The organism is Streptomyces sp. NPDC051133, from assembly GCF_040682635.1.
Lineage (GTDB): Bacteria > Actinomycetota > Actinomycetes > Streptomycetales > Streptomycetaceae > Streptomyces.
In genome coordinates, this window is the sequence record NZ_JBFBBK010000032.1 from 54100 (window position 1) to 106021 (window position 51922).

Genomic DNA, 51922 nt, shown 5'->3' on the forward strand with positions numbered 1-51922 from the left:
CGCCGGACCGGCCGCGCCGCCCCAGCCCACCACGGCGGGCCTCGCACCGCGCATCGCGGCGGCCTTCGCCGCGCCCCATGTGGAGATCGACGCGCTCTGTCTGACCGCGGTCTCGCTGACACTGGCCATCGGCGAGCCGCTGCGGGATATCCATGCGAGCCGGCTGAAACCGGCCAAGATCGACGTCCGGGTGCTGCTGCCCAGCCGGGACATCGAGCTGGCCTTCCCCACGCCGGTGGACGCCGACGACGGCGGCCTGCTGCACCGGCGCTGGCTGGCCCAGCGCAACGCGCAGGGCCAGGTGCTGCGGCAGAACCTGCTGGCCCTGCGCACCACGCACGGCATCGACGTGCGGGTCTCCTTCCGTGCCCTGCCCTTCACCCCTCCGGTGAAGCTGTACCTGCTCAACGGGGCGGAGGCGCTGTTCGCGTACTACACGCTGCGGCGCCGGGAGCGGGAGATCGAGCACGAGCATCTGAAGCTGTACGACGCCGACGGCACGCGCTCGATGCTGTTCGCCTTCGAAGAGCGGGCCGGGCAGCGTGACGCGGCGTTCGTGGAGCAGTCGCGTCTGTGGTTCGACGCGCTGTGGGGGACGATCAGTTCGGACTTGCTGCTCAGTTCCTAGTGCCGGACCGGTTCCCGGTGCCGGACCGGTTCACAGGGCCGGGGCCGCGACGAGCACGGCGAGCAGGACGGCCCCGGCCGAGAGGGCCCGGTGGCTCTTGGTCTCGAAGCCGACCGAGATCAGGAGCAGGCCGACGGCGCCGGTGACACCGTATCTCCACTGGACGAGCTGTTCCACGAAGAGGGCAAGGACGGGCACGGTGGTTCTCCCTTCAGAAGATCGACCAACTGGTAAAAGTTGGTAACCAACTTCATCTAAGTTGTCCCCACTTGGTCGGAGTCAATAAACAACTTCTCGGCAACTCCCCAAAGGTGGATGAGAGTTGTAGCGTTTGGTCGTGACTCAGGAGCATGTGGCAGTGAACGGCAGCAGCAGGCTCACGCCCCGGCAGATCGCCGACATCCTGCGCGAACGCATCCGCACCGGCGTGCTGCGGCGCGGCGAGCGGCTGCCCACCCAGGCCGTGCTGGCCGAGGAGTTCGGGGTCGAGCGGGGTGCCGTACGCCAGGCCCTGCGGGCACTGCAGGAGGACGGGCTGCTCAGCAACGTCAGCAAGGGCAGCCCGCCGCGCGTCGCCGAGCCGCAGCCCGCCCGCGAGGAGCCCCAGCCGACCATGGTGGCCCTGGCCCCCCGGCTGACCGAGGCCTTCTCGGCACCGCACGTGCGCATCGACGCCGTCTGCCTGACCGCGCAGAGCCTGATGCCCGCCCTCGGCGAGCCGCTGCGGCTGATCCACGAGGGCCGGCTGCGCCCCGACCGGATCGACGCCCGCATCCTGCTGCCCTCCCGGGACATCAACCTCGCCTTCCCGGTCTCCGTGGACGCCGGCAGCGAGGACGACGACGCCGTCCACCAGCGCTGGCTGGCGATGCGCAACGCCCAGGGGCAGGTGCTCCAGTACAACCTCCAGGCCCTGCGCGGCACCCACGACATCGACGTGCACGTCACCTTCCGGGCGCTGCCGTTCACCCCTCCGGCGAAGCTGTACCTGCTCAACGGGGCGGAGGCGCTGTACGCGTACTACATGATCACCCGTCGCGAGGAGCCCACCGACACCGGGACGCTGGAGATGTACGACACCCTCGGCTCCGAGTCCCTGCTCTTCTCCTTCGAGAAGCGGGCCGGACAGCGGGATGCGGCATTCGTGGAGCAATCGCAGAAGTGGTTCGACGCCCTCTGGGAAACCATCACCAAGGACCTGACACTCTCCTAGTGACTTCTGATGCGACTTCTGCTGCGGCATCTGATGCGACATCCGATGCGAAAGAGATCGAGAAGCTTCGAGAACTGATCACACCGGCCCGGGTCGTGCTGTGGGACCTCGACGGACCGATCTGCCGGCTGTTCGCCGGGCACAAGGCGGAGCGGGTCGCCGAGGACCTGGTGGAGTGGCTGGAAGGGCAGGGCCTGCGCGGACTGCTCACCCCGTCCGAACGGGACTCGCTGGACCCGCAGGTCGTCCTGCGCGCCGTCGGCCGCAGCCGCCCGGGCAGCGACCTCGTCGCCGGACTGGAGGAGCGGCTCACCCAGGAGGAGCTGCGGGCCGCCGCCTCCGCGCTGCCGACCGCCTACGCCGACCCGCTGATCCGCACCTGGTCGGCCGTCGGCGTCCGGCTGGCCGTCACCACCAACAACTCGCCCCTGGCGGCCCGCACCTACCTCGACACCCGCGGCCTCACCGGCTGCTTCGCCCCGCACCTGTACGGCCGTACCGAGGAACTGCACCACCTCAAGCCGCACCCGCACTGCCTGCGCCGCGCCCTGAACGCGATGGGCGCCGCGCCCTCGGCCGCCCTGATGATCGGCGACGCCCCGACGGACCTGGACGCGGCGCGGGAGGCCGGGGTTCCGTTCCTGGGCTACGCGCGTAACGAGGCGAAGGCGAAGGTGCTGCGTGCGGCGGGCGCCGAGCGGGTCGCCCGGTCGTTGGAGCCCTTGCTGAGGTTGCTCCGGAGCGGGCGCGTGGTCGGCTAGCATGCCGACACATCCGAGTCATCGCTCGGATTCCTGCGTACTCGTGCGCAGAGACGCGTACACGCGCGCGGGGAACGGCGACGAGCCGCACCACGGCCGCGGGCCTGGCACAGACGAGTGGCGGACCACCCGCCCGGCCGCTCGGCCGTGCCGTGCGGTCGTACCGGCCACGAGCCGGGAATAGCGTGTCTCCCGCCCTTCCTTTTCGCGCGATCGACCCCGGAGCGGCCAGTGGGCGCACCGCCTGTTCCCCGTGCTGCGGCCGGGGGACACGCAGGCAGAGTTCGGACGGACGCCGCCTTGACGGCGTTCCTGGCCCGCGCGGTCGCGGCGGGGGAGTCGAGTGCCGGCTTCCACCACGCCGACCATGTGCTGCCGCTGACCGAGCCGCTGGCCCGGATGCTCGGCCGGGAGCCCGGCACCCTGGTGACCGTGCGGGTGCGGCGGGCGGACGAGGTGCCGGTCGTCATCCGGACCTGGCCGGGCGAGCCGGAGATCCTGCGGGCGGTGCGGGCGGTGCTGCCCCGGGTGCCCGAGTGCCTGGCCGAGGGCGAGGGCTTCGCCGTGCACAGCTATGTGGAGGGCACCCCGCTGGCGGAGCTGTGCGGACCCGGCAAACCGGTCTCCGGGCCCCTGCTGAAGGAGCTGGCCGAGCTGCTCGCCGCCGTCGTCCAGGTGCGCGGGACGGCGCTGCCGCCGCTGCCGCCCGGCTGGCCGAGCAACCACACCGACTCCCAGGGGTTCCTGCGGACCCTGGCCCACCTCGCCGACCGGCAGATCCGGCGGCCCAACTGGAGCCGCTACGGCGGGCTGTTCGTCGCGCTCGGCGTGCCCGAGGACGCGCTGCTGCGGTTCGCCGACCGGGTACCGTCGATGACCCGCCGGCCGTACGGCCTGCTCCACGGCGACCTGCACCGCGGGAACGTGGTCGTCCCGGCCGCGGGGGAGCGGCTGCACTGCGTCGGCTGGGAGCTGGCCTGCTACGGCGACCCGTTGCACGACCTCGCCGTCCACCTGGTGCGGATGCGCTACCCGGGCCACCAGTGGGACGAGGCCGTCGAGGCGTGGGCCGGCGCGGTGCGCCCCGCCGCCGTGGCCGGCCTGGCCAGGGACCTGCGGCACTACGTCGCCTTCGAGCACGCGCAGTCCCTCTACGCGGAGCTGATCCGTGCGGCCCGCACGCTGGAGGACACCTTCGACCGCCCGGCCCTGGACAGAGCGACGACAGCCGTCCACACGGCCTTCCGGCACGCGGCCAAGCCCCTGTGCCTGGGCCGGGTCCCGGAGAGACCGGAGATCGAGCGGGTGCTGTTCCGCCGGGGCGTGGCCGCGAGGTCACTCGGCGAAGCCCCGCACGGGCGAGCGCCGGCCGGGACGGAACCGCCCCCGCGTCCCACCGCGCGCTCGGCATCCGGGACATCCACCGGGCCCGCTGCCCCGCCGGTCGCCGGGGCGCTCATGAGGACCCCGGCGGGGCCGCCGGTCCGACCCGCCGCGTCACCGGTCGTGAGGGTTGCCGCGGGGCCTGCCGCTCCGGTGGTCGCGGGGGTGCCCGCTGGGACCGCCGTCCTGGGGACGTCCGCTGGGCCCGTTGTCCCGGGAGCGTCCGATGAGTCCGCCGTCGCGGGCGGCCCCGGCGCGCTCGCCGTTCCGGGGGGCGCCGGATCGCCTGTGGAGGTGTCCGCCCGTGTGGGTGCGGCGCCGGTCGTGGGGGTGGCTGCGGGGCCCGCCGTCCTCTCGGCCGCCGGGGTGTTCGAGCGGGGTGGGGTCGGGTGGGTCGTGGACCGGCGGGTGGGTGAGCACGCGGAGTTCCCGTACGACGCCGTCGTCGACGCGCTGCTGCTGGAAGGCGCCGCGCCCGCCGAGCGGGTGTTCAAGGGGGCCGCGCACCTCACCACCGTGCTGCACGTGCCCGGCACCCGCTTCCCCGTGGTCGTCCGCCGTGAGGCGACCGTCGTGCTGCGGCGGGAGCCGAGCTTCCTCAGCGAGCACGCCGTGCTGCAGGCGATCGAGCGGTCCGGGGTGCCGGTGGCCGCACCCCGGGTGCTGGCGCTGGGCACGAGCCATGCCACCGACCCCGTGTACCGCTACCGGGGGGACCGCTTCACCGTCCACACCTACGAGGGCGCCCGCGACCTCGGCGGCAGGCCCCGGCACCCGGTGCACGGGCTGCTGCCGCACGAGGCGGACTGCCTGGTCGACCAGCTGGCCGCGCTGACCGGCGTCGACTACGCGCCGATCGACCCGGTGGCCGACCGCCCCCGCTTCCACGACTGGCTCTGCGAGCAGCTCGTGGCACTGGTCGCCGGCCTGCCCAAGGAGTCCCAGCGGCTGGCCCGCTTCCTCGGCCTGCCCGACGCCCCCCGGCTGCGTGAGATCCTCGCCCGGCACCGCGTCACCGACCGCGCGCCGGCCCTGCTGCACGGCGACCTCAACCCCTGGAACCTGGTCCGCCGGGACGACGGGCCGCCCCTCACCCTCATCGACTGGGAGCTGGCCCTCGTCGGCGACCCGCTGTACGACCTGGTCCGGCACATGCACCTGACCCCGACCCGGCCGGAGATCCGGGACCGCATGTTCCGCCGCTGGCAGACCCGGCTGCCCGAGCGGTTCACCCGGAACTGGCAGCAGGACTGGCCGGTGTACCGGTGGATCGAGACGGTCCGCTCGGCCTACGTCGACCTCGACCGCTCGGTCACCGGAGCGAGCCTGGACGCCCCCAACGTCCGCCGCGCGGTGGAGTCGTACGCCATGACCCTGGCCGCGGCCACCGCCTCCCTGGGCCTGTCCTCGCGCCACCGCGCCCCCCGGCTGACCCGCGCCCTGGCCTGGCCGCCCGGTCCCGGTAGCGTGCCGTCATGACGGACACCGACGCCTTCGCCGCCTTCCGGGACCTCCCCACCACCACCCTCGCCGACCTCCTCGGCCGCGCCCAGGTCATGGACATCGGGATACGGCCGTTGTGGGGGCCGGTACCGCGGGTCGCCGGACCGGCGTTCACCGTGAGCTGCCCGCCCGGCGACAACCTCATGCTGCACGCGGCCGTCCACCGCGCCGCCCCCGGCTCGGTGATCGTGGTCGAGTCCGGTGACCTCGACCACGCGCTGGCCGGTGGCAACGTGTGCGCGGTCGCCCGGCGGCGCGGAGTGGCGGCGTTCGTCGCCGACGGCCTGATCCGCGACCTCGCCGAGGTCCGCGAGCTGGGCTTCCCCGTCTTCGCCCGCGGGATCATCCCGATCCCCGGCGCCAAGAAGGCGGTCCGCCCCCTCGGCCGGCCCGTGCGCTGCGGGGGCGTACGCATCGAGGCCGCGGACCTGGTGGTGGCCGACGAGGAGGGGGTGGTCGTGGTTCCGTCCGCCCGCGCCGGGGAAGTGCTCCGGGGGGCGCGCGCCAAGCTCGCCGAGGAGGCGTCCCAGACGCTGGACGACTGGGAGAAGGCGCACCGGGCACGGATCGACGAGATCCTCGCCGCGCAGGGGTTCCAGGGCTGATCCTGGACGGTGATGCTGCTCTTCCTCGACGTCGACGGTCCGCTCGTGCCGTTCGGGGCGGCGGACCTCGACTATCCGCGCTACCGGGGGCCGTTGGGGGTCGCCGCCGGCCACCCGTTGCTGGCCCGGGTCGACCCCGCGCTGGGCGCCCGGCTCGTCGCGCTGGGCTGCGAGCTGGTGTGGGCCACGACCTGGACGGACGACGCCAACGCCGTGCTCGCGCCCTGGCTGGGCCTGCCCGCACTGCCCGTCGTGGAGTGGCCCGACGAGGACGAGCCACCCGGCCTGCTGCACTGGAAGACCCGGCCCCTGGTGGCCTGGGCGGCCGGACGCCCCTTCATCTGGGTGGACGACGAGATCACCGAGGCCGACCGCGCCTGGACCGCCGTCCACCGCGCCGGTCCGGCCCTCCTGCACCGCGTCGACCACCGGTACGGGCTGACGGCGGCCGACTTCGCGGTGCTGGAGGGGTGGGTGGGGGCGGCCGGGCGTACTCCGCCGGGTGGGAGCCGGTGAGTGGCCTGGCGGCGGGGCGTCACGTCCCAGAGCACTCCGCCGGGTGTCGGCCGGTGAGTGTTTCCGTCGTGGCGAGGAGGTGGGTGGGCGCTGCACCGGGCCGGCCGGTCCTGGTCGCCGCCGCGTCCGGACCACCGTCCGCCATGCCGGTCCGGGCCCGATCCGTCGCGTGGGCCGCCGGCAGGGTCGGACGGCGGCCGGCCTCGCGGCGGAGTGTGTCCGCCGTCCTGGTCCGGGCCTGCTCAGTCGCGGGGGGCCGGCGGCACGGGCTGACAGCAGCCGGCCCCGCGGTGCAGCGTCACGCTCCGACGTATTCCGCCAGGTGCTGACCGGTGAGCGTCGAGCGGGCGGAGATGAGGTCGGCGGGGGTGCCCTCGAAGACGATCCGGCCGCCGTCGTGGCCGGCGCCCGGGCCGAGGTCGATGATCCAGTCGGCGTGGGCCATCACCGCCTGGTGGTGCTCGATGACGATGACCGACTTGCCCGCGTCGACCAACCGGTCCAGCAGGCCCAGCAGTTGCTCCACGTCGGCGAGGTGGAGGCCGGTGGTCGGCTCGTCCAGGACGTAGACACCGCCCTTGTCCGCCATGTGCGTGGCCAGCTTCAGCCGCTGCCGTTCACCGCCCGACAGCGTCGTCAGCGGCTGGCCCAGCGTGAGGTAGCCGAGACCCACGTCGGCCATCCGCTCCAGGATCTTGTGGGCGGCCGGGGTGCGCGCCTCACCGGTGGAGAAGAACTCCTCGGCCTCCGTCACCGGCATGGCGAGGACCTCGCTGATGTCCCGGCCGCCGAGGTGGTACTCCAGGACCGACGCGTCGAACCGCTTCCCGTCGCACTCCTCGCAGGTAGTGGCGACCCCGGCCATGATCGCCAGGTCGGTGTAGATCACGCCGGCGCCGTTGCAGGTGGGGCAGGCACCCTCGGAATTGGCGCTGAACAGGGCCGGCTTGACGCCGTTGGCCTTGGCGAAGGCCTTGCGGATCGGGTCGAGCAGCCCGGTGTACGTCGCCGGGTTGCTGCGCCGGGAGCCGCGGATCGGGCTCTGGTCGATCGACACCACGTCGGCGCCCGCCGGCACCGACCCGTGGATCAGGGAACTCTTGCCCGAGCCCGCGACGCCCGTGACGACGCACAGCACACCGAGCGGCACGTCCACGTCGACGTTGCGCAGGTTGTGCGCCGTTGCCCCGCGGATCTCCAGCGTGCCGCTCGCCTTGCGCACCGTCTCCTTGAGCTTGGCCCGGTCGTCCAGATGACGGCCGGTGAGGGTGTCGCCCCGCCGCAGCCCCTCGACGGTGCCCTCGAAGCAGACGGTGCCGCCCGCCGTACCGGCGCCGGGACCGAGGTCCACGACGTGGTCGGCGATCGCGATCACCTCCGGCTTGTGCTCCACGACCAGCACCGTGTTGCCCTTGTCCCGCAGCCGCAGCAGCAGGCCGTTCATCCGCTGGATGTCGTGCGGGTGCAGACCGGTGGTGGGCTCGTCGAAGACGTAGGTGACGTCGGTGAGCGAGGAGCCGAGGTGCCGGATCATCTTCACCCGCTGCGCCTCACCGCCCGACAGCGTGCCGGCCGGCCGGTCCAGCGAGAGATAGCCGAGGCCGATCTCCACGAACGAGTCCAGCGTGTGCCGCAGCGAGCCGAGCAGCGGCGCCACCGACGGCTCGTCCAGGCCGCCCACCCACTCGGCCAGGTCGCTGATCTGCATCGCGCACGCGTCGGCGATGCTGACCTCCCCGATCTTCGAGGACCGCGCCGCCTCGCTCAGCCGGGTGCCCTCGCACTCGGGACAGGTGGCGAAGGTGACCGCCCGGTCCACGAACTCGCGGATGTGCGGCTGCATCCCCTCCCGGTCCTTGGAGAGCATCGACTTCTGGATCCGCGGGACCAGACCCTCGTAGGTCATGTTGATGCCCGCGATCTTCATCCGGGTCGCCTCGCGGTACAGGAAGTCGTGCAGCTGCTTCTTGGTGAAGGAGCGGATCGGCTTGTCGGCGGGGTAGAGGCCCGACTCGGTGTAGAGCCGGTAGTTCCAGCCGCCCGTCTTGTAGCCGGGTACGGAGAGCGCGCCCTCGTCGAGGGACTTGTTCTCGTCGTAGAGCTGGGTGAGGTCCATGTCGGTGACCGAGCCCCGGCCCTCGCAGCGCGGGCACATGCCGCCGGTGATGCTGAAGCTGCGCCGCTCCTTCACCGTCTGCCCGCCCCGCTCCACGGTGATCGCGCCCGCACCGCTGACCGAGGCGACGTTGAAGGAGTACGCCTTGGGCGGGCCGATGTGCGGCCGGCCGAGCCTGCTGAAGAGGATGCGCAGCATGGCGTTGGCGTCGGTGGCGGTACCGACCGTGGAGCGCGGGTCGGCGCCCATCCGCTGCTGGTCGACGATGATCGCGGTGGTGATCCCGTCGAGGACGTCCACCTCGGGCCGCGCCAGCGTCTGCATGAAGCCCTGCACGAACGCGCTGTAGGTCTCGTTGATCAGCCGCTGCGACTCGGCGGCGATCGTGTCGAAGACCAGTGAGCTCTTGCCCGAGCCGGAGACACCGGTGAACACCGTCAGCCGCCGCTTGGGGATCTCGACGCTGACGTCCTTGAGGTTGTTCTCCCGGGCGCCGTGCACCCGGATCAGGTCGTGGCTGTCGGCTGCGTGCGGTGCGGTGAGGTCCATGCCGGCCACGCTAGCGGGGGCGCGGGAGCAATGCTTCTCTAATCCTGACTCACGGCTAGTCCTGACCCACGGCTAGTCCTGACCCACGGCTAGTCCTGACTCACGGCTAGTCCTGACCCACGGCCAGGGAGACCGCGAGGGCGCCGAGCACCGTGCCCATCAGATACCGCTGCACCTTGAGCCAGGAGGGGCGGCGGGCGAGGAAGACGGCGATGGTGCCGGCGGCCAGGACGATGCCCAGGTTGACCGCGACGCTGACGACGATCTGCACCGAGCCGAGGACGAGACCCTGGAGCAGCACGTGCCCCCGGTCCAGGTCGACGAACTGGGGGATGAGCGACACGTACATGATGGCGATCTTCGGGTTGAGCAGGTTCGTCATCAGGCCCATCGAGAACAGCCTGCGGGGCGAGTCGTGCGGCACGTCCTGCGGGGCGAAGACGGAGACGCCGCCCGGCTTCAGGGCGTTCCAGGCGAGCAGGGCGAGGTAGGCGGCGCCGGCCAGCTTCACCGTGAGGTACAGCTCGGGTACGGCGGTGAAGACCACCGACAGACCCAGGTTCGCGGCGAGCAGGTACACCATGAAGCCCAGTGCCACACCGCCGAGGGAGATCAGCCCGGCCCGCCTGCCCTGGGTGATGCTGCGGGAGACGAGGTAGATCATGTTGGGGCCGGGGGTGAGCACCATGCCGAGTGCCACCGCCGCCACGCCCAGGACGCCGCTCACTTCGACCATCAGGACCCCTTGTTCGCTCGGTGGACGTTCGCTTGGTGGACGTTCGCTTGGTGGACGTTCGCTCGGTGGGCGTTCGTTCGGTGGGCCGAGCGCGCGGCCTCCGCGAGGTCGTGCGCGATGTCATGGACCAGGTGGCGGGCGAGGACCTCGACGGTGAGCCGCGGGTCGGCGAGGCGCGGATCGTGGCGGTCCCAGTCGCCGGCGGGCGAGTGCGGCGAGGCGGTCGGCCAGCGCCGTGGCGGCCCGCCCCAGCTCCCATGCCACCCGCAGCGGCTCCTCGTCCCGGTAGCGCACCTCCGGACCGGCCGCCGACGCCATCGGTGCAATCCGTGGAAGCCCCAGGATCGCATCGAGGCGGAGCGGGAACAGCAGGCACATGTCCCGGACGTGACAGCCCCGCTCCAGGGGCGACCATGCGGGCACACCCGTACGGCGGCTGCTCAGCCCCGGATCCCTCAGTAGCCGCTGCCAGCCCGCCGCGTGCTCGCGCAGCGAGTCGACGAGGGAGTCCCTCGTGTGCGTGGTCGTGTTCACCGGACCTGGGCCCCCTTCCCGACCTCGGGCGGTGACCGGAGCCTATTGCCTGCCTTCGATCGATGCAATCCACATCCATTCCCGCTCATTGCACTCGGTGCAATGCTGTGGTTGGGTGGGCGCGTGAAGGACTACCACAGCGTCGCCGACACGGTGGCCGGGGAGATCGCGGCCGGTGCCCTCCGGCCCGGCGACCGGCTCCCCCCGCAGCGTGAGTTCGCGCGGCAGCGCGGCATCGCCAACTCCACGGCCACGCGCGTGTACCGGGAACTGGCCCGCCGCGGCCTGACCGTGGGCGAGGTCGGGCGCGGCACCTTCGTCCGCACGGCCTCCGCGGGGCCCGCGCCCGGCGCCTTCGCGCTCACCGGAACCGCCGACGGCCGGATCGACCTGGAGCTCAACTATCCGGTCGTGCCCGAACAGAACGCCCTCCTCGCCGACGGGCTCGGCGGGCTGCTGCGGCCCGACGCCCTGGGCGAGGTCCTGCGGCCGGTCGGCGCCTCGGGCCCGGCGGCCGTCCAGGAGTCCTCCGCCGACCTCCTGGCCGCGGGCCGCTGGCGCCCCGACCCGGCACGGATCCTGTTCGCGAGCGGCGGCCGGCAGGCGCTCAACGCCGTCGTCTCCGCCCTCGTGCCGCCGGGCGCGCGGCTCGGCGTCGAGGAGCTGACGTACCCGGTCGTCAAGGCCGTCGCCGCCCGGCTCGGCATCACGCTGGTCCCGCTGGCCATGGACGGTGCCGGGCTGATCCCGGAGGCCGTCGAGGAGGCCCACGCCGCAGCGCCGCTGCACGCCGTCTACGTCCAGCCGAGGCTGCACAACCCGCTCTCGCTCTCGATGCCCGCGCAGCGCGTCGAGCGGCTGGCCGACGTGCTGCTGCGGCTCCGGATCCCCGCGATCGAGGACGCCGTGTGGTCGTTCCTGCGCGACGAACTGCCCCCGCTCGCCGCGTACGCCCCCGAGCTGACCGTCCTGATCGACAGCCTGAGCAAGCGCGTCGCCCCCGGTCTGAACCTCGGCTTCGTGGTGGCGCCCGCAGGCCTGACGGGCGAGATCGTCGCCGCCCTGCGCTCGGGCGGCTGGGCCCCCGCCCGGTTCGCCCTGGAGGCCGCCCACCGCTGGCAGCGGGCCGGCACCGTGCGCAGGCTCGTCGAGGCCAAGCAGCGGGACGCGGCCGTACGGCAGGAGACGGCGGCGGCACACCTCGCCGGGTTCGCCGTGCAGAGCGACCCGCGCTCGTACCACTGCTGGTGGCGGCTGCCCCGCCCGTGGCGCGCGGACACGTTCGTCGCCGCCGCCGCGCGGCACGGCATCGGCGTGGCGCCCGCCGCCGGATTCACGGTCGGCGCCCACCACGCCCCGAACGCCGTCCGCCTCGGCCTCGGCTCACCCCGCCCGGAGGTCCTCTCCCGGGCCCTCGCCACCCTCGCCCAACTCGCCCGCTCCGCACCGGAGGACCTCGTCACCGACTGACCCCGCCCGTCCGGATAACGTCCCCGAGGACAGGAAAGTCCACCGACCGGCTCGGAGGTGCCATGTCCCCGCGGATGGAACTGGCCGCGATCACGCTCGACTGCCCCGACCCACAGGCCCTGGCGGCGTTCTACCAGCAGGCCACCGGCTTCGAACCGCACCCGAAGTCGGACGCCGACTTCGCCGGTCTCACCCGCGCGGACGGGCTCTTCATCGGCTTCCAGCGGGTCGCGGACTACCGGCCGCCGAGCTGGCCCGACCAGGTCGTCCCCCAGCAGCTCCACCTCTGCTTCAAGGTCACGGAGGGCCTGGACGAGGCCGAGGCCCGGCTGCTGGCGCTGGGTGCGGGCAAGCCGGATCACCAGGCGCCCGGGGAGACGTGGCGGGTCCTCACCGATCCCGCCGGGCATCCGTTCTGCATCGTCACGCGCTGACGGGCGTCCGGTCCCGGGCCGGTTGTCCGTGCCGGCCGCGGATCTGCGCGACGGGGGCCGTCGGGAATAGCCTGGAAACGGGCGGCAGCGGGGCGCAACGGCCCCCCGGTTGCCGTCCCTTCACCGAGGGGGACGTGAACGAGGGAGGCCGAGAGCCATGCCCTGGAATCTGAACGGCACGTACCTGGAGAGCTGCAACTGCGACGTGGTGTGCCCGTGCACCACCTCGGGCCTCACCGCCCCGGCCGACCAGGAGCGCTGCCAGGTGACCTTCGCGTTCCACGTGGCCGACGGCGAGGTGGACGGCGTGGACGTCTCCGGCCGCAACGCCGCCGTCTTCATCGACGCGCCCCGGGTGATGGCCGAGGGCGGCTGGCAGGTGGCGCTGTACCTCGACGCCTCGGCCGACGACGACCAGGCGGAGGCGCTGGGCAAGGTCTTCTCCGGCCGGGCCGGCGGCCCGATGGCGGCGCTCGTCCCGCTCATCGGCGAGGTCCTCGGCGTGCAGCGGGTGCCCATCGACTACCACGACGACGGCCGCCGTCACGCCGCGCGGGTGGGCGACGCCATCGACATCCAGATCGAGGACCAGGTCGCCCCGCAGTTCGGCGAGGACGGTCCGGTGATGGGCCTGACCGGCATGTTCCACCCGGTGAACAGCACGCTGACCATCGCCCGGTCCACCCGTGCGACGGGCCAGGGGGTGTACGGCCGGTCCTGGGACTTCTCCGGCGGCAACGGGCATTCGGCGCCCTTCACGTGGTCCGAGTGACCGGTCGGCCGGTCACCGTCCGCGCCGGGGCGGGTCCCGCCGGAGTGCTGCTGGCCGTGGCGGCCGCCGCCTGGGTCTGGGTGGTGACGCGCTGGGGCGGCATGGCGGCGATGCCGGGCACCATGGGCCTGGGCCTGCCCGCCTTCCTGGCCGTGTGGACGCTGATGACGGCCGCGATGATGCTGCCCGCCACCGCACCCGTCGCCGCGCTGTACGCGCGGACCCTCACCGTGTACCGGGCCTCGCGCATGACCGTGTTCACGGTCGCCTACCTGCTCGTCTGGGCCGCGGCCGGGCTGCCGGCGTACGCGCTGGCCGCCGGCCTGGACCGGGTGGCACGTCTCCCCGCCGTGGCGGGGGCCGCGGTGGCCGCGGCCGTCTTCGCGGTCAACGGCGTCTACCAGCTGACGCCCCTCAAGGACCGCTGTCTGGCGAAATGCCGCTCGCCGATCGGGATGATGCTGCGCTACACCTCGTACCCGAAGCCCTCGCGTGATCTGCGCGCCGGAGTCCATCACGGGGCCTTCTGCCTGGGCTGCTGCTGGTCGTTGATGCTGCTGCTGGCGGCGTTCGGCGTGATGAACCTGTGGGCCATGGTGGCCCTGACCCTCGTGATCACCGTGGAGAGGCTGGCTCCGGCCGGCCGCCTGGTGGCCCGTGCCGTGGGGGTCGTCTCGATCGCCCTGGCGGTCGCCGTCTTCTGGGTCCCGGCGCTGGCTCCGGGCCTCATCGGCGGCAGCATGGCCGGCATGTAGCGCCATGGCCGGCGTTCCACCCGGCGCGACACACTCTTGCAAGCGGATGCTTGCAATTGTTAGCGGCGGTGGGGCAAGGTGGAGGCATGGCATCGCTGAACGTCGGCAACCTCGGTGAGTACCTGCGCGAGCAGCGGCGGAACGCCCAGCTCTCGCTGCGGCAGCTCGCCGACGCCGCCGGCGTGTCCAATCCGTACCTGAGCCAGATCGAGCGCGGGCTGCGCAAGCCCAGCGCGGAGGTGCTCCAGCAGGTCGCCAAGGCCCTGCGCATCTCCGCCGAGACGCTGTACGTCCGCGCCGGGATCCTCGACGCCGAACGGGACCGGGACGAGGTGGAGACCCGAGCGGTCATCCTCGCCGATCCTTCGCTGAACGAGCGGCAGAAGCAGGTGCTGCTGCAGATCTACGAGTCCTTCCGGAAAGAGAACGGATTCGGGGGCGGCGAACCGGCGGCGGACGAGGGCGGCGCACCGGTGACGGAGGACGCGGCCGGCGACACCGCCGTGCGCGGCACCCGCACGGCCGGTGCCGACGATGCCGACGCAGGCCCGCGGCGGACGGCCGGATGAGCCGGACCAGGGCTCCGGCCGCCGCACCGCGGACCACACCAACCTCAGCCGAACGCGAATCCGGGAGGACCTGATCACCATGGCCATCACCGACGACCTGCGCAAGACCCTCAGCGACCCGACTCCGCTCTACTTCGCCGCAGGCACCGCCGACCTCGCCCTGCAGCAGGCCAGGAAGGTGCCCGCCCTGGTCGAGCAGCTGCGCGCCGAGGCCCCGGCCCGCATCGAGGCCGTGCGCAACACCGACCCGAAGGCCGTCCAGGAGCGGGCCGCGGCCCGGGCCAAGGAGGCGCAGGAGACCCTGCAGACGAAGGTCACCGAGTTCATCGGCACCCTCGACGTGGACCTGAAGAAGCTCGGCGAGAGCGCCCAGGACCTGGCCCTGCGCGGGGTCGGCGTCGCCGCCGAGTACGCGGTCAAGGCCCGCGAGACCTACGAGAAGGTCGCCGAGCACGGCGAGCAGGCCGTGAAGGGCTGGCGCGGCGAGGCCGCCGAGGAGATCGAGGACCTGGCGATCGCCGTCGAGGGCAAGCCCGAGCCGGTCCAGGGCGAGCCGAAGCCGGCCGAGGACGGGACCGAGACGGCCGCGGACCGCAAGGCCGCCGCGAAGAAGGCTCCGGCCCCCCGCAAGGCCACCGCCACGAAGAAGACGACTCCGCCGGCGAAGTGACCGGCAGAGCCACCGACGGGCCGGGCACCTCTGGGGTGTCCGGCCCGTTCTACGGGTACGGTTGCCGCGTACGGCGCGAACGGCGGGCACGGATCGGGAGAGACAGCGGGCGGTGGGCAGCATGCTGATGTTGGGCTTCAGCGGGTTCATGGGGATCTTGAAGATCGTCCTCATGGCCCTGGCCGCGTTCGGCCTCTTCGACGCCGCGTTCCGGCGCGAGGACGCCTTCCGCGCGGCCGACAAGCAGAACAAGGTGTTCTGGCTGATCATCCTCGGGATCGCGCTCGTGGTCAGCGCGATGTTCTCGATCCTCGGCATACTGCCGGTCGCCGGCCTGGTCGCGAGCATCGTCTACATCGTCGACGTACGCCCCGCGCTCAGGCAGGTCGGCGGGGGCAACGGCTGGCGCCGCCGCCGCGGAAGCAGCAGCGACGGCCCGTACGGCCCGTGGAACGGCGGGCGCTGACAGGCGCCCCCGGCAGGGGGTGAGCCGCCCCCTGCGGCGAGCCCCTACGGCGCCCGGTCCAGCAGCACCACGGCGACGTCGTCCGTCAGCTCACCGCCGTTGAGATCCCGCACCTCGCTCACCGCGGCCCGCAGCAGCGCCTCCCCCCGCAGCCCCTCGGAGAGCTGCCGGCGGATCATCTCCACCATGCCGTCCTGACCGAGCCGCTCGCCGTCCGTGCCGACGCGGCCCTCGATCAGCCCGTCGGTGTACAGCATCAGGCTCCACTCCGGGCCCAGCTCCACCTGCATCCGCGGCCAGCGGGCGCCGGGCAGCAGCCCGAGGGCGGGGCCGTTGTTGTCGTACGGCAGCAGCCGGGCCGTCCGGCCCGGGCGGGCGAGCAGCGGGGCCGGGTGACCGGCCAGGCACAGGCCCGCGCGGCGGCCGTCGGGGGCGATGTCCACCGTGCACAGCGTCGCGAAGATCTCCTCGTCGGCGCGCTCGTGCTCCAGCACCTCCTGCAGCGTGCTCAGCAGCTCGTCCCCGCACAGCCCGGCCAGCGTCAGCGCGCGCCAGGCGATGCGCAGCTCCACGCCGAGCGCGGCCTCGTCCGGGCCGTGGCCGCAGACGTCGCCGATCATGGCGTGCACGGTGCCGTCCGGGGTGCGGACGGCGTCGTAGAAGTCGCCGCCGAGCAGCGCCCGGGAGCGGCCGGGGCGGTAGCGGGCGGCGAAGCGCAGCGCGGAGCCGTCCAGCAGCGGGGTGGGCAGCAGGCCACGCTCCAGCCGGCGGTTCTCCTGCGCGCGCAGCCGGCCCTCCGCCAGCCGCCGCTCGGCGCTGTCGGACCGCTTCCGCTCCACCGCGTAGCGAATGGCACGGCTGAGCAGCCGGCCGTCCAGCTCGTCCCGGAACAGGTAGTCCTGGGCGCCGACGCGCACGGCCTCGGCGCCGCGCTCGGCGTCGCCGGAGGCGGTCAGCGCGAGCACGGCGTGCCGGGGCGCGAGCTGCAGGACGTGCTTGAGCACGGCCAGCTCGTCGTCGGTGTCGCTGCCTCCCGGGGCCGGGAGCGCGAGGTCGAGCAGGATGCAGTGGACGTCGTCGGTGAGCAGCCGCCCGGCCTCGGTGAGGTTGCGGGCGGTACGGATGCGGATCGGCTTGCCGGACGAGTCCAGCAGGTCGGGCACGATCGGCGAGGCCGCCGGGTCGTCCTCGATCAGCAGCAGGGTGAGAGTGGCGCCGGTGCCGCTGGTGGGCGTGGCGTCGCGGTGGGCCTCTTCCTTGAGGGGGCCGCCGACTGCGGTGGCGGCCTGCGCCTGACCACTCTCCACGGCCGGGATCGCTCTCTGCCGCGGTACGGGTACGGGCATCGTGTTGGGTTCCTTCCCTCCCCCCGAGGGCACGGCGGCGTCGAGGGGTCTCGAGCCACCGACCGGGACCATAGCGGGTGCTCCCACCCCGATGGAATGGTGTGAGCCGCGCCGCTCGCGCGCAGCCCGTTGTCATATGCCGCGTTCTATACCGCAGTTGGACACCCCGCCGGACGGCCGGGGATGACGAAGCTCACGTCGGGCCCCGGTTTGGGGGGAGGTTGGTGGTGGACTGGGTCACATGGCGCACATCACGGGGACATGGCGGGACATGACCCGGCTCACGCGTCGGGCCGTACGACCCCCAGGATCGGCATCGAACCGGCGCCCGCGACCGTCACGGTCCGCCCAGGTCGCGGGGCGTGGATGATCGCGCCGTCGCCGACGTACATCGCGACATGGCTGGCGTCGTCGAAGTAGATGATCAGGTCGCCGGGGCGCATGTCCTTGACGTCGACGTGCTTGAGCTGCTTCCACTGCTCCTGCGAGGTGCGCGGGATCGGGTGGCCGGCGGCCGCCCAGGCCTGGGAGGTCAGGCCGGAGCAGTCGAAGGAGTCCGGCCCCTCGGCGCCCCACACGTACGGCTTGCCGAGCTGGCCGGTGGCGAACCCGACCGCCTTCTCGCCCTGCGCGGAGGCCTTGCCGTGGATCCTGTCGAGGATGCCGGTGTCCAGCCACTTCGTCTGCGCCTTCAGGGCGGCCTGCCGCTCCAGTTGGTCGAGCCGCTCCTTCTCCTTCTTCTCCAGCTTCGATTCCAGCTTCTGCGCGGCCTCGATCTGCTGCTGGATCTTCTTCTTGGCCGCGGCCTTGGCCTTGCTCTCCGCGTCCAGCTTCTTCCACTGCGCGGCGGCGTCGTCGGCGTAGTCCTGCAAATCCTGCTGGGTGCCGGTCACTTCGGTGATCAGCTTGTTCGTCGCCCGCTGACCCTGGAGCACCAGGCCGGCGCCGTCCAGGAACTGGCCCGGGTCGTCACTGAGCAGGAACTGGGCGGTGGGCGGCAGCCCGCCGGTGCGGTACTGGGACCGGGCCGCCGCGCCTGCCTGGTCCTTGAGCCGGGCCAGCTTCCGCTGCCCGGCGTCGATCTTCTTCGCCAGCTCGACGATCTCGGCGGACTGCTTCTTCGCCTTCTCCTCGGCCGCGTTGTAGGCGTCGGTGGCGACGGCCGCGTCGTGGTAGAGCCCGTCGAGCTTCTCGCGGACCTTTTCGAGGTCCTTGCTCGGCGGGGGAGTTGCCGAGCCGCTCGGCGTGGGCGTGGGCGTGGGCGTGCGCGCCGACGCGAACGCCGTGCCGGGCGCCGCGAGCACGGTCACCGCGCAGACCACGGTCAGGGCAGCCGTGAGCAGGCCGCGCTTGCCCGTACCCATACCTCGTCCCCCAAACTGATTTACCGTCAGTAACTTACGGTCGCCTGAGGGATCGTGCCACGGCCGCGTGCAAAGCGACAGAGGTCGTCCGAAGTCGGATTTCCCCCTTCACCCACCCGTACGAACGATCTCCTCGCCGATGTGACGAACGACGCACGGAGATCGTTCCGTGCGGGGCGCGCGGTGTACGGCGCACGCCCCGGCGGCGGTACACGCCCCGAGCGGGGGAGGGCAGGCGCGCGTCGGCCGGACCGGTCCCGGCCCGCCGGCCCGTGTCAGCCGGTGGCGGGCGCCAACGCGGCCCAGGACACGGTCAGTTCACCCTGCCGCCAGCGAGCCGGGGAGTCCGTCACCGGCCAGTCGGCCGCCAGGTCCCGCACCGTGCGCAGCCAGCGCTGCCGGGCGCCGTAGGCGGCGTAGGGCGCGGCGGCGGCCCAGGCGCGGTCGAAGTCGCGCAGGAAGGCGTGCACCGGCTCACCCGGCACGTTCCGGTGGATCAGCGCCTTCGGCAGCCGCTCGGCGAGGTCCGAGGGGCGGTCCAGGGAGCCGAGCCGGGTGGCGAAGGTGACGGTCCGCGGCCCCTCCGGGCCGAGCGCCACCCACACGTGCCGCCGTCCGATCTCGTCGCACGTGCCCTCGACCAGCAGCCCGCCGCGCGACCCCGCGTCCGCCGGGGCGAGCCGCGCGCGCAGCCGCTCCCACACGGCGGCCACCTGCTCCTCGTCGTACTGGCGCAGCACGTTCGCGGCCCGGATGAGCAGTGGGCGCCCGGGGACGGGGACTTCGAAGCCGCCGTGCCGGAAGGCCAGCCCCTCCCGCTCGAAGGGCCGGGCCGCCGCCACCCGCTCCGGTTCGATCTCGACGCCGACCACGCGCGCGCGGGGCGCGACGGTACGCAGCCGCCCGAGCAGCTCGACCGCGGTCCAGGGCGCCGCGCCGTAGCCGAGGTCGACCGCCACCGGGTCCGCGGCGCGCCGCAGCTCCGCGCCGTGCGTGGCCGCGATCCAGCGGTCCATGCGGCGCAGCCGGTTGGGGTTGGTCGTCCCGCGCGTCACCGTTCCCACGACGGGGCTCCCCCCGCTCGGGCGGAGCCGAGGGTGGGGGAGGGAGGTGGCGCGGGCTCTCATGCCTACGAGGGTAAGCGGGGCGCGCGGGCCACCGGTCCGGCCGACGGGCGCCGGCCGGACCGGCCCCGGGCTCGGCGGGAGCCGTGGGCCGCCTTGCGCACCGGCGACGACGATGCGGCACCGGCGACGACGATGCGGCACCGGCCCCGACCGGCGCGGCCGCCGCACCCGCGATCGCCGGGGTGTCCCCGGAGGCGCCGGTCCCGGCGAGGCGGGTACCGCCGGCCGCCGGCGACGGGGCGCTGCCCGAGGTTGTATCGCCACAGGTCAAGGTCCGGCCAGGGGCCTGCTCTGCCGGTTCGAGCGCCGGTCGGGGCCTCGCGGGGCGTGGCCGTCCGACGACGGTGCGCAGCCCTCGCGTCCCCGAAAGGTTGAGCGCGCGAGGGTCATGATTGGGTAAAGCCGCTTGATCGGGACTCGATCAGGAATGGCAGGGCACCCGCTCGCTGTTGGACCCCGTCGGAGGGCGAGGTCGGCCCTCCGCTCGGCATGCCCGCAGCAAGGAGGACAGCCAGGTGAGCCAGTACGTCAGCAGGCTCGGGCGACGCTCCCCGTCGGCCGCTTCCCGGCTCCGGCTGCTCCGCAGGCCCCGCCGGGTCGCCATGCTCTCCGTGCACACCTCGCCGCTCCACCAGCCCGGCACCGGCGACGCCGGCGGCATGAACGTCTACATAGTGGAGCTGGCCCAGCGGCTGGCCGCGCACGGCATCGAGGTGGAGATCTTCACCCGGTCCACGGCCGGCGGGCTCCCCCCGTCCGTCGAACTGGCCCCCGGCGTCCTCGTCCGGCACATCGACGCGGGCCCCTACGAAGGCCTCGCCAAGGAGGACCTCCCGGCCCAGCTGTGCGCCTTCACGCACGGCGTGATGCAGGCCTGGGCCGGCCACCGCCCCGGCCACTACGACCTCGTCCACTCCCACTACTGGCTCTCCGGCCACGTCGGCTGGCTCGCCGCCCAGCGCTGGGGCGTCCCCCTGGTGCACGCCATGCACACCATGGCCAAGGTCAAGAACGCCAGCCTGGCCACCGGCGACACCCCCGAGCCCGCCGCCCGGGTCATCGGCGAGACCCAGATCGTCGCCGCCGCCGACCGCCTGATCGCCAACACGGCCGAGGAGGCCGACGAGCTCGTACGGCACTACGCGGCCGACCGCGCCAAGGTCGCCGTCGTGCACCCCGGCGTGAACCTGGACCGCTTCTGCCCCGCCGACGGCCGTGCCGCGGCCCGCGCCCGGCTCGGCCTGCCCCAGGGCGCCCTGGTCCCCCTCTTCGCGGGCCGCATACAGCCCCTGAAGGCCCCGGACGTCCTGCTGCGCGCGGTCGCCGTCCTGCTCGACGAACGCCCGGAGCTGCGCTCCCGCATCGTCGTCCCCGTCGTCGGCGGCCCGAGCGGCAGCGGGCTCGCCAAGCCGGAGGGGCTGCAGAAGCTCGCCGCCCGGCTCGGCATCGCCGACGTCGTCCGCTTCCGCCCGCCGGTCGGCCAGGAACAGCTCGCGGACTGGTTCCGCGCCGCGTCCGTCCTGGTCATGCCGTCCTACAGCGAGTCCTTCGGCCTGGTCGCGATAGAGGCGCAGGCCGCCGGCACCCCGGTGCTCGCGGCCTCGGTCGGCGGCCTGCCGGTGGCCGTGCGCGACGGCGCGACCGGTTTCCTGGTCGAGGGCCACGACCCGGCCGACTACGCGCGCGTGCTGGGCCGGTTCGCCGACGAGCCGGCCCTCGCGGCGACCATGGGTGAGGCCGCCGCCCGGCACGCGCAGTCCTTCGGCTGGGACACGGCCGCCGCCACCACCGCCGACGTCTACACGGCCGCGACCCAGTCCCACCGCCGTCGCGTACGCTCCCCGCATGGGTGATGTGGAGAAGGCCGGGCAGGTGCTGGAAGGCGTCTTCGAGGACGCCGAACTGGAGTGGGAGAGCCCCGAGGCCGGGACCTACGTGGTCAAGCTCCCCGGCACGCGCAAGCTGTCCACGACGGTCTCCTTCCTCGTCGGGCGCCACTCCCTCTCCCTCAACGCCTTCGTCATCCGCCACCCCGACGAGAACGAGCCGGGCGTCCACCGCTGGCTCCTGGAACGCAACCTCAAGCTGTACGGCGTGAGTTACGCCGTGGACCGGCTCGGCGACGTCTACGTCACCGCCCGCCTGCCCCTGGCCGCCGTCACCCCGGACGCGGTCGACCGCCTGCTCGGCCAGGTCCTGGAGGCCGCCGACGGCGCCTTCAACACCCTGCTGGAGCTGGGCTTCGCCTCCTCCATCCGCAAGGAGTACGCCTGGCGGGTCTCCCGCGGCGAGCCCACGCGGAACCTGGAGGCGTTCATGCACCTGATCGACCGCCCGACGGACTGATCGCGCCGCACCCCTTCCCTCCTCGCTCCTGGCAGTGGCATGCTCACCGCCAACGCATTCATGAACGTAGTTCATATACATGACTGTGATGGGGTGGTGGGACATGATCCACGGGCACATCGGCAGGCGGACGCTCCTCGTCGGCGCCACGGCGGTGGCCCTCGGCGCGGCGACCGGCGCGGCGACCGGCACCGCGCAGGCGGCCGAAGTCTCTCCCCTGTGGCGGGAGTTCACCCGCACCCCCGTCACCCACCCGCAGATCCCCTGCGTCGGCCGGTCCGGCTACCGCGGCGGAGCGACCCGCTTCCCCCGCCCCCGCGTCGTCGCCGACGTCACCGACCACGGTGCCGTCCCCGACGGCACCACCGACTGCGCCCCCGCGATCAACCGTGCCATCGCCGCCGCCGGACGGGCCGGCGGTGGCACGGTCACCATCCCGCCCGGCACCTTCCGCATCGACGGCCTGATCCGCATCGGCGACTCGAACGTCGTCCTGCGCGGCGCCGGCAGCGGCCGCACGACCCTGTACGCGACGAAGAGCCTCACCGAACTGATCGGCCCCTACGGCTCCCGCTACGGCGGGGACAAATCCTCCTGGTCCTGGGCCGGCGGCCTCATCTGGCTCGCGCCGAGGGCCCGCTGGGACTCCCTGGTGGCCGCCGTCCGCTCCCGGGCCTGGCCCTTCGAGGGCTGGACCGGCAACAAGCGCGACGAGTGGACGACCCTCACCGCCGTCGCACCGGCCCGCCGGGGCGACCGTACGGTCACCGTCACCGACCCCCGCGGACTGCGCCCGGGCCGGCTGGTCCTGCTCCGCCTCGCCGACGACCCCGCCCACACCCTCCTGCAGCACATGGCGGGCGGCGGCCCCGGCCCGGCCTCGTACGTCTGGGACGACAAGACCAAGCTGCTGTCCTACGTCCCCTACGAATGGCCCGTCCGCGTCACCCGCGTCCACGGCCGGCGCGTCACCCTCGAACGCCCGCTCCCGCTCGACGTACGCCCCGAGTGGGACCCCCGGCTGACCACGCACGTACCGGAGCTGACCGGCTCGGGCGTCGAGGGCCTGACCCTGGAGGCGGTGCAGACGCCGCAGTCCCCGCACCTCCTGGACAAGGGCTACAACGGGGTCGTCCTGCAGTGCGCCTACGACTGCTGGGTGGACGACGTCACGGTCCGCCACGTCGACAACGGCTTCGGCCTGGTCGCCGCCTCCGCCTGCACCCTGCGCGGCACCCGGGTCGCCGGCCGCGGCTCGCACCACCCGTACTTCTGCCGCGAGGGCTCCCACGACAACCTGATCGAGGACTTCACGATCGAGGAGCGCACCGTCCCCGCGCCGGCCGGCACCCAGCTGCACGGCATCAACGTCGAAGGCCTCTCCTCCCACAACGTCTGGTCCCGCGGCGAGATGCGGATGGGCACCTTCGACAGCCACCGCGGCCTGCCCTTCGCGAACGTCCGCACCGACATCACGGTGAACAACGACGGCCGCCACGGCGGGGACGCCAGCGCGGGCCCCCTGTTCGGCGCCCGCTTCACGCACTGGAACATCCGCGTGACCAACGGGCGCGCCGGACTGATGAAGATCGACGGCCTGGCCCCGTACTCGGCGACCGTCGGACTGAACACGGTCACGGAGTTCGACCAGACCGACGTCCCCGACTTCACCGGCGACCTGCACTCCCGCCTGGAGCTGTACGGCACCACGGACGCCGTACGCCCGCGCAACCTGTACGAGGCTCAGCGGGCGCTGCTGCGGTAGCGCCCCGGGGTCACCCCGACCAACTTCTTGAAGTGCCGGGTGAGATGGGCCTGGTCGTAGAACCCGGTGGCCGGGGCCACCTCGCCCGGTGCCAGCCCGTCCAGCAGCAGCCGCCGGGCCCGGCCGACCCGACGCGACATCAGGTACTGATGCGGGGCGATGCCGTACGCGCCGCTGAACGCCCGTACCAGATGGGCGGGATGGGCGTGCATCAGCCGTGCGGCCTCCTCCAGCGAGATGCCGTCGACGACCCGGGCGTCGAGCAACTCCCGCAACCGGCGGCCGAGTACGGGATCCCGGCGCGGGGCCACCGGCTCGGCCCGCCGCCGCAGATGATCCCGCAGCCGCTCCCCGACGAGGACGAGCCTGCTCTCCGCCTCCAGCTCGTCACCGGGCCGGGCGAGCGCGGAGTGCAGCTGCCCGACCCGCAGCCGCAGCACCGGGTCCCGCAGATCGGGCCCGTCCACGGCCGGGCCGATGAACTCGTCGCCGAGCCGGCTGCTGTCCAGATAGACGACCCGCTTGCGGAAGCCGTCCGGAGTGGCGGGCGAGCCGTTGTGCGGCACGTGCGGCGGGAGCAGGCTGACCGTGTCGTGCGGGGTGCCGTGCTCGTGCCGGTCCAGGTCGTACCGCACGGCGCCGTCGTCCACGATCAGCAGCGTCCAGGCGTCGTGGACGTGCATCGGATAGGCGTACTCGGTGAAGTGGGCGTGGAAGACCTCGACGACACCCGGTACGCGCGGGCGCCAGGCGGTGACTTCCTGCTGGTCGGCGGCCACGCAAAAAACGTACAAGACCCGCCGCCCGGCCGCCCGGCAGTCTCACTGCATGAACACCGAACCGATCCGCCCCGAGCCCGTCCGCTTCGACACGAAGATCGCCGTGCTGCTGCGCGAGGACCTGGAGCCCTGGCAGCGCCTCAACGTCACCGCGTTCCTGGTCAGCGGCCTGGGCAGCCAGGTCCCCGAGGTGATCGGCGAGCCCTACGAGGACGCGGACGGGGTCGGCTACCTGCCGATGTTCCGCCAGCCCGTGCTGGTCTTCGAGGGCACCAAGGAGACCCTGAAGGCGGCGCACGACCGGGCGCTCAGCCGGTCCCTGCCCCGCGCCGTCTTCACCGCGGACCTGTTCGCGACGGGCAACGACCGCGACAACCGCGCGGCGGTGCGTGCGGTCCCGACGGCCGATCTGGACGTGGTCGGACTGGCGGTGTACGGGCCGCGGAACGGCGTGGACAAGGTGCTGAAGGGGTCACGGATGCACCCGTGACCCCTTCAGGGCCCCCGTCGGGCCCGTCCGTCAGCCGAACATGCCGGGCACGTAGTCACCGGCGGGCTGCTGCACGATGACGTTGGCGCGGTTGTAGGCGTTGATCAGGGCGATGAGGGAGACCAGCGCGGCCAGCTGGTCCTCGTCGTAGTGCTTGGCCGCGTCCGCCCACGCCTCGTCGGTGACCCCGCCCGCCGCGTCGGCGATCCGGGTGCCCTGCTCGGTCAGCTCCAGGGCGGCCCGCTCGGCGTCGGTGAACACCGTCGCCTCCCGCCAGGCCGCGACCAGGTGCAGCCGCGTGGCGGACTCGCCGGCGGCGGTGGCGTCCTTGGTGTGCATGTCGGTGCAGAACGCGCACCCGTTGATCTGGCTGGCCCGGATCTTCACCAGCTCCTGCGTGGCGTGCGGCAGCGAGGAGTCCCCGATGACCTTGCCCGCCGCGTTGAAGTGCTTGAAGAGCCGGCCGGTGACGGCGTTGGTGTGGAGGTTCAGCCGAGCGTCCATGGTCTGCTCCTGTGTGGTTGTCGCTGCTTACACCTCTCTGACGGGAGGGGGCCCGCGGATGTGACACGGCTGAGTGTGACGCACACCACCAGCCCGGTGGGTGGGTCGACCGAAGGGGTGAACATCCCCTCCACTCGGACTGAGCTAGGAAGAGGACCGCAGACCGCGAGGGGCGCGGACGGGACCGTGAACGGAATCTGCACAGCGTGTCCGCATCCCCGGACCGGGAGGGTTCCGTTGGTGCGGGATGTCCCGGTCGTCGTGGCGGTGGCAAGACCCGCGGCCCCTCAGGAGGGCCCGGCATGTGGAGAAACTGGCCCCGGCGCGTGACCGTGCCCGCACGGATGGGTCACCGGTCACCACCAACGGTGCGGGTGCGGAAGGCGGTTGACTGGATGCCCGGTGCGCTCCGTGGTTTGATCGCTCGCGCCGTCGACATCGCGCCACCGTGTCCGGAAAGGACGGCGCACGCCTGCGGCCGAAGCTCCCGCCCGTCCCCGGCGGGGCCGCTTCCCCCTGTGGACCACCCATGCGAAGGGCAGTTGTCATGAACTCCGCTCACCAGGTACAGACCCGCGAGATCGCGGACGCCGAGCTCGACGGCGTCTCCGGCGGTCTGAGCCCCGAAGCCGGCCTCACCGTCGACTCCGTCACCCTCGGCAGCGCCGACGTGCTGTCCCAGCTCGGCGCCGTCCAGGGCCAGGCGCTGGGCGCCCTCGGCCAGCCCCACCAGATCGGCGTGAACGCCGCCTTCTGATCGGTGCCCTCTGATCGGTGCCTGTTGATCGGCGCATTCTGCTGGGGTGCCTTTTGACGGGTGCCCTCTGAGCGGGTGCACCGAGCCCCCTGCCCGCGCGTCCGGCGCCGGCAGGGGGCTCGGCCGTTCAGGCGGCGCGGACCCCGGCCTCGGTCCTCGGGCCGGTCACGGCCGGGCGCTGCGGCGGCAGCCGCCGCATCAGCACCCCGTATCCGACCCCGGCGATCGTCCCCACCACGGCGCACATCCCCCACAGCCATCCCGCGCCGAGCCGGTCGATGACCGCGCCCGACATCAGGGGCGCGACCAGCGAGGCGACGGCCCAGGACAGCGTGTACATGCCCTGGTAGCGCCCGCGCCCGTGGACCGGCGACAGCAGGACCACCAGCCCGGTCTGGGTCGGCGCGCTGACGATCTCGGCGAGGGTCCACACGCACACCGTGAGCATGAAGACGCTGACCGACCCGGCGAAGGCGGTGAGCCCGAAGCCGTATCCCGCGAGGAGCGAGGAGACGATCAGCAGGGTGCGCGGGTCGCGGTGCTGGATGAACCGGGTGACCGGGATCTGCAGGGCGACGATCAGGACGCCGTTGACGGCGATGGCCAGGCCGTAGTCGGCGGGCGAGAACCCGGCCCGCCCCATGGCCACCGGCAGTCCGACGGACCCCTGCTGGAAGACCAGCGCGACGAGGAAGGACAGCCCGACGACGGCCATGTACCGCCCGTCGCGCAGCACGGCCATGAGGCTGACCTCGTCGTCCGCCTGCCGGGCCGTGGCCGCGGGCCGCGACTCGGGCAGCTTGGCGAAGACGACGAGGGCACAGGCCAGGGTCATCCCGGCCTCGATCAGGAACCCGGCCCGATAGCTGACCTCGGCGATGAACCCGGCGGCGGTCGAGGAGACGGCGAAGCCGAGGTTGATGGCCCAGTAGTTCAGCGAGAAGGCCCGCACCCGGTCCTCGGGCCGGACGATGTCCGCCATCATCGCCTGCACCGCCGGCCGGGAGGCGTTGGTGGCCATGCCGACGGCGAAGGCGACGGCCGCGATGGCGGCGGGGTCGGTCATGAACCCGAGCAGCGCGACCGAGCCGGCGGTGGCGGTCTGCGCGATGAGCAGGGTCGGCCGCCTGCCCAGCCGGTCGGCCATCACCCCGGCCCCCAGCGAGGAGACGACCCCGCCGAGCCCGTACAGCGAGGCGACGAGACCGGCGTAGGAGGCGGAGTACCCGCGGTCGAGGGTGAGGTAGAGGGCCATGAACGTGGCCACGAACGCGCCCAGCCGGTTGACCAGGGTGCTGGTCCACAGCCACCAGAACTCACGGGGGAGCCCCGAGACGGTCTCCCGGGCGGCACGTCTGAGACCGGCGGCGGACATGACGGAACCCCCATGAGGACACGGCACCCCGGCTCGGGCGCTGTAAGTGACTGAAGCGGTGGGCACAGCTTACCCGCACCGGTCGGCCGATGGCTCCTCGATTAACAGAGACCGGCAATCGTCCACCCACCGGCCGGTCCGGGCAGCGCCCCGAACGCGTCGATTACGCTCTGACCCATGGCCGACGCACCGTACAAGCTGATCCTCCTCCGCCACGGCGAGAGCGAGTGGAACGCGAAGAACCTGTTCACCGGCTGGGTGGACGTCAACCTGAACGAGAAGGGCGAGAAGGAGGCGGTCCGCGGTGGCGAGCTCCTGAAGGACGCCGACCTCCTGCCCGACGTGGTCCACACGTCCCTCCAGAAGCGCGCGATCCGCACGGCCCAGCTGGCCCTGGAGGCCGCGGACCGCCACTGGATCCCGGTCCACCGCAGCTGGCGCCTGAACGAGCGCCACTACGGCGCCCTGCAGGGCAAGGACAAGGCGGCGACGCTGGCCGAGTTCGGCGAGGAGCAGTTCATGCTCTGGCGCCGCTCGTACGACACCCCGCCCCCGCCGCTCGCCGACGACTCGGAGTTCTCCCAGTTCGACGACGCGCGCTACGCCACGCTCCCGCCGGAGCTGCGCCCGAGGACGGAGTGCCTGAAGGACGTCGTCCACCGGATGCTGCCGTACTGGTTCGACGACATCGTCCCCGACCTGCTGACCGGCCGCACCGTCCTGGTCGCGGCCCACGGCAACTCGCTGCGCGCCCTGGTCAAGCACCTGGACGGCATCTCCGACGCCGACATCGCGGGCCTGAACATCCCGACGGGCATCCCGCTCTACTACGAGCTCGACGCCGAGTTCAAGCCGGTCACCCCCGGCGGCAAGTACCTCGACCCGGAGGCCGCCGCGGCGGCGATCGAGGCGGTCAAGAACCAGGGCAAGAAGAAGTAGCCCCTGCGAACATGCCCCTGAGCTGCGCGGACGGCGCGGCCCAGGGGCGTTTTCACGGCCTGGGCCCTCTCCGGGCCCTCAGGCCCCCGGGTCCTGCGGCCGGAGCGCTCGCCCGAGAGCCTTCCGGGCCCGGTCCCGGCTGCTCGGCATGAGGTGTGCGTACACCTTGAGCGTCAGTCCCGGGTCGGAGTGCCCGAGGTACTCAGCGAGGGCCTTGATGCTCTCCCCGGCGTCCAGGAGGACGGACGCGTAGAAGTGCCGCAGGGCGTGCATCCCGTGCTCGCGGGCGGCGGCGTGCTCGCGGCTCTTGGCCTTCGGGATGACACCGACCTTCGCAAGAGCGGGCTTCCAGTGGTCTTCGTTCAGCGAGGTCCGCCAGATGTGCCCACCGTTGGGCCCGGTGAAGATGAGCCGCCGGGTCACCGGCTGGCCGTTCGCTCGCATCCACGGGAGTTTGATCTCTACCGGCGGGAATCGCTTCATGTGTTCCTGTAGTGCCTCTGCCACTGGATCGGGCAGCGGTACGTCACGGAGCTTGCCGCCCTTCGGGGGCGCGAAGACGGCCTTGCTCAGGCTCAGCTTGAGCTGCTGCACCACGTGCAGCGTGCCGCTGTCGAAGTCGATGTCATCGACGGACAGGCCGAGGATTTCTCCCTGCCGCAGGCCGCATCCGGCGCCCACGTCGACCATGGGCCGGAAACGCTCGACCATGGCGGCGCGCACAGCGAAGACGCGCTCAGGCTCCCAGGGGACGACGCGACGCGCGCCCATGGCCGGCGGGGTCACCGTTCGCGAGTTGCAGGGGTTCCGGCGCAGGCATCCGTCCTCTACGGCTGCGGAGAGCACGGCGCGGACGTTAGAGAAGATGACGCGTGCGTACGCGCCGGACATGCCGGATGCTTCGAGCTGCGTGACGAACTCTCGGATGTGGCCCGGCTGGAACGACCCGAGCTGACGCGCGCCGATGCGAGGGAAGGCGTGCAGCCTGAGCTGAGACTCCATAGAGGCCCGTGTGTTCGGGTCGCCGCTCTGGCTCGCGAGCCACTTCTCTGCGAATGCCTGGAAGGTGGTGCGGGACGCGTTCGGGTCGATGAAGTCGCCGCGGGCGACGTCTGCCTGCATGGCACTCAGCCACTGCTCGGCCTGGCGTTTCTGTCCGTCTGGGAAGGACTTTTCCTTGCGCTTCCCCTCGGGCGTGAAGTAGCGGGCGCGGTAGCGCATGCCCTTGCCGTGGCGGTCGGTCTTGATTCGGACGGTCTTGCCGTCGGTGCCGGTGGTGGTCGCGAACCAGCGGTCGTGGATGTGCCCTGCCATGAGGAGCGGAGTCCTTTCCCAGCATGGAGCAGGGGCGGCCGTTCAACGGCCGCCCCTGGCTGTGGAGGCTGCGTCAGGCCGCGACGCGGTCGACGCTCTTGAGCTGAGTCACGTAGGCCCCCACTTCGGCGGGGTCGTAGCGAATGTGCTTACCGATACGGAAGCCGGGAGGGCCGGTGCGCTTCCTGCGCCACTGGTAGACGGTTTCGAGGGGGACGCCGAAGATCTCGGCGATGTCGTCGGGAGTGAGGTACCGGTCGGGGAGATCGCTGCGGAGGGTGGCGCGAGGGTCGGGTTGAGCGGAATGGGTTCGGCTCATTTGGTCCTCAGAGGTTGAGTCGCATTGGCTTCGGGCGGAGTCCGCGCCTGTCCGAGGTGTGGATTTCTGCGTCACCCGCGTCATCTGCGTCATTTAGGCTTCTGGCCTGCGGGTTTTGGGTGACGCAGGGCGTTGGGCCTGCGTCATCGGTGACGCAGGTGACGCAGGATGACGCAGACAGAGGCCGTCTGCGTCACCCTCGTCTGTGCAGGTCACTGGCCGTTTTCGGGGCCAGGGTGACGCAGGTGACGCAGGATTTCCTACTTAGGAAAAAGTGGGGCCGTGTCTGTGGTGGTGCGGTGCGGCTCAAGACGTGAAGAAGGAGCCGCTGCGCGGCGCGACTACTGGGCGGCGCTGCCGCCGAACAGCAAGAGGAGCACGCCGCGACCGGGTGCTCTTCTTGCTGTTGCGGTCTGCGGCGGTGCCGGTCAGAACGCCTGCTGTTCATGCGCGGGAGGGGCGGGAGAGCGGGTCATCTCGATGTAGCGGCCATCTTTGGTGCGGCCCGAGTCGATGATGACGCCTCGGGCCGCGAGGGTGGGCTGCAGGCGCTTGAGGCGGTCTGAGAGCACTTTCCCGGTGGTGGGCCAGCCTTTAGGCAGGGCACGGAAGTCCTCGCCGCTGTAGAGGCGGCTGAGGCAGTGCAGCCATTCGGTGGAGGTCATCCGCTGCGGGCCGCCCGGTTCGAGTTCTGCGGCGTGCCTGAGGACGGTCTGCGCCAAGAGGTCGCCCTCGATGACGTCGTCGTTGAGGTCGTCCAGGCTGGCCCGGTAGGCGGTGAGAGCTCCCAGCCCGGTCGCTGCGTCGAGCTGCGCGCACAGGTGGGCGAAGTCCGCCATCCGCAGATCGGTAGGGGTTTCCGCCTCGACCGCGCGGACCTTGACCGTGAGGTCCAAGAGCGAGCCGAGAACGACGGGCAGCACTTCCGCGTACTCCGCCCACAGCTCCGCTTCGGTGCGCCGCACTTTGGGCCTCTCCAGGCGCAGTGGCAGGAGCCGTTCGGCGAGGTCGGGCCGGATGACTCCGACGTCGATGCCGGTCAGGAGCAGGGGCCGGCGGTAGCCGACGCGGAACACGTCGCCGTCGGTGAACAGGGCGCGCTTGACGTTCTCGGCTCCGGTCACGATGCAGCACATCGCGTCGGACAGCTCCGGGGTCATGTGGGAGAGGTTGTCCAGGGCGGTGACCCATCCGGCCGCCACGGCAGCAATCAGGTTCTCCTCGTCCCTGGGTGCGCGGCGCAGGTCGCCGCTCATGCCCTCGATGATCCGCACGAGCATCCGGCCGCCGGTGGACTTGCCCGCACCCTGCGGGCCGGTGAGGAAGGGGGCGGGGACGGGGACGGACGGGCCGAGGCAGCCGATGAGCCAGGCGATGGCCAGGCACTCGGTCTCCGCGGTGGCGAAGTTGCACAGCCGCATCAGCAGGTCGATGCCTTTGCCGTCGGTGTCCTTGGCCGGCAGGGGCAGTTCCCCGGTGAGCTGGGTGCGCCGCCAGCACACCTCACGCGGGTCCGGAATCGCGATGTCCCAGCCGGTGGGGTGGATCCGGACGGACTGCCCGTCATCGCGGTCCAGGTCCAGCCACGTCGCCCCGTCGAAACCGGGGGCGACGCGGATGTGCACGGGCTGCACGTCCTCGGACAGTGCGAGTGCTTCGATCAAATCCAGCGCCTCCTTGAGGGCGGTTCCGTTGAACACGCCCAGCCCGTCCTTGAACAGGCCGACCATGAGTTCCTGCCGGTGGCTTCCCGTGGTGCCCTGCGAGCGGATCGGGCGGGCCACGGGGTGGCCGTTTTTCTGTGCGTAGACGGTGCCGTCGGCGGTGCGGAAGTACCGGAAGTGCGCCTGTGCGTAGTCGGTGATGACTTCGCGGGCGGGGTTCTTCTCGTCGTCGGCCATGGTCACAGTCCCAACCGTGTACGTGCGTTGGCCCATGCGTCGGTGCAGTGCCGGGGGGATTCGCCCTTGCCTTGAGCGGCGATGAACAGGCGGGCGATGTGGTTGTCGGTGAGGCAGCCGCACCGGCCGTGCGTCGACAGCACGGCGAGGAACGTCCGGTAGACCGTGGCATGGATCGCGCTGCGGGCCTCGGTGATGCGCTGCTCCGCCATCGCGATCCCACGGTGCAGGTAGGCGGGCGTCCGGTGGGGACACTCTCCGCCCCCGGCAGGCGCCGGCACGTGGACGGCCTGCAGCATCGGCCGGGCGGAGGGCTCCTTCACGGCCAGCGCGCGCACGGCGTCGGGCAACTCGGCCATGCTGCCGGTGCCGAGTCCGAGCCACCGGGCGTAAGCCATCGTGGATTTGATGTCCACGCCCGGCCGGACCGCGTTCACCGACCGCATGGCCCCCCGGTAGATCCAGTGCTCTCCGCGCGTACTGGGCACGGTCCGGGTGGCGGGCAGGGTCTCGTGGGCCCAAGCGACGGCCGCCGCGTTGTCCAGGTCCACGACCGTCAGCCCGGCCCCGCCGGGGTGGTAGGCCACCGCCGCCGCCTCGCGCCACGCCCGCACCCACGTCGGCGAACCGATGGTGTGGGGGTCAGTGGTGGCGGCGGCCCAGCCATGGCACGGCTGCGGGCAGGCACAGGGGCCGGGAGTCTTCATGTTCGGCCGGCCGCCGCACACGTTCTCCGCACAGCGGCGGCAGTTCCCGAACGGCGCCTTCCCTTCGCGAAGGGGCATGACAGGCAGGCCAGTGGCCGCGAGGCGGGAAGCGGTGTGAAGGTGGTCGTTCATGCCGCGCTCCTGTCAGTGAGCAGTGTCTGGCGATGGGTGGGAATTGCACTGATCACACGGGTGCGCCAGGTGAGGGCATAGTCGATGCAGTTCGCGCAGTTTTTGTGCGTGTGGCCGGGCAGCGGGGGCCGGTGGCGGGCGTGGGAGCTCCAGGCGGCGGAGTCGGCGGAGGCGAGCAGATGGCCGACGCGTTCCAGGCCGAGAATCTTGAAGCCGAAGCCGTGGAGCTTGAAGCCGTGCGCGGCCATGGCAGTGACGATCGCGGCGCCCTCGCGGGTAGATTGCAGGCGGCATACCGACCCCAGTCCCACGATCGGCTCACGCCGCAGGTCGACACCCGCCCTCTCGTATAGCTCTACGCACCGCTCGTACTCGGGGATGCTGCGCCCCTGTAGGACTGGAGCGATGCGCAGGTCGGGTGCGAGGGAGCGCAGTTCGAGGAAGTTGGCGACGGTGCGCCGCTGGTGTTCGGCGACGCTCAGATGGGTGCCGACGAACACGTTCTTGCCGACGGTGCCGCCATGGATGATGAGGTCTTCACACATCCAGTCCTGCTGTGCGGCCCAGTCGTAGGGGCCGACGCATTCCCAGATGCGGCGCAGGTCATCCACGTACTGGCGAGGGGTGCGGGTCCAGCGGCCGTGGCGCTGGAGTTCGGAGAAGCCTCCGGAGTCGACCGCGTACGGGCCGAGCGCCGGGTAGAGCTTGGCGGCGGCCGTGAAGTGCTCGGCTTTGAGGAACAGTGGCACGTCGGTGAGCTTGATCCAGTGCCGCTTGTGGGTGGTCAGGTAGAACCGCATCCCGCTCGCGGCGGGAGCGCCCGCCGGTAAGGCTCGCGGGAGGGCGATGGGTTGCGTCATGCTGGATATCTCCAGTTCCTAGGAGTGGTGCTGGGACAAGGGCGGCCCCGCGTTCTTTGGCGAGAGGTGGGGGCCGCCCTTGGCGTAGCTAGTGGTTGGTGGGCAGGTACCAGGGCCACTGGGTCATGCCGTCGACCTCGGTGGCCGGGGCGATGGTGTCGGGCTCGCGCTCTTCGGCGGTGAGGTACAGGCGGACGTTGTTGCCGTCTCGGGCCGGGTACTGCCGGGCGGTGCCCGTGACGAACAGGCGGCGCAGGGCGGTGGTGATGCTGTCGGCTTCGGCGGGGTCGCAGACGATGCGGATCGCGAACATGGACGGGTTCCCTTCGGGTGGGTTCAGCCGTGGAAGTGGTTGCGCTTGAAGGTGGCCTTGCGGATGTTGACCGTCGCCCCGGCGCCGTGACGGTTGGCGCTGAAGACCTGCACGGCGATCCAGCCGCCGAAGATGACGGCGGCGAGGGTGATGAGCTGGGTGATGAGCGCTGTCAGCGCGGCGATGAACGTGGTCAGCAGCAACAGACCGCCCGCCACGGCGAGGAACCCGACCCCTCCGAGGGCGACGTTCACCGCCGTCCGGGACACGGGCGGCTTGGCCGTGACCGGTTCGGGCTGGGCGTGGTGGATGGCGTAACCGGTGACGACCTGACCGTCGGGCAGGACGACGCTCGCCACGGTCGGAACCGCGCTCGGCTGCACCGGCATCACGGGCGCGGGGATGACGGCGGCCGGGGTGATCGGGGCCGGGTGGTGGAGGTCGACGGCCCGGCCGGCGGGCGCGGGCGGGGTGGGTTCGGTGTGCATGCGGAATCCCTTCAGGTGCTGGATCAGGGAGGCGGAGGCCCCCCTTGGGGGTGCCGTGTGGAGGGGGTTTCGGGCCTCTGAGCTGGGATGCCTCCCTGACTCCCTGAGCGATCATTTCCGCTGGTCAGAGCCAGGGGGGCGGGTCAGGGAGGCGGTGAGGGAGTTCTCCCTGCCTCCCTAACCCGAACCTGGTCGGCTCCCTGCGGTCAGGCGTCGGAAGCGGAACCGTCGGCGTCGCGGTTGGCGAGGGCACGGGCGATGTGGTCGCGGGAGACGACCATGCGACCGTCGGACTTGTACGGCTCGGCGCCGGTGCCGTCCAGGACGCGGGTGAGGTCGCCGGGTGACCAGTCGCCGTAAGCGTCCGGGTTCAGCGCGGACAGTCGCTTGATGACGTCCTGAGTGCGCAGCCGGGGGGCGTCGCCAATGGCGGCGGCGATGTCGGCGAGCGGGTCGCGTTCCTCGCCCCGTTCGACGGCGTGCAGGGTGGTCACGCCGTCGCGCAGGGCCTTGGCCCGGTCGGTGATGGCTGCGGCGGTGTCGTCATCGATGTAGTGCGTGCGCACGGTGATGGACGACTGGCCGGCCGGAATCTGGATGCCGTCGGAGGCGACGACCAGGGTTCCCCGGTCCAGCCCCGGGCGCAGCAGGTTCGGTGCCGCGCCGCCGTCGACAGCCTTGTCCCCCAGCGCCATGCGGGCTTGCGACTCTGTGCCCAGCGCGAGGGAGGCGCGGGTGTGCGCGCCCTCGCGGACCAGCTTGGGCAGGTTCTCGTTGGTGGGGTCCTGGGTGCCCTGCCACATCAGGACGTTGACGGCGCGGCCCTGGTTGTGGATTTTGCGGACGGCCATGAAGTACCGGGAGTTGGCCTTCGCGCCGCCGTAGGGGCGCTTGTCCTCGTCCTTGGCCGGGCACATGAACGCCACCTGCGCCTCATCAACCAACACGATCAGCGGCGGGAACTGAGTGCCGGGCGGGGCCTGGATACGGCGGTTCATCTCGTCCACCGCACTCTCGACCATCTCGGTCACCTGGATCACGTGCTCATCGGTTGGCCCTTGGATGAGTGTGCTGGCGAGGCCGTCGAACATGGCCCAGTCGCCCACGCCCTTGAGGTCACCCATGAGGAACTGCACCGAGCGGTCCAGCGACAGCCACAGCGCCAGAGACCGCAGAGCCACGGTCTTGCCCTGGTTCGACAGGCCGGTGATGAGCAGGTGCCGCTGATACAGACTCAAGCTCGCCGCGTCGCCGCGCAGGTCCTGGCCCCACGGGGCGCGGCCCTTGGCGTAGTCGGCGGTCATCGTGTCGTCCGTGGCCAGCGGCGACGGCCCGATCGGCTCATCGAGCGCCCCGGAGTCGGCCACCCACAGCCGCACCGTGCGTGCCGCCTGCGGGATGGTGATGAACACCTCGTGCTCGTGCCGGGACAGGTTCTCGGCGAGCTTGCGCCGCTTGGCCTGGATCTCGTTGGTGGACACCCCTGACGGCAGGGTGACATCGACTTCCACGCCGCATCCGGCGATGACGATCGGGGACAACATCGACGCGCCCGCGTCGCCCATCTCCGTGATGGCCTTGCGCAGGGCCGGGATGCCCAGGTCGCGCAGGGCCTTGACCACGATCGACGGGGTGATCGGCTCCCCCTCGTTGCTGCGGGCGCCTGCCGGCAGGGCCCACTGCGGTGCGGCCTGCTGGTGCGCGCCGACCGACCACAGAGCGAGCAGGGCCAGGAAAGGGCCGATGGAGATCAGCGGCCCCCACACCACCTGCACGATGGTGATCATCAGGTTGATGAACTTCACGACCGCCATCAGCGGGGTGACCACGTCGGCGGGGTCCTTGGTGGCGACCGCCATCGCGACACCGAGCAGGACGAGTCCCCCGACGCCCATACCGGCGCTGACGGCCGCGCCCTTGGCCGCGTCCAGGGGCGAGTGAAGCAGGTCCATGCGGCGGCGGTGGCGGGCGTCGCGGAAGCGCTGCCCGCGCTCCTCCCACTCGGCCGCAGCCTCGAAGTTGCCCGCGGCTTCGGCGGCGCGGAGCATGCGTTCGTAGCGGGCGGCGGTGCGTCCGTCCCACGCGCGGCGGCTCACGATGCGGGCGCCCCCGACGACGTACAGGCTGTGCCGGGCCACCGTGCGGGCGGTGGTCTTCGTGGCTTCGTGGGTGACGAACGTGCGCACCGCGCGTCCGGAGCGCAGCCACAGCGGAACCGGCCGGGGTGCCGGCCGGTCGGGGACCACGGTCAGCGTGGTCACGGCCGCCTCGTTGGTGAGGGGTTCGGGCTCTTCCTTGTGCAGGTGAACGACGTTGCCGCTCATAACGGCAGACTCCTGACTGCCCCGAAGCGAGGCGAAGCGAGAGGGAAGGGTGCGGCGAGGGGGCCGGGCCCGACGGGCCCGGCCGGGCTGGTCACCACCAGCCGGAGGACTTCTTCGCGGCCCGCGTCGCGGCGGCCTCGTTCACCACGCGCTGCCGCTCGGTGTGCAGCGCGGCAATCTCCGCGACCAGCCTGGTTTCCGCCGACTGCCAGGCGGTGTCCAGCTTCCGTTCCGCGCGGCCGGGACTGTCGCCCCGGGTGATCCGGTAGGAGCCGGACGCGAGAGCTCCGAGCACGGCGCGACGTTCGCGGCCGTTCAGCGGCCACATCTCGCGGTTGCGGACCGCTTCGAGCTTGCGGTTCGTCTGCTGGATGGCCTTATCCAGGCGGCGGGTGTCGGGCTTGCCCATGTCAGGCACTCCTCAGGGCTTGGGAGGGTTGGGGGAAGGCGCAGGGGGTGCACATGCCGAGCGAGGCGGGGATGACGTAGCCCGCATCCCGCCGGCAGGCGGGGCAGATGCGGCGCGCAGCATTCGCACGGGCCAGTGCAGCCCATCGGGCGGGCGTCATCGGGCGGACGGGCTTGGCCAGGTCGATCCTGTACAGGTAGGCGACCAGCGGCGGCCGGCGGCGGCGTGGCCGTTCGAGCTGTGCGGCCACGTCCTGACCACCCGGCCGCAGACCCTGTGCGCGGAGTTGGCGGCGGGTGGCGTAGCCGTCCGGGGCGAGGCGCCACCGGAACACCGGCAGCGCCCCCATCACGCGGCCCGCTCGGCGAGCACCGCGTCACGCAGCTTGCGGGCGTTGACCGGGGAAGTGCGCAGGGCCCGGCGGATGCCCTCAGCGGTCACCTTCTCGTCCGGCCAGTCGGCCGTCAGGATGTGGGCCTCGGCCATGAGCTGTTCCGGGGTGCGCCGGGTCCGGGGCGTCTTGGCAGCGTCCGGAACGCGGTACGTCGCCCGGGGCGGCCGGGTCGACTCAGCCGCCACCGACCGCGCCCCAGCCGACCGGGACGGGGCCGACTCGACCGGGGCGAGGGCGGGCACGGGCTTCAGCGGAAGAGCCGACTTCCCCAGGTCCACCGGGACCGGATCGGGCACCCGCACCACCGACACGGCGGCCGGGACCGGGGTCGATTCCGGCAGGTCAGCCGTAGACCGAATCATCTGGGTATTGGTGGATTCCTCCGCATTCACGTCCGGGGCAGGAATCGGGGCCGGACGGTGGTGCAGCACCTTGGCGACCAGGTCGGACCCGAAGTAGATCGACCCGACCGGAAGCGACGTCGCGAGCAGGACGAGCGCCCAGTTCGCGGGGGCCCAGTCGGCGAGCCGCCCCCAGTCGACGCCACGGCCGTGCAACTCGGGCACCAGGCCGTGCACGTAGTTCAGGACCAGTGAGGCGGCCGTGTAGGTGCCCAGCACCTTGAGCGCGAACGACCGGTCACGGTCGACCAGAACGAGGGTGGCGACCAGAGCGAGCGCCATGAGCCCGTCGACCACGAACGGGTACAGCGTCGCCGCTGTCTCGTCCGCGCCGACGGCACCGGCGATGTCCCGCAGTGCGTTCCACGAGACGCGAAACGCCATACCGACCACCGCGACCAGCGCGAGTACCAGCAGGATGCGTCCCTTGCGGTTCATGCCGCGCCGCCCGGCAGGCTCACCGTGGCGGCGTGGTTCGCCAGTGCCGCCCGCTCCGCCAGGACCCGGGCGAGCGCCCGGCGGGTGCGGCGGGCGTCCAGCTCGGACGGGATGCGGTCCAGGGTGACGATCTGCGCGTCGAGCAGGTCAACCTCCGCCAGGATCAGCGGCAACTCCTGCTCGATCGCGTCCAGCTCCGCACCGCTCGGCTCCATGAAGTCGGCGAACGCGGTAACAGCGTCCTGAACAGTGACGATGGGATTCATTGAGTCGTGTTCCTCTCGCGTAGGAGCGGCCCAAACAGCGCCCCCGGTGTTCCTGCACCGGGGGCGCGCGCCGTTGAAGTCGGAACATCCGGCTCCCCTCAGCGCTGCTCGTGCGAGACGAGCAGCGGAGGCAACCGGCCACAGCAGAAGCTGCGGAGGTCAGTTCATGGATGCGCGGTCCTGTGCCGCGCCGGCCGCCTTATCGGAGGAGGCGGCCACCTCGTCACGCTGTTCAGTTCTCAAACACCGCTCGCTTCCTTCGAGCCCGTCTCACGAGGCCCTCCAGGCGTATGACGCAACGTCAGTACATGGCGCGATGCCAGCAGTTGGGCTTGTACCAACAACCTGACGGTTCATGAGTTTGCACGCCTGGCTTGGGTAGCGCAAGCGATTGGGCGTATGTTGTTGGAACAAGTCCGTCAAAACCTGGAGAGTCAACGTGGGCGAGCAGACGCCGCGTTACCACCGCATCGCTGATGAGCTGCGGCATCTCATCGACACTGGGGAGCTGAGCCCCGGTCAGCAGCTACCAACAGAGCACCGTCTTATGGAGCAGTACTCGGCGAGCCGCAACACCATCCGGTTGGCCCTCAGGCGACTGACGGAAGAGGGCCTGTTGGTCGCTGGGCAGGGGCGAGGCAGCTTCGTCAGGAAGAGTCATCCGGCGGCGGTTTGGGATTGGTCCGTCCTCGAGTCCCGCTCACGGCACAGCTCAGCGCAGAGCAACGGCGACCAGTGGTCCACCGTGGTTGAGGAGAGCGGTAGCAAGCCTCGCCAAGAGGTCAACGTGTCCATCAGACGGCCGCCGGCAGAGGTTGCCGAGCAGCTAGGCCTTGACCCTGAGTCCGCACTCACTGTCGTTCGGGAGCGAATCCGGTTCGTGAATCAGGAGCCGTACGCCCTAGCCGACTCATACTTCCCCGAAGAACTGGTTAGGGGCACTCCGCTGATGCTCCCCGAAGACGTGTCGGCCCCTGGTGGCGTGCTGGCGAGCAGTGGGCTCATCCAGACGCACTACCGCGACGAAATCACGGTGCGCATGCCCACTCGCACGGAGTCCGAAAGGCTCGCTCTACCCGCGGGGACACCGGTAGCCGTCCATCGGCGTACCGGTTACGACAAAGACGGTCGTCCGCTCCGCGTCATGATCAGCATCCTGCCCGGCGATCGTCACATCATCCGCTACGACGTATCGGCGGACTGACTCGTGATCATCCCTCGTCGACTGGATCGGCCGGAGTTCGGGCCTGCTGCTCCACAGCGCGTTTGGTATGCGGCCTTCGGTTCCAACATGCACGTGGCGCGGTTGGCCTACTACCTGGCCGGCGGCAAGCCCCCCGGTGGCCGGCGAACTTACCCCGGATGTCGCGATGACCGACTCCCGGAGCAAATGGAGCCGGTCATGCTGCCTGGCGAGCTGTACTTTGCTCTCGAATCTCAGGCATGGACGGGTGGCATGGCCTTTTACGACCCTGGCTCAGACGGTCAAACGGCCGCACGCGCCTACCTGGTCACCGCAGAACAGTTCTCGGACATCGCTGCTCAGGAGATGTATAAGGATCCAGGGGCGATGCTTGACCTCACAAAGGTGCTTGCCACTGGTCGTGCTGAGATGGGCACCGGACGGTACGAAACGCTTGTCTGCCCCGGATACCTCGACGGTCACCCGGTCCTGACATTCACGGCGCCCTGGGGTATGCGCGACGTTCAGTGGAATGCACCTGCCGCGACCTACCTGCGGCATCTGGGCTCGGGTTTGAGAGAGGCGCACGGTTGGCCAGTGAAGCGGATTGCTGAGTACCTGGCAACGCGGCCGGGTGCGGCCGGCCACTGGACGGCTGAGGCCGTGGCGTCGGTCCTCCAGACAAAGGATGGCACCCCGTCCGGGAGGTGAACCTGCATAACTGTTGCCATCACGCTCACCCTGATCTGCTGCCGTTGACTCGTGATCATCTGATACGCGAATCATGCTGCAGCAAACGCGCACGCAGTGCCGATGCACGTCGGCACGTCTCCCCAGTCGGCCAGCCCCATGCCCACCGCTTCCCTGCCGATTACCCGAACTGAATGCAACGCGCCACGATTAGAAGGGCGGCACCGGAAACTGTGTAATCTGGCTTGCTGGCATACCTTTTCGGGCGATGATTTCTTCGGCTTTCTTTTTGATTCCTGCCGCAGAGGTGTCATAGATATACTGAATGGTGCGGTCTAGAATGTCGATGGCGTCCAGCACGTCGGGCACGCGAATTTCGCCCCCATGGCTACCGAAATTGCCTGTCCACTTGACAGCTAGCACAAGATTGGCGGCCTCGGAAAACTCCGGTTTTGCAACCTTGAATCGCTCGATTCGGTTATGGAGGCTGATATCGTAGCTCTTCCCCTTACTGAAGCCGCGCCTCGGAATTCCCTCATGGTCCATCAGGGCTTCGACCGCGGATCTCAGTCGATTCGCTGCCGAGCTTGGATCCGCCCAAAGGATGGTGGACGCTGCCTCGATTCTTTCCCGGACTTGCTTAGGGCAGTCGCCGAAGTCTTGCATCAGGGGCAGTTCAGGCATGAAGAATAGAGGCGTCAAAAGCTCCTTATAGCCTTCCTCCGTATTCTCCATGTAGATACTCGTTCGTCCAACCACTCGAACGAGATCGCATGTCTCCTTATAGCAGCGCAGGACGCAGTGGAATGCGCCATAAATGAAGTCAACGTCCCAGTATTCGAGTGCGCGCCAAGACTGACTTTGGTTGGCTTCTTCGAGTACCAACGAACCTGGAACGACGGTTAGGCCAGCGCGCTTGCAAGTCGGGCAGGGGATGTAGGGCCATTCTTTGGGGTCGTCAGACAGCCCCCGGGCTATCCGGCGGAGGTCCTGCACGAAGAGGTTGGGCATGGAGACAGTTTGCCAGCGGCGGGCGCTTCCCCGCTCTGCGTTTCCATGAACAGCTCGCGCGACCACCTTCCCGTGAGAGGTGCCGACCCCCGCCGTAGATCTGCTGGCTTGGGCAGCGGTACGTCACGGAACTTGCCGCCTTTCGGGGTGCGCACGCAGCCTAGCTCTGGCTCAGCTTGAGTTACTGCATCACGTGCAGGGCGCCGCTGTCGAAGTCGACGTCATCGACGGGCAGGCCGAGGATCTGCCCTTGCCGCAGGCGCATCCGACCCGGCGGTGGATCGCCGCCAATCAGTGGCGCGAACCAGAGCGGCGGTAGGGCGAAGCGGCACGGATGGCGCCGCCGGACCAACCGCGACGACGGGCCTGCCTGGGTTCACATCGCTGGCTGCCACCGGGCATGTAAACGGTCCCGCGGCGACTCCCGTAGCGATGCGCTCCGCTAGATCGTTGAAGGAATCCCAGCCTGCACTCACTGCCGGCCCGACACCGAGTTGGCCATCCTTGACTAGGCCTGTTTCATGGGAGCCGCCTTCTGTGCGGCGGCGTTCTTCTTCGGTATTTCGTGCACCTCGGCTGACTCTCCGCGGACCTCGTTCGCCTGGGCCACCGATCTGTTCAAGACGGCCATCAGATCAGAACAAGTCGAGCTGATCAGTATTACTCTCTGAGCGGGCGCGCCTGGAAGCTTCGTACTCGTCGAGTGAACCCAGAGTGCGAATTACCGTGGCGTCATAGAGCCAACTCAGATTTCCTTCCTTTTCGAGGCGGCCGCTCACCTGAATGGCCAAGTCCTCCTCGTGGGCTCTGATTGCCTCGTGGTAGTCCTCTTCATCCGCGAGCCTCACTCGGACCTTCCGCGGTCCAGTAGACTGCAGCGCATCCACGCCGAAAACCCCCGGGCTGCCAGCTTGCTTTTTGGCGAGCAGATGCACTCTGCCGATAATTGAAACCTGAGCTGTAGATTGATCCTCGGCGAGCCTGATTGCGGCCTGAGTTAGTGTTGGGACATCCGAGGCGCGAAACTCAAAATGATTTTCTAGGTTGACTGGTGGTGTCGACGCCTTATCCCACTCAATTGTGAGATCGGCCTCATCGGCATTCGTGGCAATGCCGATGATTGCGTTAGTCATCTCGTATGAGATGCCATCCACTACACCACTCTCAAAGCCCGCGAGAGAGCCGCTCGATCGGTAGTGTTCCAGGGCCTCAACGGTGGCTCCCACGGCATGTGCAACAGCCTCATTGACTGTGCGCAGTCGGATAGCCCCGGGATCCCAGGCGGAAGGAAGGGCGTCGGTTGACGGCTTAAGGCTTACCTGGTCATCAGGCGGCGCCAAAGCCGTGACGATGTAGCTTCCGGGTGCCGTTTGGCCCATCATTACCCGATCTAGATACCTACTGGCGAACCTGCCGTGGCGGTTCACGAAATGACGTTCGGGGCCCAAATAATACTTGGCGCCAGCCAAAAGCGTCCTTCGGGCGGACTCGATTAGTCGCTCTCCGCTCCTCCAGGAAATCAAGCCGCTCGGGGCTCGCGATTCTTTCCTGAAGCGAAATTCATCCGAGGAAGACAGTGCGATTCTAGGGTAGAGTGATCGTGCCCAAAAATCCCTCTGGCGGGACAATTGAAGCAATGCCGAATGCATCAATAGCGGGAAGTCGACCGCTGCCTTATCGAGGGGGATTAGGACACTTGGGGCTACCGAAAATGACCCTTCCTTGCCTGGCGGAGCGTACCGGGCGTAGATGCCTTCCCGGCCCCCAACGTTCTCCCACCCAAGGTCCTTGAGAACTACGCGTAGCCTATTCGGATCGACATTCTCAGGGATCGTGGTCTCGCCTTCATCCATCAAGCGACTCACCCCTGTCCTGCCTTTCCATAATCTTAATTAGGGCGTTTGCGTCAAAGGTGTTATCCGTTGGGACGTCAATCACCGGTTTGACCAGTTCTGACGTCTTGCCCTCTAGATGCGTCCAGTAGCACTCGCGTTTGACGAGGAGGCCGCCGGTCACAACCTCCGTCCATGCGAGCTGCTCAAGCGGCACTGTCATAACGATCAGGATCTTCTTGATGTGCGTGCGCGGGGCGGCTAGCCCCTCAAAGTACTCCCGCTTCGAGAACCGATACTGAAACGACTTGGTATCGCGGTCAGGGGTGACCTGTGTGGTGCACTTCAGTTGCGCGAAGAGGATGGCCTCCTGCTGCAGGTGCGTAGCGGGAGGGCGAATGAACTGGACGTCGACACCGAAGGTGTCCTTGCCGACCACCTCTACCGAGCAGCCAGCGCTCGCCGCCACGCTAGAGACGTAACCCTCTTGGAGCTGCTCCATCATCTTCGTGACGGTGCGAGGGTGTACTGCCTTGATGTTCTGGGCCCGAGGCTTCTTACCATCGTCCGCCGCTGGCGAACCCCCCATGCGAGACACCCTCCAACTCGTCTCACATGAGGGTAGATCACCTGCCGTGTATAGGGGAGTAGTTGGGCTGCGGTCATGAGTCGAACCTAGCTCGGTGCACTGACAGAGCCGTCGTCTCCGTGTGCTGGGGCCTGCTCGGTCCCACCATGTGTCCTTCGTCAAGTGGGCGCGTGGCTGGAGGCTGCTCCTCTTCGTAGCTGAGGGTCCGAGACCACACCGACGGGCCCTCTCTGGGCCCTCCGAGGACAACAAGGGACGGCCAACGACGACCGACCATGACCGCTCGATCGCTGGTCGGCGGGGGTTCGTGCCCCGCTGACCTGGTCAAAAAACCGGGCCCCCCAGACCCAGGGCAAGAAGAAGTAGCTCTTGCGATCATGCCCCTGAGCTGCGCGGGCGGCGCGGCTCAGGGGCATTTTCCTGCGGCTCTCCCGGCTCGCGCGGCTCCGCTCGCGCGGGAGCGCCCCGCGGCGCGTGGCCGCGGGGCGCCTTGTGGGGTTCAGTCGATCGTCTCCCCGTCGTGCATACCGCCTCTGCAGAGGTTGGCATTCAGATCGGGCATTCCGCCGGCCTGCTTGCACTGGGAAGGGGTGACGAAGGATGGAGCACCCTGTGCGGTGGCGGCGGTTGCTGCTGCGGCGCCTGTGAGGCCGAGTCCGGCGAGGGCTGCCGTGGCGACGGCGGCGGCGAGGATTCGTCGAAGGCGCATGTGGTTCCCCTTTCACGGATTGCCTGGGTTGGGGCACTAGCCAGTTTGATCTTCACCCATGTGGGTGGCACGTCATGTTGGGCCATTCGGGTGAAGCGGCTTCCGTGATCAAGCCCCTGACCTGAGCTTTCGATGCGGGCCGAGTTCGAGGAGCACATCGCCGAGCTGGTCGGACGTCAAGGGCGGCGCAGGCAGGGCGGGCGCGGCCGGGCGGGCGCGGAAACCGTCGAGGACCAAGGCGAGCGGGCGGGTCCAGGCGTCCGGGGCGACGGTGCACAGCGCGGGCACGACCCGGCCCAGCGCCGCGAGGGCGAAGAGGACGTCCTCGGTGGTGAGGTCCGGGCGTACGGTGCCCTGCGCCTGGCCGCGGCGGAGCAGGTCCGCGACGGTGACGCGGTTGTGGGCGTGGACGGCATCCAGAGAGGCCACGCCTTCCAGGTTCGTCGTCATGAGGTCGTTGGTGCCGCGATCTTCGGCGAGCGTCGCGAACACGGTGTGCAGGTACTGCGTCAGCCCTGTCCACGCGTCCTGCGCGGCGCGTGCTCGCTCACCGGCGGCCATGGTCTCGGCGAGAGCGTCCCGGAAGACTTCGTCCACGAGCGCGGCGCGGGTCGGGAAGTGGCGGTAGAGGGTCGCGTTGCCCACGCCCGCGCGCCGGGCGATGACGTCGAGCGGAGCGTCCAGCCCCTGTTCGGCGAAGACCTCGCGGGCCGTCCGCGTCAGCAGCTTCCGGTTGCGCAACGCGTCACGGCGCCCGGTCGGCGCGTCGCCGCCCATCGCGTCTCCTTCTTCCCCGTCTCGTCCCCGTGCCGGAGAGTGCTCCCCGTGCCGGAGCGTGCCCCCGTACCGGAGAGTGCTCCCCGGTACGGATGCTACCGCCGGCCGGGCGGACGGGGGTCCGGCTGGATCGCGTCGCCGCCGTCAAGGGACCGGACCGGTGTCTACCAGCGCACGGGCAGCTCTCGCAGGCTCCGCATGAGGCTGGTGCGCCACTGCGGGGTGCCGTCACCGTCGAAGGCCAGGCCGGGGAAGCGGTCCAGCAGGACGCGCAGGGCCAAGGTCGCCTCCAACCGGGCCAGCGGGGCGCCCAGACAGTGGTGCAACCCGTGCCCGAAGGCGAGGTGGGCGCGCGTCGCGGACGGATCGCGGCGTATGTCGAACCGTTCGGGATTGTGGAAGGCCGCCGGGTCGCGGTTCGCGGCGGCGATGGAGAGCACGACACGCGCGCCCGCCGGTATCCGGACACCACCGAGGGCGACCGGTTCGGCCGTGTAGCGGTAGGTGCCCGCCGGCGCGGGCGACTCGAAGCGGAGCGTCTCCTCCACGGCGCCCTTCAGCAGCTCGGGGTCGGCGCGGAGGGCGGCGAGCTGCCCGGGATGACCGAGCAGCAGCTGGACGGCGTTGGCGATGAGGTTGACCGTGGTCTCGTGTCCCGCCACGAGCAGCAGGAAGGCCATGCCGAGCAGTTCCTCCGGGGTGAGCCGGTCGGCGCCGTCCCCGTCGTGGGTGCGGACCAGGGCGTGCAGCAGATCGCTCTCCGCCGCGTCCCGCAGCCGCCGTTTCTCGTCCGCCAGCCCCGCGAGGTACGCGGCCATCTCCTGCGAGGCGCGGGCGGACTGCTCCGGGTCGTCGAGGGCGACGACCTTCGTGGACCATGCCCGGAAGGCGGCCCGGTCCGCGTCCGGCACGCCGAGCAGCTCGCAGATGATGGTGAGCGGCAGCGGATAGGCGTATGCGGCCACGAGGTCGGCACGGCCGTCGGCGGCCACGGCGTCCAGGAGCGCGCCGGCCGCCTCCTGGACGCGGGGCCCGAGCGCCTGGACGCGGCGTGCGGTGAACTCGCGGGCCACCAGCGTCCGCAGGCGGGTGTGGTCGGGTGGATCGACCTGGAGCATGTTGCGGCCCACGGAGTACAGCCCGTCGTCCACGAAGTCGGCCGAGTGCCGCACGTCATTGCGCAGCCTGGGGTCGGCGAACGCGGCGCGCACCTCCTCGTGCCCGACCACCAGCCACGACTCGTCCCCGGTGGGGAAGCGCACGTGGTGGACGGGCCCGCGGGAGCGCAGCGCGGCGAAGGCGGGGTAGGGGTTCGCGGTGAAGTCGTCGGTGAGGTCGGCGAGTCGGACGGTGGGGTGCTGCGTGCGCATCGGCGGCTCCCGGACAGAAGTGGGGACCATTCCCCGTTCAGGCGTCGGAGCGACCGTAACACGAAGCGGGGAGCGGTCCTCGTTTCACCGAGGGCGCTCCCCGCGACGACGTCCGCCGGCGCGTTACGAGGTCTGTCCCGTCTGCTTCATCCGGGCACGGTTCTCCGCGAGGGCCTCCTGCACCTTGCGCTCGACCTCCTCCGGGTCGACGCCCAGGGCGCGCCCCATGTGGATCGACCACACCTCCGAGCGCACGTTGGTCTCGAAGTCGAGGTCGGCGCGGACGTTCTCGCGGGCGGCCTGGCGGTTCTGGCTCACCATCACGAAGGTGGACAGGAAGATCGCCTCCAGGCTGACGATCATCGTGAGCAGTCCGAAGGGGAACGGGTCCCAGACGAGTCGCTGGCCGAAGACGCCCTCGTTGCACACGATCCAGACCGTGAACCACGCCGCGTGGATGTAGACGAACTGCATGGTGCCGGCGAACGCGGTGATCGCGTCCGCGATCCGGTCCTCGGTCCCGCGCATCCGCGCGAGCACGTCCTGCTCGCGCGGCAGTCGCAGCGCCAGGCCGCCCAGCCCCCTCGGACCACCCTGATCGCCGGGACCGCTCGCCGCACCGCCCATGCTCACTCCCGACCGCCGTCCCTGTGCGCCGGGCGACAGCGTACGGCCGGGCGGGTGCGAACCAGGCGACGACCGACGGCGGACACGCCCGCGTACGTCGGGCGGCGGAGCGGCGCCGGGCGGGCCCGGTCAACCGGCAGGAGGGCCCCGTCAACCGGCATGAGGGCCCCGCCAATCGGCACGAGGGCCCCGTCAGCCGCACGATCAGGCCAGGCTGCGGGCGGTGATGTCGCCGTGGGCGGTGGTCGCCTGGATGGTCAGGGCCGCGGCGGCGCCGTCGGTGTTCCTGAGCGTGTTCTGGATCCGGCCGTAGCTGGTGCCGGCGTCCAGGGTGGCGGAGACGCCGGGGGCCGCGCCGACCGAGATCGCGCCGTGCTCGGTGCGCAGCACGACCTTGCCCCGGACGGCCTCGGCGATGTGGAGGTCGCCCTTCTGGGTGCTGATCTCCGCGGACCCGCCGAGGCGGCCGACCGACACGTCACCGGCTTGGAGGGTGAGGCGGGCGCTCGCGGTCTCGTCGAGGTCGACCGTGGCCTGCGCGGCCTCGAAGGCCACGTCGCCGAGCCGTCCGAGGCTGTGGAACTCGGCGGCGGCCGCCTTCGCCTCGACCCGGGAGCCGGCGGGCAGCTCGACCGTCACCTCGACGGCTCCGGACTGGCCGAGGAGCCGGCTCTTCGCCGGTGCGGCCTCGATCCGAAGGACGCCGTCGCCGTAGACGACCTCGATCTGCTCCGCCGCCTTCACGTCGCGGCCCTTGGAGGCGTCCGCGGGTAGCACCTCGACGACGGTGTCGGCCCGGTCGGCGGCGACGAACCGGATGCGCCCCGCGGGGATGTCGAGGACGGTCGAGACCGGGGCGGGGGTGGCGAACTTGTGCATCGTGCGCTCCTTCGGGTCGTCGTCTTTCTGATGGCGGAAACGCTACGTTGCTTTCCATGGGGTGGCAACAAGTTCGTTGCGTGGGGCTGATGAATCTGCAGTTCAGAGCCTAGAAATCGTTGCAATGGTTTGTCTTCTAACGCAACGATTTTCGCGCCACCGTCCGCCGACGTTGCAATGGGTCAGGGGTGAACGCTACAGGCGGGCACGAAAAAGGGCCGGTGTGCAGTGATCGCACACCGGCCCCCTCGTCGGTCGTCAGGTCAGCACTGGCACGGGCTGCCCGACTGGCACCCGCAGCCGCAGCCCGAGCCGCAGCCGCACGCGCCGACCAGCGGCAGGCTCCTGATCTCGGCGGGCTGCTCGGTCTCGCGCTCCTGCGTGGGGTCGGGCGTGGTGCTGGGGGAATCGGCCATGGGTCCCTCCTAGACGCTGGGGCAGGGGTGCCCTCGTCCATTTCATGCCCGCTCCGCTGGGCGCATCAACGGCGCACGGAGGCGTCCACGCGCCCCGCCCGGCGGCCGCGCACCACCGCGCGGACCCCGGGGGTCACGCGCCCTCGACCCCCGTCGCCGGCTGGATGTCCTGCTGGAGCTCGTCCGCGTGCTCGCCCGTGACCAGGAAGACCACGCGCTTGGCCACGGCCACGGCGTGGTCGGCGTACCGCTCGTAGTAGCGGCCGAGCAGGGTGACGTCCACGGCCGTCTCGATGCCGTGCTTCCAGCGCTCGTCGATCAGGTGCTGGAAGAGGGTGCGGTGCAGGAGGTCCATCTCGTCGTCGTCCTGCTCCAGCTGCAGCGCGAGGTCGACGTCCTTCGTCACGATCACCTCGGCCGCCTTCGCCATGAGGCGCTGCGCGAGCTGGCCCATCTCCAGGATGGTGGCGTGCAGGTCGTGGGGGACGGCCCGCTCCGGGAAGCGCAGCCGGGCCAGCTTCGCCACGTGCTGGGCGAGGTCACCGGAGCGCTCCAGGTCCGCGGACATGCGGAGCGAGGTGACGACGATACGGAGGTCCGTGGCCACCGGCTGCTGCCTGGCCAGCAGGGCTATCGCCCGCGCCTCCAGGTCGTGCTGGAGCTCGTCGACCTTCTTGTCCGCCTCGATCACGCTCTCGGCCAGCTTCAGATCGGTGTCCAGGATGGCCGTCGTGGCGCGCCCGATCGCCGACCCGACCAGCCGGGCCATCTCCACCAGACCGTCGCCGATCGAGTCCAGTTCCTCGTGGTACGCGTCCCGCATCAGGGTTCCCTCTCATAGGTGTGCTTGGTCCCCACGCTCCCACGTTCTGCCCCGCACGCGTCCGTTTCCGCCACCCCAAATGAACCAATCCTGGCCCCAAGGTGAACTCTGAGCGACGAGTGACGGTGCTCGCACCTCGACGGCTGTGGTCATGTCGTACGCCCTGCTTAACCTGGAGGCATGGACGTGAACGCGGCGGTCGCCGCAGCGGCAGCGATCGCCGGGGTGCTCACCGGTGTCATCGCCATGCTGGCGTTCCGCTGGAGCGAACGCGACCAGAAGCGACCGACCAGGACTTCCTTGCACACCGATCCCGTACTCCCGCCCGGCGTGGACACCGTGTTGTCCGTGCTCCGCTCCTCGGCCGTCGTCCTCGACGAGGCCGACGCCGTCGTCAAGGCGAGCTCCGCGGCCTACGCCCTCGGGCTGGTCCGCGGCGGCAAGCTCGCCGTCGAACCCATGCTCCAGATGGCCCGGGACACCAGACGCGACGGGGAGATACGGCAGGTCGAGCTCGACCTGCCCCGGCGCGGCACCGGACGCGGCGAGGCCCTCGCCGTCTCCGCGCGTGTGGCTCCGCTCGGATCCCGCCTGGTCCTGCTGCTGGTCGAAGACCTGACCGAGGCCAGGAGGATCGAAGCCGTACGACGCGACTTCGTGGCCAACGTGAGCCATGAGCTGAAGACGCCGGTCGGCGCGCTCTCCCTGCTCTCGGAGGCCGTCATGGACGCCTCCGACGACCCCGAGGCGGTCCAGCGCTTCGCCGGCCGCATGCAGATCGAGGCGACCCGGCTGACCAACCTGGTCCAGGAACTCATCGACCTCTCCCGGGTGCAGAACGACGACCCCCTCGAGGACGCCGAGCCCGTCCGCGTGGACGAGCTGGTCGCCGAGGCCGTCGACCGCTGCCGCCACCAGGCGGGCGCCAAGCAGATCACCATGGCCGCCGGCGGCACGGCCGACCTGCACGTCTGGGGCAACAGGGGCCAGCTGGCCGCCGCCCTCGGCAACCTGGTCGAGAACGCCGTGAACTACTCCCCGGCCCGCACCCGCGTCGGCATAGCCGCGCGCCGGGTCTCCGCGCCCGGGGGCGACATGATCGAGCTTGCCGTGACCGACCAGGGCATCGGCATCTCCGACAAGGACAAGGAGCGCATCTTCGAGCGCTTCTACCGCGTCGACCCGGCCCGCTCCCGGGCGACCGGCGGCACCGGCCTGGGTCTCGCGATCGTCAAGCACGTGGTCGCCTCGCACGGCGGGGAGGTCACGGTCTGGAGCGCCGAGGGGCAGGGCTCCACGTTCACCCTCCGGCTGCCGGAGGCGGGCGCGGCCCGCGACCGCGCACAGCAGCACCCCGACCTCGAAGAAGAGGCCGGCGGCCCCGACCCATCCCCGTACGAACCGCTTCCCGCCCCGGAGGTCCTTCCGTGACCCGAGTGCTCGTCGTCGAGGACGAGGAGTCCTTCTCCGACGCCCTGTCGTACATGCTCCGCAAGGAGGGCTTCGAGGTCGCCGTGGCGGCGACCGGCCCCGACGGACTCGACGAGTTCGAGCGCAACGGCGCCGACCTCGTCCTCCTCGACCTGATGCTGCCGGGCCTGCCCGGCACTGAGGTCTGCCGCCAGCTGCGCGGCAGGTCCAACGTCCCCGTCATCATGGTGACGGCCAAGGACAGCGAGATCGACAAGGTGGTCGGCCTCGAAATAGGAGCCGACGACTACGTCACCAAGCCCTTTTCCTCGCGTGAGCTGGTCGCGCGTATCCGGGCCGTGCTGCGCCGCCGCGGCGAGCCGGAGGAGGTCACCCCGGCCGCGCTGGAGGCGGGTCCGGTCCGCATGGACGTCGACCGCCACGTGGTGACGGTCGCCGGTTCCAAGGTCGACCTCCCCCTGAAGGAGTTCGACCTGCTGGAGATGCTGCTGCGCAACGCGGGCCGCGTCCTGACCCGCATGCAGCTCATCGACCGCGTCTGGGGCGCCGACTACGTGGGCGACACCAAGACCCTCGACGTCCACGTCAAGCGCCTGCGCGCCAAGATCGAGCCGGACCCGGGCGCCCCGCGCTACCTGGTGACGGTCCGCGGTCTGGGCTACAAGTTCGAGCCGTAAACCGGTACTTCGAGCCGCGCACCGGTTCGCGGTTCCACGAGCCGCGCAACGCTTCGCGGTTCCACGACGAAGGGCGCCGGGCTTGGCGCTTGAGGTGGTCGCTGCCGGATTTGGTCACGGTCGTCTCCACAGCGGGACCCCACGCATTCCCGCCGGACGTCGCGTGAAAG

The 51922-nt window shown here is 70.8% G+C and carries 54 protein-coding genes (1 of these 54 cut by a window edge); 23 read left to right on the forward strand and 31 right to left on the reverse strand.

Annotated elements, in window-relative coordinates; translation table 11 throughout:
• Positions 1–628: the 3' portion of a GntR family transcriptional regulator gene (locus AB0N17_RS29250; RefSeq protein ID WP_366014530.1), read on the forward strand. Its footprint begins 287 nt before the window's first position; the window shows 628 of its 915 coding nt (coding positions 288–915); the start codon falls outside the window, past its left edge; its stop codon occupies positions 626–628.
• Between the two features lie 30 nt (positions 629–658).
• On the opposite strand, the gene AB0N17_RS29255 is transcribed toward AB0N17_RS29250, so the two are convergent.
• Positions 659–826, reverse strand: a complete 168-nt coding sequence (locus AB0N17_RS29255) for a hypothetical protein (protein WP_366014531.1) — start codon at positions 824–826, stop codon at positions 659–661.
• Positions 827–959: 133 nt separating this feature from the next.
• Here AB0N17_RS29255 and AB0N17_RS29260 point away from each other — a divergent pair, with 133 nt between their 5' ends.
• The 5 genes from AB0N17_RS29260 (at position 960) to AB0N17_RS29280 (ending at position 6609) form a co-directional block, all read left to right on the forward strand.
• On the forward strand, positions 960–1841 hold the full coding sequence (locus AB0N17_RS29260) for a winged helix-turn-helix domain-containing protein (protein ID WP_366014532.1): 882 nt from the start codon (positions 960–962) through the stop codon (positions 1839–1841).
• 95 nt (positions 1842–1936) lie between these two features.
• Positions 1937–2602, forward strand: a complete 666-nt coding sequence (locus AB0N17_RS29265; protein WP_366014533.1) for an HAD family hydrolase — start codon at positions 1937–1939, stop codon at positions 2600–2602.
• 300 nt (positions 2603–2902) lie between these two features.
• Positions 2903–5464, forward strand: coding sequence for a phosphotransferase (locus AB0N17_RS29270; RefSeq protein ID WP_366014534.1), 2562 nt, complete (start codon positions 2903–2905; stop codon positions 5462–5464).
• Entirely contained in the window at positions 5461–6093 is a 633-nt protein-coding gene (locus AB0N17_RS29275) for an RraA family protein (RefSeq protein ID WP_366014535.1), read from the forward strand. The genes AB0N17_RS29270 and AB0N17_RS29275 overlap by 4 nt, the downstream gene beginning before the upstream one ends.
• 12 nt (positions 6094–6105) lie before the next feature.
• Positions 6106–6609 carry an HAD domain-containing protein gene (locus AB0N17_RS29280; RefSeq protein WP_366014536.1) on the forward strand — a complete coding sequence of 168 codons (504 nt, stop codon included), beginning with the start codon at positions 6106–6108 and terminating at the stop codon, positions 6607–6609.
• Between the two features lie 298 nt (positions 6610–6907).
• Here AB0N17_RS29280 and AB0N17_RS29285 read toward each other — a convergent pair whose 3' ends face one another.
• Both AB0N17_RS29285 and AB0N17_RS29290 read right to left on the reverse strand, forming a co-directional pair.
• On the reverse strand, positions 6908–9274 hold the full coding sequence (locus AB0N17_RS29285; protein ID WP_366014537.1) for an excinuclease ABC subunit UvrA: 2367 nt from the start codon (positions 9272–9274) through the stop codon (positions 6908–6910).
• Positions 9275–9380: 106 nt separating this feature from the next.
• Positions 9381–10010, reverse strand: a complete 630-nt coding sequence (locus AB0N17_RS29290; protein ID WP_366014538.1) for a LysE family translocator — start codon at positions 10008–10010, stop codon at positions 9381–9383.
• 657 nt (positions 10011–10667) lie between these two features.
• Between AB0N17_RS29290 and AB0N17_RS29295 the strand changes: the two genes are divergently transcribed.
• The 7 genes from AB0N17_RS29295 (at position 10668) to AB0N17_RS29325 (ending at position 15680) form a co-directional block, all read left to right on the forward strand.
• Positions 10668–12014, forward strand: coding sequence for a PLP-dependent aminotransferase family protein (locus tag AB0N17_RS29295; protein ID WP_366014581.1), 1347 nt, complete (start codon positions 10668–10670; stop codon positions 12012–12014).
• Between the two features lie 62 nt (positions 12015–12076).
• Positions 12077–12448, forward strand: a complete 372-nt coding sequence (locus AB0N17_RS29300; protein ID WP_366014539.1) for a VOC family protein — start codon at positions 12077–12079, stop codon at positions 12446–12448.
• Between the two features lie 157 nt (positions 12449–12605).
• A complete protein-coding gene (locus tag AB0N17_RS29305) occupies positions 12606–13220 on the forward strand; it encodes a DUF1326 domain-containing protein (protein WP_366014540.1) in 615 nt (204 codons plus the stop codon).
• On the forward strand, positions 13217–13975 hold the full coding sequence (locus tag AB0N17_RS29310; RefSeq protein ID WP_366014541.1) for a DUF2182 domain-containing protein: 759 nt from the start codon (positions 13217–13219) through the stop codon (positions 13973–13975). Before AB0N17_RS29305 ends, AB0N17_RS29310 begins: the two co-directional genes overlap by 4 nt.
• 86 nt (positions 13976–14061) lie before the next feature.
• The gene (locus AB0N17_RS29315; RefSeq protein ID WP_366014542.1) at positions 14062–14544 is read left to right on the forward strand and encodes a helix-turn-helix transcriptional regulator; all 483 of its coding nucleotides are present in this window, start codon (positions 14062–14064) and stop codon (positions 14542–14544) included.
• A gap of 79 nt (positions 14545–14623) precedes the next feature.
• Positions 14624–15214 (forward strand): hypothetical protein, encoded by a 591-nt coding sequence (locus tag AB0N17_RS29320; protein ID WP_366014582.1) that lies wholly within the window; start codon positions 14624–14626, stop codon positions 15212–15214.
• Between the two features lie 121 nt (positions 15215–15335).
• Positions 15336–15680, forward strand: coding sequence for a DUF2516 family protein (locus AB0N17_RS29325; protein ID WP_366014543.1), 345 nt, complete (start codon positions 15336–15338; stop codon positions 15678–15680).
• 44 nt (positions 15681–15724) lie between these two features.
• Here the strand turns inward: AB0N17_RS29325 and AB0N17_RS29330 are convergent, their stop codons facing one another.
• From AB0N17_RS29330 to AB0N17_RS29340, 3 genes are all read right to left on the reverse strand, one after another.
• On the reverse strand, positions 15725–17026 hold the full coding sequence (locus AB0N17_RS29330) for a fused response regulator/phosphatase (protein ID WP_366014544.1): 1302 nt from the start codon (positions 17024–17026) through the stop codon (positions 15725–15727).
• A gap of 281 nt (positions 17027–17307) precedes the next feature.
• Entirely contained in the window at positions 17308–18390 is a 1083-nt protein-coding gene (locus tag AB0N17_RS29335; RefSeq protein ID WP_366014545.1) for a C40 family peptidase, read from the reverse strand.
• A 275-nt stretch (positions 18391–18665) separates the two neighbouring features.
• A complete protein-coding gene (locus AB0N17_RS29340) occupies positions 18666–19454 on the reverse strand; it encodes a class I SAM-dependent methyltransferase (RefSeq protein ID WP_366014546.1) in 789 nt (262 codons plus the stop codon).
• A gap of 578 nt (positions 19455–20032) precedes the next feature.
• Here AB0N17_RS29340 and mshA point away from each other — a divergent pair.
• From mshA to AB0N17_RS29355, 3 genes are all read left to right on the forward strand, one after another.
• A complete protein-coding gene (gene mshA / locus AB0N17_RS29345; RefSeq protein ID WP_366014547.1) occupies positions 20033–21370 on the forward strand; it encodes a D-inositol-3-phosphate glycosyltransferase in 1338 nt (445 codons plus the stop codon).
• The gene (locus AB0N17_RS29350; RefSeq protein ID WP_366014548.1) at positions 21363–21863 is read left to right on the forward strand and encodes a YbjN domain-containing protein; all 501 of its coding nucleotides are present in this window, start codon (positions 21363–21365) and stop codon (positions 21861–21863) included. The genes mshA and AB0N17_RS29350 overlap by 8 nt, the downstream gene beginning before the upstream one ends.
• Before the next feature lie 103 nt (positions 21864–21966).
• Positions 21967–23628: a glycosyl hydrolase family 28-related protein gene (locus tag AB0N17_RS29355; protein WP_366014549.1), complete on the forward strand. Its 1662-nt coding sequence runs from the start codon at positions 21967–21969 to the stop codon at positions 23626–23628.
• Here the strand turns inward: AB0N17_RS29355 and AB0N17_RS29360 are convergent.
• On the reverse strand, positions 23607–24407 hold the full coding sequence (locus tag AB0N17_RS29360; RefSeq protein ID WP_366014550.1) for an AraC family transcriptional regulator: 801 nt from the start codon (positions 24405–24407) through the stop codon (positions 23607–23609). The two genes, AB0N17_RS29355 and AB0N17_RS29360, sit on opposite strands and share 22 nt — an antisense overlap.
• Before the next feature lie 49 nt (positions 24408–24456).
• Between AB0N17_RS29360 and AB0N17_RS29365 the strand changes: the two genes are divergently transcribed.
• On the forward strand, positions 24457–24897 hold the full coding sequence (locus AB0N17_RS29365; RefSeq protein ID WP_366014551.1) for a DUF2000 domain-containing protein: 441 nt from the start codon (positions 24457–24459) through the stop codon (positions 24895–24897).
• Between the two features lie 30 nt (positions 24898–24927).
• Here AB0N17_RS29365 and AB0N17_RS29370 read toward each other — a convergent pair whose 3' ends face one another.
• The gene (locus tag AB0N17_RS29370; RefSeq protein WP_366014552.1) at positions 24928–25401 is read right to left on the reverse strand and encodes a carboxymuconolactone decarboxylase family protein; all 474 of its coding nucleotides are present in this window, start codon (positions 25399–25401) and stop codon (positions 24928–24930) included.
• Positions 25402–25948: 547 nt separating this feature from the next.
• On the opposite strand from AB0N17_RS29370, the gene AB0N17_RS29375 reads away from it, so the two are divergent.
• Complete coding sequence (locus tag AB0N17_RS29375; protein ID WP_366014553.1) at positions 25949–26158, forward strand: hypothetical protein; 210 nt, start codon at positions 25949–25951, stop codon at positions 26156–26158.
• 127 nt (positions 26159–26285) lie between these two features.
• On the opposite strand, the gene AB0N17_RS29380 is transcribed toward AB0N17_RS29375, so the two are convergent.
• On the reverse strand, positions 26286–27533 hold the full coding sequence (locus tag AB0N17_RS29380; protein WP_366014554.1) for an MFS transporter: 1248 nt from the start codon (positions 27531–27533) through the stop codon (positions 26286–26288).
• Between the two features lie 177 nt (positions 27534–27710).
• Between AB0N17_RS29380 and AB0N17_RS29385 the strand changes: the two genes are divergently transcribed.
• The gene (locus AB0N17_RS29385) at positions 27711–28472 is read left to right on the forward strand and encodes a phosphoglyceromutase (protein ID WP_366014555.1); all 762 of its coding nucleotides are present in this window, start codon (positions 27711–27713) and stop codon (positions 28470–28472) included.
• 78 nt (positions 28473–28550) lie between these two features.
• On the opposite strand, the gene AB0N17_RS29390 is transcribed toward AB0N17_RS29385, so the two are convergent.
• The 12 genes from AB0N17_RS29390 to AB0N17_RS29445 form a co-directional block, all read right to left on the reverse strand.
• A complete protein-coding gene (locus tag AB0N17_RS29390) occupies positions 28551–29786 on the reverse strand; it encodes a site-specific integrase (RefSeq protein ID WP_366014556.1) in 1236 nt (411 codons plus the stop codon).
• Positions 29787–29859: 73 nt separating this feature from the next.
• Positions 29860–30105 carry a helix-turn-helix domain-containing protein gene (locus AB0N17_RS29395; RefSeq protein ID WP_366014557.1) on the reverse strand — a complete coding sequence of 82 codons (246 nt, stop codon included), beginning with the start codon at positions 30103–30105 and terminating at the stop codon, positions 29860–29862.
• A gap of 428 nt (positions 30106–30533) precedes the next feature.
• A complete protein-coding gene (locus AB0N17_RS29400) occupies positions 30534–32006 on the reverse strand; it encodes an ATP-binding protein (RefSeq protein WP_366014583.1) in 1473 nt (490 codons plus the stop codon).
• A gap of 2 nt (positions 32007–32008) precedes the next feature.
• Positions 32009–32845: a bifunctional DNA primase/polymerase gene (locus AB0N17_RS29405; protein ID WP_366014558.1), complete on the reverse strand. Its 837-nt coding sequence runs from the start codon at positions 32843–32845 to the stop codon at positions 32009–32011.
• Positions 32842–33705: a hypothetical protein gene (locus tag AB0N17_RS29410; RefSeq protein ID WP_366014559.1), complete on the reverse strand. Its 864-nt coding sequence runs from the start codon at positions 33703–33705 to the stop codon at positions 32842–32844. The genes AB0N17_RS29405 and AB0N17_RS29410 overlap by 4 nt, the downstream gene beginning before the upstream one ends.
• Positions 33706–33793: 88 nt before the next feature.
• Positions 33794–34018: a hypothetical protein gene (locus AB0N17_RS29415; RefSeq protein ID WP_366014560.1), complete on the reverse strand. Its 225-nt coding sequence runs from the start codon at positions 34016–34018 to the stop codon at positions 33794–33796.
• Positions 34019–34041: 23 nt separating this feature from the next.
• On the reverse strand, positions 34042–34506 hold the full coding sequence (locus AB0N17_RS29420) for a hypothetical protein (protein ID WP_366014561.1): 465 nt from the start codon (positions 34504–34506) through the stop codon (positions 34042–34044).
• Between the two features lie 206 nt (positions 34507–34712).
• Positions 34713–36830 carry an FtsK/SpoIIIE domain-containing protein gene (locus tag AB0N17_RS29425; protein WP_366014562.1) on the reverse strand — a complete coding sequence of 706 codons (2118 nt, stop codon included), beginning with the start codon at positions 36828–36830 and terminating at the stop codon, positions 34713–34715.
• A gap of 91 nt (positions 36831–36921) precedes the next feature.
• Complete coding sequence (locus AB0N17_RS29430; protein WP_366014563.1) at positions 36922–37239, reverse strand: hypothetical protein; 318 nt, start codon at positions 37237–37239, stop codon at positions 36922–36924.
• Position 37240: 1 nt separating this feature from the next.
• Positions 37241–37588, reverse strand: a complete 348-nt coding sequence (locus tag AB0N17_RS29435) for an RRQRL motif-containing zinc-binding protein (protein WP_366014564.1) — start codon at positions 37586–37588, stop codon at positions 37241–37243.
• Positions 37588–38472 (reverse strand): DUF2637 domain-containing protein, encoded by an 885-nt coding sequence (locus tag AB0N17_RS29440; RefSeq protein WP_366014565.1) that lies wholly within the window; start codon positions 38470–38472, stop codon positions 37588–37590. Before AB0N17_RS29440 ends, AB0N17_RS29435 begins: the two co-directional genes overlap by 1 nt.
• The gene (locus tag AB0N17_RS29445) at positions 38469–38738 is read right to left on the reverse strand and encodes a DUF6284 family protein (RefSeq protein WP_366014566.1); all 270 of its coding nucleotides are present in this window, start codon (positions 38736–38738) and stop codon (positions 38469–38471) included. The genes AB0N17_RS29440 and AB0N17_RS29445 overlap by 4 nt, the downstream gene beginning before the upstream one ends.
• A 439-nt stretch (positions 38739–39177) precedes the next feature.
• Here AB0N17_RS29445 and AB0N17_RS29450 point away from each other — a divergent pair, with 439 nt between their 5' ends.
• The gene (locus tag AB0N17_RS29450; protein ID WP_366014567.1) at positions 39178–39942 is read left to right on the forward strand and encodes a GntR family transcriptional regulator; all 765 of its coding nucleotides are present in this window, start codon (positions 39178–39180) and stop codon (positions 39940–39942) included.
• A 198-nt stretch (positions 39943–40140) separates the two neighbouring features.
• Entirely contained in the window at positions 40141–40632 is a 492-nt protein-coding gene (locus tag AB0N17_RS29455; protein ID WP_366014568.1) for a histone deacetylase, read from the forward strand.
• Positions 40633–40821: 189 nt separating this feature from the next.
• On the opposite strand, the gene AB0N17_RS29460 is transcribed toward AB0N17_RS29455, so the two are convergent.
• The 10 genes from AB0N17_RS29460 to phoU form a co-directional block, all read right to left on the reverse strand.
• Complete coding sequence (locus AB0N17_RS29460; RefSeq protein ID WP_366014569.1) at positions 40822–41622, reverse strand: DUF4145 domain-containing protein; 801 nt, start codon at positions 41620–41622, stop codon at positions 40822–40824.
• Between the two features lie 635 nt (positions 41623–42257).
• Positions 42258–43049 (reverse strand): hypothetical protein, encoded by a 792-nt coding sequence (locus AB0N17_RS29465; RefSeq protein ID WP_366014570.1) that lies wholly within the window; start codon positions 43047–43049, stop codon positions 42258–42260.
• 418 nt (positions 43050–43467) lie between these two features.
• Positions 43468–43959 (reverse strand): DUF4365 domain-containing protein, encoded by a 492-nt coding sequence (locus AB0N17_RS29470; protein ID WP_366014571.1) that lies wholly within the window; start codon positions 43957–43959, stop codon positions 43468–43470.
• Between the two features lie 583 nt (positions 43960–44542).
• A complete protein-coding gene (locus AB0N17_RS29475) occupies positions 44543–44752 on the reverse strand; it encodes a hypothetical protein (RefSeq protein WP_366014572.1) in 210 nt (69 codons plus the stop codon).
• A gap of 108 nt (positions 44753–44860) precedes the next feature.
• The gene (locus tag AB0N17_RS29480) at positions 44861–45529 is read right to left on the reverse strand and encodes a TetR family transcriptional regulator (protein WP_366014573.1); all 669 of its coding nucleotides are present in this window, start codon (positions 45527–45529) and stop codon (positions 44861–44863) included.
• Between the two features lie 164 nt (positions 45530–45693).
• On the reverse strand, positions 45694–46899 hold the full coding sequence (locus tag AB0N17_RS29485) for a cytochrome P450 (RefSeq protein WP_366014574.1): 1206 nt from the start codon (positions 46897–46899) through the stop codon (positions 45694–45696).
• A gap of 123 nt (positions 46900–47022) precedes the next feature.
• Complete coding sequence (locus AB0N17_RS29490) at positions 47023–47526, reverse strand: DUF1003 domain-containing protein (RefSeq protein ID WP_366014575.1); 504 nt, start codon at positions 47524–47526, stop codon at positions 47023–47025.
• A gap of 204 nt (positions 47527–47730) precedes the next feature.
• Positions 47731–48405, reverse strand: a complete 675-nt coding sequence (locus AB0N17_RS29495) for a DUF4097 family beta strand repeat-containing protein (RefSeq protein ID WP_366014576.1) — start codon at positions 48403–48405, stop codon at positions 47731–47733.
• A 263-nt stretch (positions 48406–48668) separates the two neighbouring features.
• Complete coding sequence (locus tag AB0N17_RS29500) at positions 48669–48821, reverse strand: hypothetical protein (protein ID WP_366014577.1); 153 nt, start codon at positions 48819–48821, stop codon at positions 48669–48671.
• A 133-nt stretch (positions 48822–48954) separates the two neighbouring features.
• On the reverse strand, positions 48955–49644 hold the full coding sequence (gene phoU, locus AB0N17_RS29505; protein WP_366014578.1) for a phosphate signaling complex protein PhoU: 690 nt from the start codon (positions 49642–49644) through the stop codon (positions 48955–48957).
• Between the two features lie 180 nt (positions 49645–49824).
• On the opposite strand from phoU, the gene AB0N17_RS29510 reads away from it, so the two are divergent.
• Together AB0N17_RS29510 and AB0N17_RS29515 are read left to right on the forward strand one after the other, a co-directional pair.
• On the forward strand, positions 49825–51075 hold the full coding sequence (locus AB0N17_RS29510) for an ATP-binding protein (RefSeq protein ID WP_366014579.1): 1251 nt from the start codon (positions 49825–49827) through the stop codon (positions 51073–51075).
• Entirely contained in the window at positions 51072–51752 is a 681-nt protein-coding gene (locus AB0N17_RS29515) for a response regulator transcription factor (protein WP_030342036.1), read from the forward strand. The genes AB0N17_RS29510 and AB0N17_RS29515 overlap by 4 nt, the downstream gene beginning before the upstream one ends.
• The last annotated feature ends 170 nt before the right edge of the window (positions 51753–51922 follow it).

What these genes read in the sequence shown, in the direction of transcription:
- AB0N17_RS29325 (WP_366014543.1), top strand. Translation starts at nt 15,336, where the DNA reads ATGCTGATGTTGGGCTTCAGCGGGTTCATGGGGATCTTGAAGATCGTC.
- AB0N17_RS29385 (WP_366014555.1), top strand. Translation starts at nt 27,711, where the DNA reads ATGGCCGACGCACCGTACAAGCTGATCCTCCTCCGCCACGGCGAGAGC.
- AB0N17_RS29480 (WP_366014573.1), bottom strand. Translation starts at nt 45,529, where the DNA reads ATGGGCGGCGACGCGCCGACCGGGCGCCGTGACGCGTTGCGCAACCGG.
- AB0N17_RS29410 (WP_366014559.1), bottom strand. Translation starts at nt 33,705, where the DNA reads ATGACGCAACCCATCGCCCTCCCGCGAGCCTTACCGGCGGGCGCTCCC.
- AB0N17_RS29455 (WP_366014568.1), top strand. Translation starts at nt 40,141, where the DNA reads ATGCTGCCTGGCGAGCTGTACTTTGCTCTCGAATCTCAGGCATGGACG.
- AB0N17_RS29405 (WP_366014558.1), bottom strand. Translation starts at nt 32,845, where the DNA reads ATGAACGACCACCTTCACACCGCTTCCCGCCTCGCGGCCACTGGCCTG.
- AB0N17_RS29335 (WP_366014545.1), bottom strand. Translation starts at nt 18,390, where the DNA reads ATGGGTACGGGCAAGCGCGGCCTGCTCACGGCTGCCCTGACCGTGGTC.
- AB0N17_RS29315 (WP_366014542.1), top strand. Translation starts at nt 14,062, where the DNA reads ATGGCATCGCTGAACGTCGGCAACCTCGGTGAGTACCTGCGCGAGCAG.
- AB0N17_RS29475 (WP_366014572.1), bottom strand. Translation starts at nt 44,752, where the DNA reads ATGCGCCTTCGACGAATCCTCGCCGCCGCCGTCGCCACGGCAGCCCTC.
- AB0N17_RS29275 (WP_366014535.1), top strand. Translation starts at nt 5,461, where the DNA reads ATGACGGACACCGACGCCTTCGCCGCCTTCCGGGACCTCCCCACCACC.
- AB0N17_RS29280 (WP_366014536.1), top strand. Translation starts at nt 6,106, where the DNA reads ATGCTGCTCTTCCTCGACGTCGACGGTCCGCTCGTGCCGTTCGGGGCG.
- AB0N17_RS29470 (WP_366014571.1), bottom strand. Translation starts at nt 43,959, where the DNA reads ATGATGGAGCAGCTCCAAGAGGGTTACGTCTCTAGCGTGGCGGCGAGC.
- AB0N17_RS29285 (WP_366014537.1), bottom strand. Translation starts at nt 9,274, where the DNA reads ATGGACCTCACCGCACCGCACGCAGCCGACAGCCACGACCTGATCCGG.
- AB0N17_RS29355 (WP_366014549.1), top strand. Translation starts at nt 21,967, where the DNA reads ATGATCCACGGGCACATCGGCAGGCGGACGCTCCTCGTCGGCGCCACG.
- AB0N17_RS29320 (WP_366014582.1), top strand. Translation starts at nt 14,624, where the DNA reads ATGGCCATCACCGACGACCTGCGCAAGACCCTCAGCGACCCGACTCCG.
- AB0N17_RS29395 (WP_366014557.1), bottom strand. Translation starts at nt 30,105, where the DNA reads ATGAGCCGAACCCATTCCGCTCAACCCGACCCTCGCGCCACCCTCCGC.
- AB0N17_RS29425 (WP_366014562.1), bottom strand. Translation starts at nt 36,830, where the DNA reads ATGAGCGGCAACGTCGTTCACCTGCACAAGGAAGAGCCCGAACCCCTC.
- AB0N17_RS29440 (WP_366014565.1), bottom strand. Translation starts at nt 38,472, where the DNA reads ATGAACCGCAAGGGACGCATCCTGCTGGTACTCGCGCTGGTCGCGGTG.
- AB0N17_RS29500 (WP_366014577.1), bottom strand. Translation starts at nt 48,821, where the DNA reads ATGGCCGATTCCCCCAGCACCACGCCCGACCCCACGCAGGAGCGCGAG.
- AB0N17_RS29305 (WP_366014540.1), top strand. Translation starts at nt 12,606, where the DNA reads ATGCCCTGGAATCTGAACGGCACGTACCTGGAGAGCTGCAACTGCGAC.
- AB0N17_RS29460 (WP_366014569.1), bottom strand. Translation starts at nt 41,622, where the DNA reads ATGCCCAACCTCTTCGTGCAGGACCTCCGCCGGATAGCCCGGGGGCTG.
- AB0N17_RS29435 (WP_366014564.1), bottom strand. Translation starts at nt 37,588, where the DNA reads ATGGGGGCGCTGCCGGTGTTCCGGTGGCGCCTCGCCCCGGACGGCTAC.
- AB0N17_RS29445 (WP_366014566.1), bottom strand. Translation starts at nt 38,738, where the DNA reads ATGAATCCCATCGTCACTGTTCAGGACGCTGTTACCGCGTTCGCCGAC.
- AB0N17_RS29510 (WP_366014579.1), top strand. Translation starts at nt 49,825, where the DNA reads ATGGACGTGAACGCGGCGGTCGCCGCAGCGGCAGCGATCGCCGGGGTG.
- AB0N17_RS29350 (WP_366014548.1), top strand. Translation starts at nt 21,363, where the DNA reads ATGGGTGATGTGGAGAAGGCCGGGCAGGTGCTGGAAGGCGTCTTCGAG.
- AB0N17_RS29370 (WP_366014552.1), bottom strand. Translation starts at nt 25,401, where the DNA reads ATGGACGCTCGGCTGAACCTCCACACCAACGCCGTCACCGGCCGGCTC.
- AB0N17_RS29400 (WP_366014583.1), bottom strand. Translation starts at nt 32,006, where the DNA reads ATGGCCGACGACGAGAAGAACCCCGCCCGCGAAGTCATCACCGACTAC.
- AB0N17_RS29420 (WP_366014561.1), bottom strand. Translation starts at nt 34,506, where the DNA reads ATGCACACCGAACCCACCCCGCCCGCGCCCGCCGGCCGGGCCGTCGAC.
- AB0N17_RS29330 (WP_366014544.1), bottom strand. Translation starts at nt 17,026, where the DNA reads ATGCCCGTACCCGTACCGCGGCAGAGAGCGATCCCGGCCGTGGAGAGT.
- AB0N17_RS29365 (WP_366014551.1), top strand. Translation starts at nt 24,457, where the DNA reads ATGAACACCGAACCGATCCGCCCCGAGCCCGTCCGCTTCGACACGAAG.
- AB0N17_RS29375 (WP_366014553.1), top strand. Translation starts at nt 25,949, where the DNA reads ATGAACTCCGCTCACCAGGTACAGACCCGCGAGATCGCGGACGCCGAG.
- AB0N17_RS29390 (WP_366014556.1), bottom strand. Translation starts at nt 29,786, where the DNA reads ATGGCAGGGCACATCCACGACCGCTGGTTCGCGACCACCACCGGCACC.
- AB0N17_RS29380 (WP_366014554.1), bottom strand. Translation starts at nt 27,533, where the DNA reads ATGTCCGCCGCCGGTCTCAGACGTGCCGCCCGGGAGACCGTCTCGGGG.
- AB0N17_RS29290 (WP_366014538.1), bottom strand. Translation starts at nt 10,010, where the DNA reads ATGGTCGAAGTGAGCGGCGTCCTGGGCGTGGCGGCGGTGGCACTCGGC.
- phoU (WP_366014578.1), bottom strand. Translation starts at nt 49,644, where the DNA reads ATGCGGGACGCGTACCACGAGGAACTGGACTCGATCGGCGACGGTCTG.
- AB0N17_RS29495 (WP_366014576.1), bottom strand. Translation starts at nt 48,405, where the DNA reads ATGCACAAGTTCGCCACCCCCGCCCCGGTCTCGACCGTCCTCGACATC.
- AB0N17_RS29430 (WP_366014563.1), bottom strand. Translation starts at nt 37,239, where the DNA reads ATGGGCAAGCCCGACACCCGCCGCCTGGATAAGGCCATCCAGCAGACG.
- AB0N17_RS29485 (WP_366014574.1), bottom strand. Translation starts at nt 46,899, where the DNA reads ATGCGCACGCAGCACCCCACCGTCCGACTCGCCGACCTCACCGACGAC.
- AB0N17_RS29415 (WP_366014560.1), bottom strand. Translation starts at nt 34,018, where the DNA reads ATGTTCGCGATCCGCATCGTCTGCGACCCCGCCGAAGCCGACAGCATC.
- AB0N17_RS29490 (WP_366014575.1), bottom strand. Translation starts at nt 47,526, where the DNA reads ATGGGCGGTGCGGCGAGCGGTCCCGGCGATCAGGGTGGTCCGAGGGGG.
- AB0N17_RS29300 (WP_366014539.1), top strand. Translation starts at nt 12,077, where the DNA reads ATGTCCCCGCGGATGGAACTGGCCGCGATCACGCTCGACTGCCCCGAC.